The organism is Vibrio sp. YIC-376 (assembly GCF_052353105.1).
Lineage (GTDB): Bacteria > Pseudomonadota > Gammaproteobacteria > Enterobacterales > Vibrionaceae > Vibrio.
Map to the genome: position 1 here is coordinate 1 of NZ_JBBWFK010000007.1, position 57,671 is coordinate 57,671.

Annotated in this window: 55 protein-coding genes (1 of these 55 running past the window's edge); 4 read left to right on the forward strand and 51 right to left on the reverse strand. The window is 46.8% G+C overall.

Going from position 1 to position 57,671, the window contains the following annotated elements; translation table 11 throughout:
• Nucleotides 1-33 precede the first annotated feature (33 nt).
• The 3 genes from WJM94_RS14080 to fadI form a co-directional block, all read right to left on the reverse strand.
• Nucleotides 34-1,238, reverse strand: a protein-coding gene (locus tag WJM94_RS14080; RefSeq protein WP_444494826.1) for an IS3 family transposase whose coding sequence is annotated in 2 segments (ribosomal slippage) — nt 34-872 and nt 872-1,238 — 1,206 coding nt in all. Because the reading frame shifts where the segments join, the coding sequence is not laid out codon by codon here.
• A 116-nt stretch (nt 1,239-1,354) separates the two neighbouring features.
• Complete coding sequence (gene fadJ / locus WJM94_RS14085; RefSeq protein WP_444494827.1) at nt 1,355-3,466, reverse strand: fatty acid oxidation complex subunit alpha FadJ; 2,112 nt, start codon at nt 3,464-3,466, stop codon at nt 1,355-1,357.
• The gene (gene fadI / locus WJM94_RS14090; protein WP_444494828.1) at nt 3,466-4,773 is read right to left on the reverse strand and encodes an acetyl-CoA C-acyltransferase FadI; all 1,308 of its coding nucleotides are present in this window, start codon (nt 4,771-4,773) and stop codon (nt 3,466-3,468) included. The genes fadJ and fadI overlap by 1 nt, the downstream gene beginning before the upstream one ends.
• A gap of 756 nt (nt 4,774-5,529) precedes the next feature.
• On the opposite strand from fadI, the gene WJM94_RS14095 reads away from it, so the two are divergent.
• The 4 genes from WJM94_RS14095 (at nt 5,530) to WJM94_RS14110 (ending at nt 9,975) form a co-directional block, all read left to right on the forward strand.
• Nucleotides 5,530-6,105 carry a sigma-70 family RNA polymerase sigma factor gene (locus tag WJM94_RS14095; protein ID WP_444494829.1) on the forward strand — a complete coding sequence of 192 codons (576 nt, stop codon included), beginning with the start codon at nt 5,530-5,532 and terminating at the stop codon, nt 6,103-6,105.
• The gene (locus WJM94_RS14100) at nt 6,098-6,826 is read left to right on the forward strand and encodes a DUF3379 domain-containing protein (protein ID WP_444494830.1); all 729 of its coding nucleotides are present in this window, start codon (nt 6,098-6,100) and stop codon (nt 6,824-6,826) included. Before WJM94_RS14095 ends, WJM94_RS14100 begins: the two co-directional genes overlap by 8 nt.
• A gap of 290 nt (nt 6,827-7,116) precedes the next feature.
• Nucleotides 7,117-8,367 carry an outer membrane protein transport protein gene (locus tag WJM94_RS14105; protein WP_444494831.1) on the forward strand — a complete coding sequence of 417 codons (1,251 nt, stop codon included), beginning with the start codon at nt 7,117-7,119 and terminating at the stop codon, nt 8,365-8,367.
• Nucleotides 8,368-8,676: 309 nt separating this feature from the next.
• The gene (locus WJM94_RS14110; protein WP_444494832.1) at nt 8,677-9,975 is read left to right on the forward strand and encodes an outer membrane protein transport protein; all 1,299 of its coding nucleotides are present in this window, start codon (nt 8,677-8,679) and stop codon (nt 9,973-9,975) included.
• A 70-nt stretch (nt 9,976-10,045) separates the two neighbouring features.
• Here WJM94_RS14110 and WJM94_RS14115 read toward each other — a convergent pair whose 3' ends face one another.
• The 48 genes from WJM94_RS14115 to WJM94_RS14350 form a co-directional block, all read right to left on the reverse strand.
• Nucleotides 10,046-10,816, reverse strand: a complete 771-nt coding sequence (locus tag WJM94_RS14115; protein WP_444494833.1) for an MlaA family lipoprotein — start codon at nt 10,814-10,816, stop codon at nt 10,046-10,048.
• 177 nt (nt 10,817-10,993) lie between these two features.
• Complete coding sequence (ccmI, locus tag WJM94_RS14120; protein WP_444494834.1) at nt 10,994-12,217, reverse strand: c-type cytochrome biogenesis protein CcmI; 1,224 nt, start codon at nt 12,215-12,217, stop codon at nt 10,994-10,996.
• Complete coding sequence (locus tag WJM94_RS14125) at nt 12,217-12,702, reverse strand: cytochrome c-type biogenesis protein (RefSeq protein ID WP_444494835.1); 486 nt, start codon at nt 12,700-12,702, stop codon at nt 12,217-12,219. Before WJM94_RS14125 ends, ccmI begins: the two co-directional genes overlap by 1 nt.
• Nucleotides 12,699-13,253 (reverse strand): DsbE family thiol:disulfide interchange protein, encoded by a 555-nt coding sequence (locus tag WJM94_RS14130; protein ID WP_444494836.1) that lies wholly within the window; start codon nt 13,251-13,253, stop codon nt 12,699-12,701. Before WJM94_RS14130 ends, WJM94_RS14125 begins: the two co-directional genes overlap by 4 nt.
• The gene (locus WJM94_RS14135; RefSeq protein WP_444494837.1) at nt 13,246-15,231 is read right to left on the reverse strand and encodes a heme lyase CcmF/NrfE family subunit; all 1,986 of its coding nucleotides are present in this window, start codon (nt 15,229-15,231) and stop codon (nt 13,246-13,248) included. Before WJM94_RS14135 ends, WJM94_RS14130 begins: the two co-directional genes overlap by 8 nt.
• A complete protein-coding gene (ccmE, locus tag WJM94_RS14140) occupies nt 15,228-15,713 on the reverse strand; it encodes a cytochrome c maturation protein CcmE (RefSeq protein WP_444494838.1) in 486 nt (161 codons plus the stop codon). Before ccmE ends, WJM94_RS14135 begins: the two co-directional genes overlap by 4 nt.
• Entirely contained in the window at nt 15,710-15,916 is a 207-nt protein-coding gene (gene ccmD / locus WJM94_RS14145) for a heme exporter protein CcmD (protein WP_444494839.1), read from the reverse strand. The genes ccmE and ccmD overlap by 4 nt, the downstream gene beginning before the upstream one ends.
• 11 nt (nt 15,917-15,927) lie before the next feature.
• Nucleotides 15,928-16,671, reverse strand: a complete 744-nt coding sequence (locus WJM94_RS14150; RefSeq protein WP_444494840.1) for a heme ABC transporter permease — start codon at nt 16,669-16,671, stop codon at nt 15,928-15,930.
• Nucleotides 16,672-16,775: 104 nt separating this feature from the next.
• On the reverse strand, nt 16,776-17,444 hold the full coding sequence (gene ccmB, locus WJM94_RS14155) for a heme exporter protein CcmB (protein WP_444494841.1): 669 nt from the start codon (nt 17,442-17,444) through the stop codon (nt 16,776-16,778).
• Between the two features lies 1 nt (nt 17,445).
• On the reverse strand, nt 17,446-18,063 hold the full coding sequence (ccmA, locus tag WJM94_RS14160; RefSeq protein WP_444494842.1) for a cytochrome c biogenesis heme-transporting ATPase CcmA: 618 nt from the start codon (nt 18,061-18,063) through the stop codon (nt 17,446-17,448).
• Nucleotides 18,064-18,307: 244 nt separating this feature from the next.
• On the reverse strand, nt 18,308-18,799 hold the full coding sequence (locus WJM94_RS14165) for a DUF2802 domain-containing protein (protein ID WP_444494843.1): 492 nt from the start codon (nt 18,797-18,799) through the stop codon (nt 18,308-18,310).
• Between the two features lie 14 nt (nt 18,800-18,813).
• Nucleotides 18,814-19,308: a chemotaxis protein CheW gene (locus WJM94_RS14170; RefSeq protein ID WP_444494844.1), complete on the reverse strand. Its 495-nt coding sequence runs from the start codon at nt 19,306-19,308 to the stop codon at nt 18,814-18,816.
• A 35-nt stretch (nt 19,309-19,343) separates the two neighbouring features.
• Nucleotides 19,344-20,399, reverse strand: a complete 1,056-nt coding sequence (locus WJM94_RS14175; RefSeq protein ID WP_444494845.1) for a chemotaxis protein CheW — start codon at nt 20,397-20,399, stop codon at nt 19,344-19,346.
• Complete coding sequence (locus tag WJM94_RS14180; RefSeq protein ID WP_444494846.1) at nt 20,392-21,168, reverse strand: ParA family protein; 777 nt, start codon at nt 21,166-21,168, stop codon at nt 20,392-20,394. The genes WJM94_RS14175 and WJM94_RS14180 overlap by 8 nt, the downstream gene beginning before the upstream one ends.
• 8 nt (nt 21,169-21,176) lie before the next feature.
• Nucleotides 21,177-22,289, reverse strand: coding sequence for a protein-glutamate methylesterase/protein-glutamine glutaminase (locus tag WJM94_RS14185; protein ID WP_444494847.1), 1,113 nt, complete (start codon nt 22,287-22,289; stop codon nt 21,177-21,179).
• Between the two features lie 29 nt (nt 22,290-22,318).
• Nucleotides 22,319-24,508, reverse strand: coding sequence for a chemotaxis protein CheA (locus tag WJM94_RS14190; protein ID WP_444494848.1), 2,190 nt, complete (start codon nt 24,506-24,508; stop codon nt 22,319-22,321).
• A gap of 9 nt (nt 24,509-24,517) precedes the next feature.
• Nucleotides 24,518-25,258 carry a protein phosphatase CheZ gene (locus WJM94_RS14195; RefSeq protein WP_444494849.1) on the reverse strand — a complete coding sequence of 247 codons (741 nt, stop codon included), beginning with the start codon at nt 25,256-25,258 and terminating at the stop codon, nt 24,518-24,520.
• A 115-nt stretch (nt 25,259-25,373) separates the two neighbouring features.
• Nucleotides 25,374-25,742 (reverse strand): chemotaxis response regulator CheY, encoded by a 369-nt coding sequence (gene cheY / locus WJM94_RS14200; RefSeq protein ID WP_444495109.1) that lies wholly within the window; start codon nt 25,740-25,742, stop codon nt 25,374-25,376.
• Nucleotides 25,743-25,786: 44 nt separating this feature from the next.
• Nucleotides 25,787-26,521, reverse strand: a complete 735-nt coding sequence (locus WJM94_RS14205; RefSeq protein ID WP_444494850.1) for an RNA polymerase sigma factor FliA — start codon at nt 26,519-26,521, stop codon at nt 25,787-25,789.
• Nucleotides 26,514-27,401: a MinD/ParA family protein gene (locus WJM94_RS14210; protein WP_444494851.1), complete on the reverse strand. Its 888-nt coding sequence runs from the start codon at nt 27,399-27,401 to the stop codon at nt 26,514-26,516. The genes WJM94_RS14205 and WJM94_RS14210 overlap by 8 nt, the downstream gene beginning before the upstream one ends.
• Before the next feature lie 14 nt (nt 27,402-27,415).
• On the reverse strand, nt 27,416-28,930 hold the full coding sequence (flhF, locus tag WJM94_RS14215) for a flagellar biosynthesis protein FlhF (RefSeq protein ID WP_444494852.1): 1,515 nt from the start codon (nt 28,928-28,930) through the stop codon (nt 27,416-27,418).
• A 28-nt stretch (nt 28,931-28,958) separates the two neighbouring features.
• Complete coding sequence (gene flhA, locus WJM94_RS14220; RefSeq protein WP_444494853.1) at nt 28,959-31,058, reverse strand: flagellar biosynthesis protein FlhA; 2,100 nt, start codon at nt 31,056-31,058, stop codon at nt 28,959-28,961.
• A 205-nt stretch (nt 31,059-31,263) separates the two neighbouring features.
• Complete coding sequence (gene flhB / locus WJM94_RS14225) at nt 31,264-32,394, reverse strand: flagellar biosynthesis protein FlhB (protein WP_444494854.1); 1,131 nt, start codon at nt 32,392-32,394, stop codon at nt 31,264-31,266.
• A 3-nt stretch (nt 32,395-32,397) separates the two neighbouring features.
• Nucleotides 32,398-33,180, reverse strand: coding sequence for a flagellar biosynthetic protein FliR (fliR, locus tag WJM94_RS14230; protein WP_444494855.1), 783 nt, complete (start codon nt 33,178-33,180; stop codon nt 32,398-32,400).
• 8 nt (nt 33,181-33,188) lie between these two features.
• Nucleotides 33,189-33,458, reverse strand: a complete 270-nt coding sequence (gene fliQ / locus WJM94_RS14235) for a flagellar biosynthesis protein FliQ (protein ID WP_444494856.1) — start codon at nt 33,456-33,458, stop codon at nt 33,189-33,191.
• A gap of 25 nt (nt 33,459-33,483) precedes the next feature.
• Nucleotides 33,484-34,353 (reverse strand): flagellar type III secretion system pore protein FliP, encoded by an 870-nt coding sequence (fliP, locus tag WJM94_RS14240; protein WP_444494857.1) that lies wholly within the window; start codon nt 34,351-34,353, stop codon nt 33,484-33,486.
• Nucleotides 34,340-34,714, reverse strand: a complete 375-nt coding sequence (gene fliO, locus WJM94_RS14245) for a flagellar biosynthetic protein FliO (RefSeq protein ID WP_444495110.1) — start codon at nt 34,712-34,714, stop codon at nt 34,340-34,342. The genes fliP and fliO overlap by 14 nt, the downstream gene beginning before the upstream one ends.
• Before the next feature lie 56 nt (nt 34,715-34,770).
• Entirely contained in the window at nt 34,771-35,181 is a 411-nt protein-coding gene (gene fliN / locus WJM94_RS14250; RefSeq protein ID WP_444494858.1) for a flagellar motor switch protein FliN, read from the reverse strand.
• A gap of 58 nt (nt 35,182-35,239) precedes the next feature.
• Nucleotides 35,240-36,286 carry a flagellar motor switch protein FliM gene (fliM, locus tag WJM94_RS14255; protein WP_444494859.1) on the reverse strand — a complete coding sequence of 349 codons (1,047 nt, stop codon included), beginning with the start codon at nt 36,284-36,286 and terminating at the stop codon, nt 35,240-35,242.
• A gap of 7 nt (nt 36,287-36,293) precedes the next feature.
• The gene (gene fliL / locus WJM94_RS14260; protein ID WP_444494860.1) at nt 36,294-36,800 is read right to left on the reverse strand and encodes a flagellar basal body-associated protein FliL; all 507 of its coding nucleotides are present in this window, start codon (nt 36,798-36,800) and stop codon (nt 36,294-36,296) included.
• A 79-nt stretch (nt 36,801-36,879) separates the two neighbouring features.
• Nucleotides 36,880-38,757 (reverse strand): flagellar hook-length control protein FliK, encoded by a 1,878-nt coding sequence (locus WJM94_RS14265; RefSeq protein WP_444494861.1) that lies wholly within the window; start codon nt 38,755-38,757, stop codon nt 36,880-36,882.
• A gap of 184 nt (nt 38,758-38,941) precedes the next feature.
• The gene (fliJ, locus tag WJM94_RS14270) at nt 38,942-39,385 is read right to left on the reverse strand and encodes a flagellar export protein FliJ (RefSeq protein ID WP_444494862.1); all 444 of its coding nucleotides are present in this window, start codon (nt 39,383-39,385) and stop codon (nt 38,942-38,944) included.
• 6 nt (nt 39,386-39,391) lie between these two features.
• Nucleotides 39,392-40,711, reverse strand: a complete 1,320-nt coding sequence (gene fliI / locus WJM94_RS14275) for a flagellar protein export ATPase FliI (protein ID WP_444494863.1) — start codon at nt 40,709-40,711, stop codon at nt 39,392-39,394.
• A gap of 3 nt (nt 40,712-40,714) precedes the next feature.
• A complete protein-coding gene (gene fliH / locus WJM94_RS14280) occupies nt 40,715-41,515 on the reverse strand; it encodes a flagellar assembly protein FliH (protein ID WP_444494864.1) in 801 nt (266 codons plus the stop codon).
• Nucleotides 41,516-41,598: 83 nt separating this feature from the next.
• A complete protein-coding gene (fliG, locus tag WJM94_RS14285; RefSeq protein ID WP_444494865.1) occupies nt 41,599-42,654 on the reverse strand; it encodes a flagellar motor switch protein FliG in 1,056 nt (351 codons plus the stop codon).
• Entirely contained in the window at nt 42,647-44,389 is a 1,743-nt protein-coding gene (gene fliF / locus WJM94_RS14290) for a flagellar basal-body MS-ring/collar protein FliF (RefSeq protein ID WP_444494866.1), read from the reverse strand. The genes fliG and fliF overlap by 8 nt, the downstream gene beginning before the upstream one ends.
• A 14-nt stretch (nt 44,390-44,403) precedes the next feature.
• The gene (gene fliE / locus WJM94_RS14295) at nt 44,404-44,715 is read right to left on the reverse strand and encodes a flagellar hook-basal body complex protein FliE (protein ID WP_444494867.1); all 312 of its coding nucleotides are present in this window, start codon (nt 44,713-44,715) and stop codon (nt 44,404-44,406) included.
• A gap of 125 nt (nt 44,716-44,840) precedes the next feature.
• Nucleotides 44,841-46,250, reverse strand: coding sequence for a sigma-54-dependent transcriptional regulator (locus tag WJM94_RS14300; protein ID WP_444494868.1), 1,410 nt, complete (start codon nt 46,248-46,250; stop codon nt 44,841-44,843).
• 36 nt (nt 46,251-46,286) lie between these two features.
• Complete coding sequence (locus WJM94_RS14305) at nt 46,287-47,318, reverse strand: sensor histidine kinase (protein ID WP_444494869.1); 1,032 nt, start codon at nt 47,316-47,318, stop codon at nt 46,287-46,289.
• Between the two features lie 394 nt (nt 47,319-47,712).
• On the reverse strand, nt 47,713-49,179 hold the full coding sequence (locus WJM94_RS14310; RefSeq protein WP_444494870.1) for a sigma-54 dependent transcriptional regulator: 1,467 nt from the start codon (nt 49,177-49,179) through the stop codon (nt 47,713-47,715).
• Between the two features lie 285 nt (nt 49,180-49,464).
• Entirely contained in the window at nt 49,465-49,875 is a 411-nt protein-coding gene (fliS, locus tag WJM94_RS14315) for a flagellar export chaperone FliS (RefSeq protein WP_444494871.1), read from the reverse strand.
• Nucleotides 49,876-49,888: 13 nt separating this feature from the next.
• A complete protein-coding gene (locus WJM94_RS14320; RefSeq protein ID WP_444494872.1) occupies nt 49,889-50,194 on the reverse strand; it encodes a flagellar protein FliT in 306 nt (101 codons plus the stop codon).
• A 3-nt stretch (nt 50,195-50,197) separates the two neighbouring features.
• Complete coding sequence (fliD, locus tag WJM94_RS14325; RefSeq protein ID WP_444494873.1) at nt 50,198-52,207, reverse strand: flagellar filament capping protein FliD; 2,010 nt, start codon at nt 52,205-52,207, stop codon at nt 50,198-50,200.
• A gap of 20 nt (nt 52,208-52,227) precedes the next feature.
• On the reverse strand, nt 52,228-52,662 hold the full coding sequence (gene flaG / locus WJM94_RS14330; RefSeq protein ID WP_444494874.1) for a flagellar protein FlaG: 435 nt from the start codon (nt 52,660-52,662) through the stop codon (nt 52,228-52,230).
• Nucleotides 52,663-52,727: 65 nt separating this feature from the next.
• The gene (locus WJM94_RS14335) at nt 52,728-53,858 is read right to left on the reverse strand and encodes a flagellin (protein WP_444494875.1); all 1,131 of its coding nucleotides are present in this window, start codon (nt 53,856-53,858) and stop codon (nt 52,728-52,730) included.
• A 294-nt stretch (nt 53,859-54,152) separates the two neighbouring features.
• Nucleotides 54,153-55,286 carry a flagellin gene (locus WJM94_RS14340; protein ID WP_444494876.1) on the reverse strand — a complete coding sequence of 378 codons (1,134 nt, stop codon included), beginning with the start codon at nt 55,284-55,286 and terminating at the stop codon, nt 54,153-54,155.
• A 250-nt stretch (nt 55,287-55,536) separates the two neighbouring features.
• Nucleotides 55,537-56,670 (reverse strand): flagellin, encoded by a 1,134-nt coding sequence (locus WJM94_RS14345; RefSeq protein WP_444494877.1) that lies wholly within the window; start codon nt 56,668-56,670, stop codon nt 55,537-55,539.
• Between the two features lie 158 nt (nt 56,671-56,828).
• Nucleotides 56,829-57,671, reverse strand: partial view of a Dyp-type peroxidase gene (locus WJM94_RS14350; protein WP_444494878.1) — the 3' portion only. It continues 60 nt past the right edge of the window; only the last 843 of its 903 coding nucleotides appear in the window; its start codon lies off the right edge, out of view; it ends in the stop codon at nt 56,829-56,831.

Below are 57,671 nucleotides of genomic sequence, written 5' to 3' on the forward strand. Positions count from 1 at the left end.
TGACCCGTCCTGATATGGGTTGACACTTTTTAACTAAAACGCTCGATGTACTTCATCGGGCGTTTTGTATTTTAAAGCCGTATGAGGCCTCATTTGATTATAGATCTCTACGGATTCTGCTACCATCGTCCTCGCTTCTTCCAGATCTTTCGGTTTCCTCAGTAAGAACTCCATTTTGAGTATCCCATTTACTCGCTCTGCTAAAGCATTCTGATAACAGTCATAGCCGTCAGTCATCGAGCAAGTCACTTTATGTTTCTTATGGATATCTTGATATTCCTTCGAACAGTATTGTGAGCCTCTATCTGAGTGGTGTATTAGCTTTTCTTCACTCTGCCGTTGTCTGAGAGCTGAGATAAATGCCCGCTTAACTGATTGCGTTTTCATGTTGTCATCTACATAGTAACCAACGATCTTCCTTGAATAAGCATCCGTAACCAGGCTGACATAACTCTCTCCATTTTGAGTCGGTAAGTAAGTTATATCAGCAACCCACAGTTGTTCTGGCTTCGTTGGTGTCAGCCCATCTTTCACTTTGTTTGGATGGCAGAAGAACCGATGACGACTGTCAGTTGTTCGATGATAAGCCCGTCTTGTTCTCACCAACATACGATGCCTTCTGAGAAGCTCAAAGAGCTTATCTCGACCTATCTGAATGCCCTTTATCTCTGCTAAGAATTTCAGTTTCCGCGTACCAATGCGTGGCTGCTTCATTCTGACTTCATGGACAAAGCCAATAACAACATGCTCATGATGTTCACAACGAGTCTGAGTCTGGCACTGCTTGTAATAGGCTTGACGAGAGATTTGCACTAACTGACAAAACTTCGTGACGGTCAAACCTGTTATGACTTTCTTTTGGACAACGCTTCTTTTTGCTTTTTTGTCACTCTAACGCCATAGTCACGTTCCATAACGTTCACTACAGCTTCAAAGAAATCGGCTTTGAGCTGTGCGTCTTTGAGTTGCTTCTCAAGCTCTTTAATACGTTGCTCAGGTGTGGGAGGTGAATTGAACTCGGCCATAGAGTCTTCTTTGGACATAAAGTTAGGTGTCCCTTTAGACCAATCTAGTCGACCATGCTTACGAAGCCAAACTAAAACCGTGGAGCAACCTTGGATACCGTACTTCTCTTGAGCTTGCTTGTAAGTGAGGCTTCCTTTTTCAACCTCATCAACTACGGTGAGTTTAAAAGCGAGGGAGTAATCGCGCTGAGTTCTTTTAGTGGTTGATTTCATAACACTCTCCAATTTTTTGGGTTGGAAAGTGTCAACCTTATTTAGGACGGTACACTACTCAATTGAGAAAGGCTTGCGAGATGCAAGCCTTTTTATTTTTTAACGTACTTTAGAACTTAGTAAAAGGTACGCTCTTCACCCGCGCGAGTTAACAGGCCATCACACGGTGCAAAGCGATCGCCGTATTTCGATGCAAACTCGTTCATTTTCTCAACCAGTTCCTTCAAACCAAACTGATCCATATAACGGAACGGGCCACCCAGGAATGGAGGGAAACCAATACCGAAAATCGCACCGATATCACCATCGCGCGGCGAACGAATAATGCCGTCGTCTAAGCAGCGTACTGCTTCATTCAACATCGGCAGTACACATCGTAGTGCTATATCGCTATCGCTCAGCTTAGACTCTGGATCAAGCTTGAGTAGTTTGTAGACCGACTTATCGACTTCTTTCTTCTTCGCTTTGTAAGTATAAAAACCTTTGCCACTCTTACGGCCTTTTCGACCATCGTTAAGCAGAGTCTCGAATACATCAGGGCCTTTGAATCGCTCACCCAACTCATTAACGAGAATCGGCATGATCTTCGCACCAATATCAACACCTACTTCATCAAGTAGTGTGATTGGCCCTACCGGGAACCCGAAGTCGAGTAAAGCACCATCAATCTTCTCAATCGGCTCGTTTGCCAGCAAGATATGTGCAGCTTCGTTCATGTAAGGTGCAAGAATGCGGTTTACGTAGAAGCCCGCTTTATCTTTCACCACGATTGGCGTTTTACCCTGTTTCTTCGCTAACGCGACAACCGTAGAGATAGTTTCGTCTGACGTGGTTTCATGTGGGATAACTTCCACCAGCGGCATTTTTTCTACCGGACTGAAGTAATGCAAGCCAACGATATTCTCTGGACGTTCCGCTTTCTCTGCAATCTTATGAATTGGCAACGACGAAGTGTTGGTCGCAAAAATAGTTTCCGGCTTCGCATTGGCTTCAATATCCGCAACCATCTGCTGTTTCAAATCAAGATCTTCAAAAACCGCCTCAATGACCACATCAATGTGGTTGTAGCCAGTAAAATCTACTCCTCCTGAAAGCTGAATCATTTTTGCCTGAAGATCTGCTGTAGAAATAATGCGACGCTTACGTTGCTTTTCAAACAGCTTGTAGTTGTAGTTCAACGCATTCAAGACACCATCATTGCTCACATCTTTGATGCGAACTGGCACTTTGGCTTTCGCAACCGATACATGGCTAATACCAGCGCCCATCAAACCGCCACCCAGTACACCGACCTTTTTCACAGCAGAAGGCTTGGCGTCAGAACCGTGTTCTTTTTTCATCTCCGTTGTCGCGAAGAAGATAGAACGCAACGCTTTGGATTCCGCGCTCATGACCAGTTCACCAAAACGTCTGGCTTCGAGTTCCTGTCCCTTCACCAACCCTTTTTCCAGACCATGCTGGATAACTTCCAGAATCGCCACAGCCGCAGGGTAATTACCTCGGGTTTTTTCTTTGGTTTTCTTCGCCGCTTGCTCAAAGATAAACTTGCGCCCCAAGCTACTGCCTGACATCAGTTTCTCTTTAGCTGACTGCTTTTTCTTGCCTTTATTCTTACCTTTGTCGATAAACTGCTTTGCGACATCGAGCAGAATAGTCTCCGGTACACATGCGTCAACGACACCCAGCTTCTTCGCCTTTTTGGCACGAAGTTGTTTCCCGGTCAGGATTAAATCGAGCGAAGGTAACAGTCCAATTAATCGAGGCAAACGCTGAGTACCACCAGAGCCTGGCAACAAACCTAATTGCACTTCTGGCAAACCTAAACGTGTAATATCTGATTCCGTACAAACACGGTAATCACAAGCAAGAGCAAGCTCTAAACCGCCACCCAAACACGGGCCATGAATGGCAGCCACAACAGGATAAGGCAAATCCGACAATTGTTGGAAAAGCTCTTGGCCTTGTTTTGCCAATGCTTCAGCTTCACTTGCGGTAGTACATGCGTCAAGCATGCGTACATCAGCACCCGCAACGAAGTTATCTGGCTTCAGAGAATGAATGATCACCCCTTTAACGCCACTCGAGTCTTTTAGTTGAGTGAAGATCGCCATCATATCTTCAACAAAAGCCGCCTGCAGCGTATTCATCTTTTCATTAGGTACATCAATAGCCAACCAAGCAATGTTCTGCTCGTCGATCTTCAGACTAAATGCTTTTTGCTCGCTCATTATTCAACCTCCAGAATCATTGCTGCACCAAGACCACCCGCCGCACACGCGGTGTTCAATGCAATACCACCACCTCGACGTTTCAATTCACGCAGCGTCTGCGTCATCATGCGTGCGCCCGTTGCAGCAAATGGGTGACCATACGCAATCGAGCCACCAAGTACGTTGAATTTATCCATGTCGATTTCACCAATGGCTTTTGAACGACCAAGATTTTCTTGAGCAAACTTATCAGAGGCAAACATTTTTACGTTGGCTAACGCCTGTGCAGCAAAGGCTTCGTGCATATCAATCAAAGCAAGATCCGACAATTCCAGTCCTGTATTTTCCAGTACTTTAGCGGTCGCATAAGAAGGGCCCATCAACATATCGGTTTGTACACCAATAGCAGAGAAAGCGTAACCGCGAATGTAGCCCAGAATGTCCATACCGAGCTCTTTCGCTTTACCTTCACGCATTAGCATCACAGCAGCGCCGCCATCGGTCAGAGGTGTACTGTTGGCTGCCGTTACACTGCCGTATTGGCGGTCAAATGCTGGGCGCAGTTTTGCGTATCCCTCTAATGTTGAGTCATGACGAACGTTGTTGTCTTCAGAGATCCACTTCTTATACGGCTCAGGAAAGGCGGTCATGACTTCACCTTGAATCTTGCCCTCTTTCCACGCCAGAGAAGCCAGTGTGTGAGAGCGATGGGCTAGCGCATCTTGCTCAGCGCGAGAAATACCGTGTGTTTTCGCCATCTGCTCAGCCGTTTGCCCCATCGATATTCCAGTAGAATACTCAGCAACCGCCGGTGGGACTGGCATTAAATCTTTGAGGCTAATGTTTTTAAGTACATTGAGCTTTTGACCCAGCGTTTTGGTTTTGCTCAAAGCCAGTAGGTTGGCTGCTAATTTTTTAGACACGCCAACTGGAAGCACAGAAGAAGAATCTGCACCGCCTGCAATACCCACATCAATGGCACCAGCCATAATACTTTCCGCTACATTAACCGCAGCCTGAAAACTCGTCGCGCACGCTCGGGTCACGCTGTAAGCGTCCGTATGAACACTCATCCCTGTCCCCAAAACGATTTCACGTGCGATATTCGGTGCTTCTGGCATTTGTATCACTTGTCCAAACACCACTTGTTCGACTAACTTCGGATCAATGTCTGTGCGAGCAAGCATTTCACTCACTACCATTTTCCCTAAATCGACTGCGGGCACTTGGCTAAATTCAGTGCATTGACGAGCAAAGGGAGTTCGAAGCCCTGCGACAATAGCAACGCGTTCACCATGACGCGTTTTTACTTCCTGCTTGCCCATTGTTTCTCCTTAATTAACAAGAGGTCTGACCTGATGCATTGTAATCAATTTGTTAAATTTATCAAAGGCGTGTTTAGATAAACGTGAAGCAAGTAGATCAATTACTCTAACTAACTTATATTTATGACGATTATAACTAAGCCTCGATAACCCTAAGTCGCCTAAGATACCGATTTAAGTAAACTTTTAGTCTAATGTAGAATGGTTGATTGTGAATTTGATGCTCTTGTAAATATACGTCACCGGCTTTAATTCGTATGTAATAAATCATGCCTAGTGCGCCATTAACCGACAATGAACAGTGAAGCAAATTGAATAAAAATATGTTGGGAAGACAAAATTGAGGTAAAAAAAAACCACACAGAACTGTGTGGTCGGAATATCTATAAAAACAATTAACTTACGCCAATTGAACATTAATCAGTTTCCTGATTAGGAGAAAGTAAAGTCAGCCTTCAAAAGGAAGTGTCATCTTGCTCAACATGTTAGCCACAAGGACCAACGAGATGACAGGAGTAACTATAACCCCTCCACTGCTTGAGTTTTTGAAATAGATCAATTTTATATTGATTTTACCCTCTTTGAAGCGATCTATTTTTTCATGCATCCAAATAAGCCATGTGCTCGCCTGTTCTATTCACCTTTATATATGAATCGTAATAAGGGGGCAGAGTATCGAATCCGGGATTGATTTGATGAGACTGCTACACTCATTTTGTATAGCTGAATGACCACGATGCGGTTGTTTATTAGAAAATGGAGGCTCTTGCAGCCATGTTTAAAATATTTGGAAAGAAAAATTCCAACAGTCCGGTCAACTCTGATATGGACAAACAAAGAAAATATGAATCGCTCGTTCGGGGCTATCATCGTGATTTATATCGTTACGCTTACTGGCTAAGCAAAGACAAAGCCATTGCGGAAGATTTGGTTCAGGAAACCTGCCTTCGTGCATGGAAATCCCTAGATAGCTTACAGGACGAAAAAGCCGCCAAATCTTGGCTTATTACGATATTAAGACGAGAAAACGCGCGCCGATTCGAACGTAAACAATTTGATTTAGTAGATATCGATGACTATGGCAATGATGCGAAGGTCAGCGACGACCCTCATCATCAGCAAGAATGGCTTCAAGCACAGATCATGAAGTTAGACGTCGAATATCGTGAACCTTTATTTCTGCAAGTCGTGGGTGGTTTCAGTGGAGAAGAAATCGGCGACATCCTTGAACTAAACATAAACACCGTGATGACTCGGCTGTTCCGTGCTCGTAATCAACTTAAAGAGATGTTGGATTCTCAAGATACTAAAAGAGGACAAAAAAATGGATGATTTAGAATTTCGTCGCCGTATTTTGTCGGATCCAAAACATAAGGATGAAGAGATACTTAAAGCTTTGGCCGATAACAACGCCAACTATAGGTTTGTTGAAGATGTTCTGGATCTCGATGAAAAAATTAAACAGGCGATGAATGTAGAGGTTCCAGAAGATCTTGCCGATAAAATTTTATTCAGCCAAACCTCAAGCACGCTTGAAGAAAAAGTCGTGAGACCGACCTTTGCCCGAAGAGCGATGTCACTAGCTGCATCGGTCGCATTCATTGCAGGTTTGTTGGTTGGCCAAATAAATTGGAGCAATATTATCGTATCTCCTGCCCAGGCAACATTGGCGGATACCGCAATTGAGCACGTGATCAACGAAGAGCCTTTTGTTCGTCACCTGGACGAAGATGTACCGAGCACATTCATCAACGCAAAAATGTCGCCTCTGCGTTTTCAGTTTAACCAGAACTTTCCATACCACGTCTATTACTTAAATCACTGTGGGTTCGGAGCGTCCAATGCCGTTCATATGGTTTTCCAGGGAGCGAAAGGAAAAGTAACCATGTTCATTACCGGTATACCAAGCAAGCAAGCTGTCGACTTCAACAAAGAAGGCATGAGCGGTATCGTTCAACCTATTGGTAGCTCAAGTATGATATTGGTGGGCCAGCAAGGCGAGGATATCAACACTATCGCTCGTGAACTGACACCTCTTATCCAGCCTATGTAATAAATTGAAACAAAGTTAGCTTAATATCAGGTGCCGCGAGGTGTTATCACTCAGCGGCATCACCTCACCCTTAACACGCAAACGATTCCCCCGAATACATCATATAGAGCAATAACTCTAATTATTGCAGTTTAGATGCAATTTCCCTGCATTTAGCATCATTTCTGCAATTTTTCCTTAATTTTTAACAATGGTCGGATTTGTTTAGGGTATTCTACTGACTACTATCTGCGCCACTGAGCAAAAGCTCAAATTATCGTCCAAAGAGACGAATCTAATAAGGAAAAATAATGACTCATAATAAGCGTCTGTTCAAAAAGACTCTCTTAGCAGTAACGGTAGCTTTTGCCTCAGGTCAAACGATGGCAGCAGGTTTCCAAATTAATGCCCAATCGGCAACAGGCCTTGGCCGCGCGTTTGCTGGTGATGCTGTAATCGCAGACAACGCATCGGTAATGGCGCGTAACCCAGCAGCAATGGCTCTGTTTGACAAAATGGAACTGTCTGTCGGTTTTGAAACCATTACTTCATTAATTGAAGTAAAAAACGCAAAATACAGCGTTAACACTCCTCTAGGTTCTAGTACAACAACTGTCGGTGATGTAGACGATGTGGGTGACACTGCCCTTGCACCAAACATTCACCTGATTGTGCCAGTAAACGACAAGTTTGCCTGGGGTGTGAATGCCTACTCTAACTTCGGTACAAAAACTGAATTCTCGGATAACTATGTCGCAACGGAATACGGCGGTCTGACTGACGTAAAAAGCGCGAACTTTGGTCTTGCAGGATCTTACCGCCTAAACGATCAATGGAGCTTTGGTGCTGGCCTGGATGTGATTTACGGCAAAGGTACTATGAAGCGTGTAACTAGCGCTATGCTAGGCAGCACGACACTTCTCGATGTCGATTCAGCTGACGGCTGGGCCGTTGGCTTCAACGTTGGCACGGTTTACGAGTTAGACGAAAACAACCGTTTCGGTCTTGCCTACCACTACAGCCCAGAATTTGAAGCAAAAGACGATGATGGTCAAAAAATCACGTTACCTCTACCAGACATGGCTGAGTTCTCTGGTTTCCACAAAATTAAAGATACTCAGTTCGCAGTACACTACAGCGTTCAGTACATTGGCTGGAAAGACTTCGATCAAATTGATTTTAAAAACCTAAACCAAGGTGCGATAGCTGGCAACTACGCGAAAAATTACCAATGGCAAGACGGCTGGCACTACGCAATTGGCGGTACTTACTACCTAAATAACGACTGGACGCTACGCGCTGGTTACATGTACGACACCAGTGCACAGGACAATGTGACGTCTATTTCTGTACCAGATTCCGATCGTCAGTGGTTCTCGACTGGTTTCACTTACCACATCGACGGCAAGTCTAACGTCGACTTTGGCTTCACCTACCTATTGGGTGATGATGTTGACGTTGATGAGAGCATCGTTGTGGCTCAAGGTGTCTCTACTGGTGTAAGCGCGACGACTCACGCAGACGCAATCCTTGTTGGCTTACAATACAGCCGCAGCTTCTAATCGACAGTTACGTCATTATTACAAATAAACTTTATATAAAAGGCTGGATTTCCAGCCTTTTTTCTTATTTAAGATTTATTGTCCGTTCTTTTTCAGTGAACACGTGTATCTAAAAACCCTCTTTAGGACGCACAACTGTTCGCTGAATATTTTTCATAGCCCCTCGCCGAATAGTTTTTTAGCCTGTAACAAAACCAATAAAAGAATTAAATTCCAAAAACGTGAAAATTCCGGCTTTTCATTTCTAAAGTAAAAGCTCTATCTTTAAAATTTCGCATCACGTTTTTTAACAATTCAGCGAACATCAGAATGAAAACCAACAAGACCCTTCTATCGGTGACAGTAGCAATAGGCCTACTGGGAACTTCAGGCATGACTCAAGCAGCAGGTTTCCAACTTGCTGAGTTTTCAGCAACAGGATTAGGTCGAGCGTATGCTGGTGAAGCAGCGATGGCGGATAATGCGAGCGCACAATGGCGCAACCCAGCCATGCTTACTTACTTAGAAGGCACACAAGTATCTGTTGGTGCCATTTATGTGAACCCAAATCTTGATGTTGAAGGTGATGTGAATTTTTATGGCAGTAATATTCCAGCTTCTTCGGATGACTTCGCCCATGACGCGATCATTCCTAACTTCTACCTATCACACCAATATAATGACAAGTTCGCAATTGGATTAGCATTAGGCACTAACTACGGCATGGAGACGGAGCTTGGCACAGGCTTCTCAGCATCGCACTTTGGTAATGAAGCAAGCGTAACAACAATGGAAGCCAATCTAAATGCAGCGTACAAAATCAACAACGCGGTAAGCATTGGTGCTGGTATTCGTTACATTATTGGTGAAGGCAGCTTTGGGGCAACAGCACCGGCGATAAATGCGTTGGGACTTCCTCAAGATACGACGCTTAAGTACATGGAAGGTGACGACACTGCTTGGGGCTGGCAAGTGGGTACCGCCTGGCAAATTAACGAAAGCCATCGCGTAGGTTTCTCATATAAATCTGAAGTAGAGCTTAAACTTCAGGGTCATGCTGAAGGCATAGGTTTTGGCTTCGGTACGCCTTTACTACCGCAAACTCGCGATAACGGTTACATGTATCTCACACTACCAGCGACAGCAGAACTGGCTAGCTTCCACCAAGTCACTGATAAACTAGCGTTGCATGCAAGCTTTAACTGGACTGACTGGAGCTCGTTCGAGAAGCTCGAAGCACATCTGGAGACTGCCGGTACACACATGGTTAAAGTGGAAAACTGGAAAGATAACTACCGCTTTGCAATTGGTGCCACCTATCAGCTACAACCACAACTGGCATTGAGAACAGGTATCGCTTATGACACTTCTGCAGTGAATGATAAGAACCGTACGATTACTATTCCAGAAACGGATCGTACGTGGCTTAGCATCGGTGCAACGTATGACTGGACCAAAGATTTTAGCCTAGATACAGGTTTCACTTACATCCTCGCTAAAGATGCATCTATCACAGAATCACGTGGTTACGAATCTGATGACAGTGCAGAGCAAGTTGGTGGTCAGTTTGTCGGCGAAACAACAGGTAATGTTTGGTTGATTGGTGTTCAGGCGAACTATCGTTTTTAATTTTCCGAAAACGAAAAGGCTTAGCGAGTGCTAAGCCTTTTTTATCTCTATTGAATCACAAAGAAGAGGTTTAAAAGTCGTCTAAATATTCGTCCAGGTAAGCTTCTTCTTCTTGATCCACTTCTGTGACAGTCTCAATTTCAGCTTTAAAGTTTTGGCGCTGGATATAGATATCACGCGTTAATACATAAGGATCTGGTGAATTGTCTAGCTGAGCTTCCTGAGAAACGAGCAAAGCACGCTTTTCCATCCCTTCAAATGCCCATTTACCCAAGCTCGCCCAGAAATTGAGATAGGTCAGCGGTACATACATGCCGTCTACCGTATCCGTTACTTCACGTAGCGTATAAGGTCCGTAACCCGGAATCATAAAGTAAGGACCGTTACCTACACCGTAATGACCGACGGCATCACTGAAGGCTTTTTCATCGTATTTTGTAATCCCCGCCTTCGTCGCAATATCAACCAGACCTAAAAGACCAAAAGTGGAGTTAATCCAAAAACGGTTAAAGTGATCTACAGCTTTACTGCCGTTCCCCATGAGCAGGTTATTCACCATACTGGCTGGCTCATCTAAGTTAGCCAGAAAGTTAGCGATACCATAGCGGATCGGTGTCGGAGTATATTCCACATAGGCTAATGACACTGGGCGTACCAAATATGGATCTAAGTAATCGTAGTTGATATCCCACATGGCACGGTTAAAGCCTTCTAACGGATCGTACGCATCAGAAGTCGTTTGATTTGTTTCTTCTGTGACTGCCTCCTCAGGCGCACTTGAACAGCCAACCAGTCCAACTGCTAACAGCATTAAGAAGATGGATTTACCCTTGTTATACATTCTATGTTCCATAACAACTATTAATATACTTAAGTAACCTTGCTACAAAGTGCTGGTTTAAATATAGTTTAGAAAGAAGTCACTTAAGTATAAAAACAAGGCCAGCAAGTGCTGGCCTTATTCATTCTACTTGATAGTTTAGAGTCATACCACTACAGGGACATGACGAAGGGACGTTTAGTACTGTTTATTAATAGTAACTTCAACAGGTTGACCAAGTTCGACCACGCCACTTTCGCCGTGCCAGTCGTTATCTCTTGTTGATACGTTGCCGTCAGAATCAACTCGGACACGAACTACAAGCCTATCTAATGACGACAGCTTTTGACCTTGCAACATGGAGTTGCCATCATCCAATATCACTGTTCGAGGGAACGCCCCTAATGGGTAACGAGCGGCGGCCACTGGCATAGGGGAACCATCAGCACGGTGCACAGATACGATAAGAACACCATTCGGATCGACCTGAGCTTCTGGTGCCAGATTGATGGTAACTGCCACACTTTTATCTGGAGAGACTGGTGAGGCTGCTTCTCCCATCTGCTGGCGAGCACTGTCAATACTGCGAGAAAGCATCTCGTAACGGCTATCTTCAGGACCGATCATCTGCTGCATAATACCCCAGTATTTGATCGCAGCTGGATAATCCTGACGCTCAAAAGCATCAAATGCAAGTAGTGAGAACACACGCAAATCCACTTGATCTTGCTGAATTAATTTACCCAACAGAGAACGCGCTGTGTTCTGATCCATTTCCTCTTGAGAAAGCATCAACGCTTGTGCATAACCCAACATGATATCGGGATCTTGTGGTTCAAGATTATATGACTTCTCCATCGCATCAATCGCGGTGTTGACATCACGGTTTGCCAATGCGATACGGCCTAACAGTAACCAGCCGGTTGAGTCTTCTGGTTGGTAATGGAGACGTGTGCGCAATGCCAGCGTCAAATCCGCCATTTCATCATCACTCAAAGGCTCGGCTGAAGACGACATCAGTTTCTTCGATAGTGCTGGCAGGTTTGCTGACACTTCTTGCCACTTCACGACTTCTTGAGAAGCGCCAAATTTGTAATACAAACCATAGCTCAATGCGACCGTTAAAATCACAGAAGGAACGATGACCGCGACCGGGGAAACTTTTGTCTCCTGATGGCTTTTGTCTGCAGGAATATCATCCAGAAGAGATTGTTTCAGATCCGAGATTAAATCTTCCTTACTCTCGACCAAGCCTTCTTCAGCCTCTTCTTGAAGCTCAGTTAAACGATCTTTGTAAAACGCTTTATTGAGTTCGTCACGCAGTACATCATCATTATTCGCTTTTTGTTTGAGCAATGGCATTGCCACCAGTGCACAAGCAATCAGCGTAAGAACAACCGTAGAAATCCAAAATAGTGTCATTACTTGTTATCTCCGTTGTTCTCTTCCTCAAGCAATGCTTTCAGACGGGCTTCTTTTTGCTCGTCCCATTGTTCATCGCTATTTGCGACTGCTTTAGCTTTAGATTTACGACTACGAAGTACAATCAAAGCAAAACCGCCTAGCACAACAGCCAAAGGACCCAGCCACAAGATTGCCGTTGCAACCGTAAATGGTGGATTGTAGGTCACGAAGTTACCGTAACGTGCAACCATGTAATCTACGATTTCTTGTTTCGATTTGCCCTCTTTCGTCATCTCATACACCTTATGGCGTAAGTCTTGAGCTAACTCGGCGTTAGAGTCAGAAATCGTGTTGTTCTGACATTTAGGGCAACGTAGTGTGTGGCTTAACTCTTTAAACTGCTGCTCTTGTTTGAGGTTGTCAAATTCATACACCTCGATAGCAGCTTGAGCTGCCAACGAGAATGTCAGCGCAGCGAACACAGCTAAAATCATCTTTCTCATAGCTTCGCCTCCTCAACCAATTGGTTGTACAGCGGTTCTAACGTGTCATTCCAGTTACGCGGATTGACATCACCCACATGTCGGTAACGAATCACACCGTTGGCATCAATGATGAATGTCTCCGGTGCGCCATAAACACCCAGATCCAGACCGAGCATACCGCTGCCGTCGAACAAACTGATAAGGTAAGGGTTACCTAAATCATTCAACCAACCTACGGCTTTAGTACGATCATCTTTGTAGTTCATACCGATAATCTTCACGCCTTTACCAGACAGTTCATTAAGATACTTATGCTCGGCAAAACAGGTTGGGCACCATGTTGCCCAAACATTTAGCAGTAAAGGTTCACCCTTGAATATTGATTGGTCGTACTGTTTACCCGGCTCAGCGAGGTCCTCGAGGTGAAACGCTGGCACAGTTTTACCCACCAACACGGACTCAAGTTTTGTCGGGTCATCACCCTCTTGATTTCGCATCAACTGGGTTGCAAAGATCCCCGCTAAAACCATGAAAGCGGCTAAGGGGATAAATAAGACTTTCTTATTCATATTGTGCGACTTGCTCCTTTGCCTTAGCGCTCTTCTTAGATGATTTCCGGAAGCGGTAACGCTTGTCAGAAATAGCCAGACCACCACCGATGGCCATGATCAAAGCACCAGCCCAAATCCAACGAACAAATGGTTTGTAGTAAATACGAACTGCCCACGAACGGTTGTCCTCCAAACGCTCGCCCATAGCAATGTACAGGTCACGAGTTACGCCACGATCAATCGCTGCTTCTGTCATCATCGACTTAGCCGTTCTGTAAAAACGTTTCTCAGCATGCAGTGTATTGATGTAGTTACCATTATGCGTGACTTCAAAGTCAGCAATGTAACCATCGTAGTTAGGGCCATCTTTATCACGCAGGCCATAGAAATAGAAATCGTAACCCTGGATCTGGAAGTGCTCTCCAGGTGCCAAACGCACATCACGTTCGATACTGTAGTTTTGCACCATTGAGATACCGATAACCGTCACTGCAAGACCAATGTGACCAAGCATCATCGCCCAATGGCTGCGTGGTAATTTGCCTACGCCTTCGACGAAGCTATGACGGTGCGTCGCACGTTCGTGTAGCTCAAAACCATGCATCGCTATGATCCAAATCGCCATTACCCAACCGATGTAAGCCATGATTTGGAAGAAATCAGCGAACAGATATACGCAAACCGCTGCTAATACCAATGCGGTCACCCCAGAAACAACCATCGGTTTAACGATTGACGACAACTGGTCTCGTTTCCAGCGAATAAGCGGACCGATACCTAACAAGAATGCAAACGGCATCATCAACCATGCAAACAACATGTTGAAGAATGGTGCACCGATAGAAACAGATCCCAGACCTATTTGCTTGTGAACCAGTGGCAATAACGTACCAACCAGCACAACAACAAGCGCAGCGATGAGAAATACGTTGTTCCCTAGCAGGACATTTTCTCGTGATACCAGGCTGAAGTTACCACGCACTCTAACTGATGCGCCTTTTACCGCGAACAGTAGTAGTGATCCGCCGATCACAAATACCAGGAAGCCAAGGATAAACATGCCGCGAGCTGGATCGGATGCAAACGCATGTACTGAGACCAAGATACCCGAACGTACCAGGAACGTACCCAGAAGACTCAAGGAGAATGCGGAGATCGCTAGCAGTACTGTCCACGCTTTAAACGTGCCACGTTTCTCTGTTACGGCCAGAGAATGCATCAGTGCTGTACCCGCTAACCAAGGCATAAAGGAAGCGTTTTCTACTGGATCCCAGAACCACCATCCACCCCAGCCTAACTCGTAGTACGCCCACCAAGAACCTAGTGCGATACCTAAAGTAAGGAATACCCAAGCCGCTGTTGTCCAAGGACGAGACCAACGTGCCCAAGCCGTATCAAGACGGCCTGTCATCAAAGAAGCAATCGCAAATGAGAACGCTACCGAGAAGCCTACATAACCCATGTAAAGCATAGGAGGGTGCACGATAAGACCCGGGTCTTGAAGCAGCGGGTTCAAGTCACGACCGTCGACAGGGAAGAAAGGTAAGGTACGCAGGAATGGGCTGGACGTGAAGATGATGAACATCAGAAATCCAACAGAGATCATCCCCATCACCGCAAGAACTCGCGCCACAGATTCTTGTGGCATGCCACGGCTGAATGTAGCAACAGAAACCGTCCAGGCCGCTTGGATTAGCACCCAAAGAAGTAATGAACCTTCATGCGCGCCCCAAACTGCGGTTAAACGGTAGTACCACGGCAATTGGCTGTTTGAGTTACTTGCTACGTATTGCAGCGTAAAGTCGTTGGTATAAAAACCCCAACATAAAATAAAGAAGGAGAACAGCAGCATGAGAAACATCGACCAAGATAGAGGTCGGGCTGTGTTCATCAACATGGTGTTGTTATTTGATGCACCCCATAATGGCAGTATGCTCAGCAGCACTGCCATCGCAAGCGATAATATGAGGGCAAAGTGACCGATTTCTGCAATCATTGGCCGCTTCCTTGTGTCTGCTCAGAGCTGTACTTCATCGGTTCATGCGTCTTTTCCATCGCTGCTGCGATTTCTGGTGGCATGTAATCTTCATCGTGTTTTGCCAGTACTTCAAACGCTTCGATAGTCGTCGCGTCACGCAAAACACCTTGTGCAACAATACCCTGCCCTTCGCGGAACAAATCTGGAAGAATACCGTCGTAAATGACGGTCACTTTAGGGCCTATATCGTGTAGGTCAAAACTTACTTTCAGAGAATCAGGATCACGACGAACCGAGCCATTCACCACCATACCACCGATTCGCAGGCGCTGGCCGACCTCAGGTTTCGTTCCATCCGCTTTACCATTTACCAGTTCCGTTGGAGTATAGAAAAGGTCCATGTTCTGGTTAAGCGCATAAAGCATCAAACCGATGGTCGCACTAATACCGACAAAGATAGCCAGCACAATTCCCAGCCTCTTTTTACGTCTCGGATTCATAAGGTGTTCTCCATATTCTTCGCTGCGTCAATACGAGCTTGACGGTCAATTTTTGCTTTCACTTCATTCAATAACGCATCACTGCGACGAAGGCTGGTGATTAAAAGAATCAGCATCGAAAGAAAAGTGATGCCGAACGAGCTCCATACGTATGATGCGTAGCCACCCATGGCCAAAAAGTCGCTCAGAGATTCAAAATACATCGTTAGCTACCTCACTGAGTTTTTTCAGTTGCGATTTGACGAACCCAAGGGCGGTGACCTTCTTTACTGATGATTTCATTTCTGAAACGCACCATGGTCACGGCACCGAAGAAGAACGCAAAACCAAAGATGTTCAGCAACAGAGGCCATAGCATGTCGGCTGAGATGGATGGTTGTTCAAATTTCGTGATCGTTGCGCCTTGATGTAGCGTGTTCCACCACTCAACCGAGAAGTGAATGATTGGTAAGTTCACGACACCAACGATCGCTAAAATACCTGCCGCTTTTGCCGCTGTCTTTTGATCATCAAAAGCGTGGTACAGAGCAATTACACCAAGATATAAGAATAGAAGAATAAGTTCGGAAGTAAGACGAGCATCCCACACCCACCAAGTGCCCCACATAGGTTTACCCCATACTGCGCCAGTCACCAATGCAATAAAGGTGTATACCGCACCGATAGGTGCCATCGCCAGAGCAGCCATGTCCGAAAGACGAACTTGCCATACCAAGCCAATAAATGCCGCAATCGCCATAGACAAGTAGGCGCCCATCGACCACATAGCGGATGGAACATGGATGTATATGATTCGGAAACTATCACCTTGTTGGTAATCTGAAGGCGCAAACGCCAACCCCCAAATCGTACCAGCCGTTAAGCATACGAGGGCCAATACAGAAAACCAAGGCAGGAATTTACCGCTAAGACGGTAAGCTGCTTCAGGCTTAGCGTAAGGATGTAGCCATTTCCACATGTTTAGTTCTCACTCTTACTTTAAGGGGCACAGTCTAAAAGGTCGACACCATCGCTGTGCTTTAATCATTATGTAAGCCCTTATAAAAGGACTATTTGTTAATGTTAGTTAACACTAACCCGCAACGCTGCACTGATTGCAAATGGTGTGAATGTTATCGCACCCATCAGCATCGCACCGAGAATCGCTAGTTGGCCGTTATACGCTACACCAAGCGCCGCAGCATCAATAGCAGACGTTGCAAAAATCAGAATTGGGATATAGAGCGGGAGAACAAGTAAACTCAAAAGAACACCGCCCTTTTGTAACCCAACGGTCAGCGCCACACCAATGGCACCGATAAAACTTAGCGCTGGAGTGCCTATACATAATGTGAGCACAACCGCCAGCCAAGTATCGAAATCAAGAGAAAGCAAAACCGCTAACAAAGGGCTAATCAAGATTAGAGGCAACCCCGTCAACAACCAGTGAGCTATGACCTTTGAAATCACGACAAGTTGCAATGGAATTGGCATGAGCATCATTTGCTCCAAAGCACCATCTTGAAAATCATCACGAAATAGACGCTCCAATGATAATAATGCAGACAACAATGCAGCAACCCAAACAATGCCTGCTGAAATACGTGCTAACAAATTAGGTTCAGGGCCAATACTAAGCGGAAACAAAGTGATAACGATGATAAAGAACCAAAGTGGGTTCAAAATGTCGGCTTGACGGCGATAGGCAATCAAGAGTTCACGACGGATAATTGTGTTCATGGAAGAAATCATTTCAATCACCCAGTTTTATTTTTCTAAGTTTCGGGCTGTCGGAAAACATATCTTGGTGTGTGGTCAGAATCACAATACCGCCATTGTCTGCGTGATTGGCAAACAACGCTTCTAACACCTTAACGCCTTGCTTATCGATCGCGGTAAGTGGCTCATCCAGAATCCACAAGATCTGTTTGCTGAGCCAGAGTCTCGCCAGCGCTACGCGGCGTTGCTGACCGGCTGAAAGCTGTGCTACGGGAATATCTTCTCTCCCCGCTAACCCTACTTGCGTCAACGCGATAAAGATCTCGTCATCTGAGGTGTGATTATTATGAATGGACTGGTAAAAACGTAAGTTTTCTAATGCGGTTAGTTCACGCTTCACGCCAGTTTGATGCCCTAGAAACAGCAAATCCCGGTGAAAGACATCACGAGACTTTTCAACCTCTTCTCCCTTCCATTTGATGATGCCATCCTCTCTGTCACCTAACCCGGTCACAATACGTAGAAGCGTCGTTTTGCCTGTGCCATTTCGCCCTTCAATCTGGACTAGTTCGCCTGGTTTGATTTCAAATTTCAGGTTTTCAAACAGGACCCTTTCATCTCGGATCGCAGTAAGGTTAGACACTTCTAACATAGGGCTTCAACTAAATAATGAACGAGCGGTTATATTAGCACAGCTTAGTTAAGACGAAACAGGACAAGAGGTCAGAGATGTAAGTAAGTTCATGAATTTTTGTTAACTTACTTACACAATCCGATAAATTTAACTATAAATGGTTATATACCTTAATAACCATAGAACCTTAATTTCATAAGAGGCAAAAACGTACGGTTTTGGTGATCTGAATGAGAAAAAGAAGCCGAAGCTTCTTTTTATTCTAACGCCTTCTTCCATCTAGTGAATAACTTGGTTCTTCAGATGGGTGGCTACTTAGTGACGGAATCTTCTCTTTACCTGCCAGCTTTTTCTGCAGCGACAACATGAGTTCAGCTTCCGCTTTTGGCAGTTCGCACTCTTCGATCAGCTCGTTGATATCAGCGCCCAGCTGAACCATTTTAGAAGCACGACTATACATACGGCCATCCGTGTCAGCGTGTTCCAGCTCGCGGATGCGCTCATTAAGATGCTGAATAATGTCCTGTTGTTCTGTGACCTTTTGTCCAAGACCCACAACCACAGATCGAACTTCCAACAACTGTTTGTTCAGTTTCTGTACGTCTTTATCTACTTGCCGAGCTTGTACACGCTGCTGGTCAATTTTGTTTTTCAAACCTGCGCGAATAGGCAATTGCAAAACAAGCAGCACAAACACAATGAAAGCGACACCACCAGCAATGAAAGGTACAGATAAAAAATTCACTTCAGCCATGATCATTCAACCAATTACAGATGAGCCATATCATCCCATTCGTCATCCGTTAGGAGCTTATTCAAATCAACGAGGATAAGAAGCTTACCATCGCGGTTGCTGACACCTTGAATGAACTTCGCACTCTCATCAGTACCAACTGAAGGGGTTGTATCAATTTCAGAAGAACGCAGATAAACCACTTCCGCTACGCTGTCGACCAGAATACCGATAACCTGACGCTCAGATTCGATAACAATGATACGTGTATGATCAGTCACTTCGCCTTCTACCAGACCGAAACGTGAGCGAGTATCGATAACAGTGACTACGTTACCACGCAGGTTAATGATACCCAACACGTAATCTGGCGCACCTGGAACGGGTGCAATCTCGGTATAACGAAGTACCTCACGCACCTGCATCACATTAATGCCGTACGTTTCTTCTTCTAGCTGGAACGTCACCCACTGAAGAACTTCGTCATTCGTTGCATCTTTCTTCACTTCTACATTAAAAGCTTGAGACATAATTAACCCTCGTTAATGTCGTTCCCGACTTTATTCTAATTCATTGATTTGACGTCTAAACCAGCGTTTAGCATGTCAATAAGTGCCTGGACGTGAATCAAAGCACACATTTTTTCCTTCACCATGCCCGCTAGCCAAGGGCGCTTTCCCGCCTGTTCACGCCAGCGAACTTTGTCGACATTGAGCGTCTCAGTTCCCATTAACTGGTTACTGGCCAACCCCCACATGCTTTCACCAAGCATCACGACGTATTGGTAATTATCTTTGTATTGTTGATCGCGAAGCTTATCGGCCATCACCCACCTGGCCGTATCAACCACATCAAACTTGTGCTCGCGATTAGTCTGCAGACCTAAGTACCAAGAGGGTTTACCAATCAAATGGTTGAGTTCGGTGATTCGATGAATACCGCCCAGCTCATCAAGAGGTACCGCAAACATGACTTCGTTGACATCAAAGTAAAGAACTTGGAAGTTGCCCGTTCGCTGGGTGCTTTCCCTCGAGTATGGTAAGGCTGAGCCTGTTAGCGTTTCAGGCTCTGCAGCTACTTGTGGTTTGCTTTCGATGACTCGCTCAACATCTGGCTCTGTCACAAGAGTTTCTGGCTGAATTTCAGCAACCGGCTCTTCGATAACCCACTCCTGAATTTCCTCAGACGTGTCAGCCAATTGTTCAAACGATGGAATATCATCTGTCATCGCTGGCTTAGTTTGCTTAGTTTGCTTTGCAATAGCAGTGGTGTTCTGTGCAAGAATGTCATCGATGTCTAACTCGTCGACCACGTTAGTGGACTCAAGCTGACTTAATAAGCGTTCTACATCCTCTAGGTTTGGGGCTTCCAACTCCTGAGAGTAAGATTCCCGATATGGATAAGAGTCCCCCCCTGCAGACTCCAGTTCTATTTCTGGCTCTGGCTCTGACTCTGGCTCTGGCTCTGGCTCTGGCTCTGGCTCTGGCTCTGCAGATAATAATTCCTGAGCAAGCAAATCCAGCTCTTCTTCAGAATCGTCTGCTTCCAATTCTTCACCAAGCAAAGCGCAGAAGTAATCATCGAGCGCTTGCTCACTGGAAAGAACGTCATGATTACTCATCGAGCGACAACCTCTCCAAATAAATCAGCAACTGCTTGTAAGCAAATACACCACGACTGCCCGATGCAAAATGTGAAGCTGGTAAGTTCTTCAAGCTTGCATCTCGGAACTTGGTATCGATCGGCACTGCAGATGTCCACACCTGATTCGGATAGTCCTGTTTCAGTTGTGTCAGCGTCTGTAACGAAGCGCGGGTACGTTTGTCGTACATGGTTGGCACTATCGTGACTTTAAAACCATCCGGACGTGACTTCTGCATGATGGTCAGGGTGCGTATCATGCGCTCAAGACCTTTCATCGCTAAGAACTCAGTCTGAACCGGGATCAAAATACGGTCACTGGCAGCCAATGCATTGACCATCATCACACCAAGAATCGGCGGACAGTCGATCAACACGTAATCGTAATCTTTTGCAACGGCTTTAAGCGCACGCTTTAAAATAAGCCCCATACCACTGCGGTTACCCATAACGCGATCCAGTGTCGCGAGGGACATGTGTGCCGGTATGATGTCCATGCCTTCCAACTCAGTTTTTATGATCAACGGTTTCACCGTTTCTCGCGTGAACGCCTTGAGTTGAAACAGGTCGAACAAACTGGATGCCACATTATCTGAGTCATAACCAAGATACGTTGTCAGTGATCCATGCGGATCAGTATCGACCATAAGCACCCGGTGACCTTTCTGACTTAACAGACCGGCTAATGTCACTGTGGAAGTGGTTTTGCCCACACCACCTTTTTGGTTAGCTACACTCCAAACAATCATGATCTGTCCTACGCTAACCCCACTTCCACCAGCATGCGCTCAGCAATACGGTCGAGCGGTAAATCTTCAGATGAAATCCCCGCTTTCGCGACAGCTTGGGGCATGCCGTATACCACACAACTTTCTTCGTCTTGTGCCCAAATGGTTGCGCCCGCTGATTTCAACATGCGTGCACCTTCACGACCATCAGCTCCCATACCGGTAAGTACCAGAGAGAGCACTTTATCTCCGTACACTTTCGCAGCAGAGCCGAAGGTGACATCGACACACGGTTTGTAGTTCATACGGTCACCGCCATCAATGATACGCAGGCGAGCCGCACCAGCACGGCCATCAACCATCATCTGCTTTCCACCAGGAGCGAGGTAAGCAACACCCGCTTGCAATACGTCACCATCTTGCGCTTCTTTCACTTGTATCTTGCACAACGTGTTCAAACGGCTGGCAAATGCGGCGGTAAAAGTGGCAGGCATATGCTGGATCAAAACAATAGGATGCGGATAATTCGCAGGCAGATTCGTCAAAATCTTTTGCAGCGCGACAGGCCCTCCGGTGGACGTACCAATGGCTGTCAGATAATACCTTTTTCCTGATGCGCGAAACTTCGCAGCAGCAGATCGCGGTGCAGCGGCAGTTAAGCCCGGAGAACGGGTCGTAAGGGGCCGAACCGAAGATGTCGCCCCGACCGATACGGTTCGTGCGACGGGTCGACGTAAAAATGCTCGTTTGGACGCGATCTGAATGACGCGCTGCTGAAGTAGCGATACTGCTTCATCACGGTTACGTGCAATGTCTTCAAATTTTTTCGGTAAGAAATCCAGTGCGCCCGCATCGAGCGCATCAAGGGTTGCTTTCGCCCCATCATGTGTCAGGGACGAAAACATCAGGATTGGCGTTGGAGACACAGCCATGATTTCACGCACAGCAGTAATGCCATCCATAACTGGCATTTCAATATCCATGGTAATGACATCAGGCTTGAGAGCTTTGGCTTTTTCTACCGCTTCTCTGCCGTTAACCGCAACGTCAATTACCTCCAGGCGCGATTCTGAGTTGATGATTTCGCTAACGCGACGACGGAAAAAACTTGAATCATCAACGACTAGTACTTTAATCGCCATTTTATTCCTTTTCTAAACGTCAGCTTTGCTTAGATGCGTGAAGCCGATGCGTATCGCTTAAGTAAATCTGGCACATCAAGAATCAATGCGATGTGACCATCACTAGTGATAGTCGCACCCGCCATACCAGGCGTACCTTGCAATAATTTATCCAGCGGTTTGATGACCACTTCTTCTTGCCCTATCAGCGTATCAACGACAAAACCAACACGTTGACTGCCTATCTGAACAATGACAACGTGACCGTGGCCAGTACGCTCCTGAACTCGAGGAGACTTAGTCGCCAGCCAGTTTTGCAGATAGAACAATGGAATCGATTTATCACGAACAATAATCGTCAGCTGACCATCCACCACATTCGTGCGACTTAAATCTAAATGGAAGATTTCATTAACCGATGCCAACGGTAACGCAAACGGATGGCCACCGACACCAACCATCAGGGTTGGTAAGATCGCTAATGTTAGCGGCACTTTGATGGTAATTTTAGTGCCTTTGCCTAGTTCAGAATCGATATCGATGGAACCATTGAGGGTATTGATTGCGGTTTTCACCACATCCATCCCAACGCCACGACCAGAGATATCAGAGATCTTCTCTTTGCTTGAGAAACCCGGCGCAAAAATTAAGTTGAAACACTCTTTGTCAGTCAGGCGAGCAGCGGCATCTTCATCCATCATGCCGCGTTTGACGGCAATACCACGAAGTTTGTTCGGATCCATGCCGCCACCGTCATCGACGATCGCCAGCTCAATGTGATCCCCTTCCTGAGATGCAGAAAGAATCACTTTACCTGTCTGCGATTTACCTGCTTTTACACGGTCATCTGGCATTTCAATGCCATGGTCTACCGAGTTACGAACCAAGTGGATCAATGGATCGGCCAGCGCCTCAACCAGGTTTTTATCGAGATCCGTTTCTTCACCACGCATTTCCAGCACAATGTCTTTATTCAGGTTACGCGCCAAGTCTCGAACGACACGCGGGAAGCGGCCAAACACTTTTTTGATTGGCTGCATGCGCGTCTTCATTACCGCACCTTGCAGGTCAGCGGTTACAACGTCTAAGTTCGCCACCGCTTTCGACATTTCTTCATCGTTGCTATTTAAGCCAAGACTTAATAAACGGTTACGCACCAACACTAACTCACCGACCATATTCATGATGGTATCAAGCGTTGAGGTATCAACACGTACTGTTGCATCCGCTTGTGGCTTTTTAACCGCAGGTGCCGAAACTTTAGTGTCTTCTTTTACTACGACGGGTTGCGCTTGAGGCTGTGGTGCAGCAACTGGTGCTTTCGGCGTTTCTGCTTTTACGTTTGCAGATGCCGGCTTAGTCGCCATATCGAGTTCTTCAACCGACGGTCCTTTTCCCGTTCCATGCAGTTCATCCAGTAATTTCTCAAACTCTTCATCCGTCATCAAATCACTGTCACTGGAGGATACGTCACTTATTGGAGTCACAGGTTCCAGCGCTTTTGGTGGCTCAACTGGAGCTGTCATCGAATTCGATGGGCTCTTTCCTACACCATGAAGTTCATCAAGCAGACGTTCAAATTCGTCATCAGTAATATCACCGCTATCACTCACAGAGGCGCTAGCTTGTGCTGTCGCAGTAGGGACAGATTTAGCCACACCAGGTGCAGCGCCCTTTCCGTGCAGTTCATCCAATAACTTTTCGAATTCGTCTTGAGTAATTTCGTCCACAGAACCAACACTTGAATCTGCTGCAGGCGCAGCGTGCCTTTCAATAACAAGATCAGGAATCACTGGTTCTGGTGCGGAGACAGACGCGGTACACGCTGTGGTAAGCTCATCGCTTTCTGACTCTGGTTTGCATAAGCGGTGGAGATCTTCAAGAAGTTCAGGGTCTGCCGCGACAGGCACTTCACGCTCTTGTACTGCCTGGAACTGAGTATTGACCGTATCTAGCGCCTTTAGCATGGTATCCATAAGCTTTGGCGTAACGGAACGTTGACCATTTCTCAATACGTCAAATACGTTCTCCGCACCATGGCAAGTATCAACCAGCTCAGTCAATGAAAGGAAGCCTGCGCCCCCTTTTACCGTATGAAATCCTCGAAAAATAGCATTAAGTAAGTCTTTGTCATCAGGGTTGTTTTCCAATTCTACCAACTGCTCAGAAAGCAACTCGAGAATTTCCCCAGCTTCAATGAGGAAGTCCTGAAGGATATCTTCGTCTAAATCGTAGCTCATACGTTACCTTTAAAATCCAAGACTGGACAACAAGTCATCGACTTCGTCCTGCGATGAAACCGCATCTTCTCTCAATTCAGCATGAAGAATTGGGCCCTCGGCTTCACTAGATGGTTTCACCTTTTTATCGGCAGGTTTCGCCAAAACTTGAGCCTGTTCTTCTGGTTTGTTGCCAGAGAAAACGGTGAGGATATCGACTAAACGGCCTTCAACTTCATTCACCAATGTAATGACTCGGCGAATAATTTGGCCAGTTAAGTCCTGGAAATCTTGTGCCATGAGGATTTCAGTCAATTGACCGCGCAACTCAGTACTGTCACCTTCGACCTGAACGAGTAGTTCGTCGATCCGATGACAAAGTGATTTGAATTCGCTTAGCTCAATGCGACCGCGCATCAGTTCATTCCATTGAGGACGGACTTGTTGCAGGCAATCATTTAAGTTATCGGCAATCGGAAGACAGCAATCGACTGCATCCATCGTCTTATTGGCTGCCAGTTCCGTTTTCTCAATCACATAGTTCAGACGATCCCTGGCATCAGGGATTTCATCTTGCGCAATTTCGGTCATGCGCTGATCGAGATTGAACTGATTTAGTGAATCGTGAAGATCACGAGTTAAGGCTCCAATTTCTTGAAGCATTGGATTCTCGGTACCGTCATATAACGAGGCAACGAGCATATTAGCTTGCTCTTGTTGCCCGTTCTCTAGCATCTGAACGAGCGACTTCGCCTGCTCTAGTGAGATCATTCTGAATAGACCCTTTACGCTTAGTTCTTCTTTTCGCTTTGGGAAACGCTAATCGAGCCATTTTTGAGTATTTTTTATTTGGTATAAATGACTCGAATAACAAAGAGTAAGAGAGTTATAAACGCTCGAAAATTTTCTCTAGTTTTTCTTTTAATGTTGCAGCAGTGAATGGCTTCACGATGTAACCATTAACACCGGCCTGAGCAGCAGCGATGATCTGCTCGCGCTTGGCTTCAGCGGTGATCATCAGAACTGGAAGGTGCTTAAGATCAGCATCTGCTCGGATATGTTTAAGTAGATCGATACCTTGCATACCAGGCATGTTCCAATCCGTTACCACAAAATCGAAGTCACCTTTTTTCAGCATTGGTAAAGCAGTTAAACCGTCGTCTGCTTCCTGCGTGTTATTGAAACCCAAATCACGAAGCAGGTTTTTAACAATACGGCGCATTGTTGAGAAATCGTCAACAATAAGGATCTTCATGTTTTTATTCAAAATTGCCTCCACTGAATCGTAAGTCAGTGTTTTTAATTATTTTGTGTCCACGCACTGAGCTTGGTGCGTAAACGTTGCATCGATTGACTCAGTATTTGACTTACGCGAGATTCGCTTACACCCAATACATCGCCAATCTCTTTTAAATTCAGTTCTTCGTCATAATAAAGTGAAAGAACCAAAGCTTCGCGCTCCGGAAGCTGTTTTATTGACTCAACCAGTGCATTACGAAACGACTCATCGGCTACGCCTTTAAACGGGTTGCTGTCATCGCTTTCGTCAGCAGGTGAAATTACGTCATCCGAAACACCTAAATCCTCAATACCGACTAACTTTGAGCAGTTTATATCGGTTAATGCACTATGGTATTGATTTAGTGACATCCCGAGATGCGCTGCTACTTCCGAGTCACTCGGGTCACGATTCAGAATGCCTTCCAGCTCTGCGATCGCCTGATTAATTTCGCGATTATTTTTATGGACAGATCGCGGTACCCAGTCGCCTTTACGCATGTCGTCTAACATTGCTCCGCGAATACGGATACCAGCATACGTTTCAAAGCTCGCACCTTTAGTACCATCGTAATTCTGCTGAGCTTCGATAAGACCAATCATGCCAGCCTGAATTAAATCCTCTACCTGAACACTTGGCGGTAAACGACCTAAAAGGTGATGAGCAATACGCTTAACTAACACAGAGTAACGCTCAATGAACGCCTGCTGACTATTGAATTTACCGTGTTGGTTATAGGTTACTGCATTATTCACCAAACGGATCCTCTATGAACTCGCTACGACTTAGCAGCCTTTCAACAAAAAACTCCAAGTGTCCGCTCGGGGTTTTCGGAATTGGCCACGTTAACGCCTTGTTTGCTAATGAGCTGATCGCTAAAGCTGCTGGCGAGCGTGGATACGCATCTACGACAATTTTTTGTCGTTTAACTGCCTGCCGTACGTTATCGTCTAACGGAATACAGGCGACCAGCTCAAGACTTACACTCAAGAATCGCTCAGTGACAAGCGTCAGTTTCGCAAACAATTCACGCCCTTCACGGTAGCTACGAACCATGTTCGCAACCACTTTAAAGCGTTGAACCTGATGCTCTTTGCTCAGCAATTTAATTAACGCGTACGCATCCGTGATTGAGGTTGGTTCATCACACACCACCACCACTACATCTTGAGCCGCACGTGAAAAACTGATCACCATGTCAGAAATACCTGCCGCAGTATCAATCAGCAGGACATCCATTTCGTCTTCAAGACTACCAAAAGCACGAATGAGTCCGGCATGTTGAGCATGAGACAGTTCGGTCATGCTCTGCGTGCCAGAAGTTGCCGGGATTACCTTAATGCCGTAAGGGCCTTCAGCAATCGCATCTTTCAGCTCACATTCACCCGCCAGGACATGTCCTAAGTTACGCTTTGTACGGATACCAAGCATGACGTCGACATTAGCCAGACCTAAGTCTGCATCGAGAACCATCACTTTTTTGCCTTGACGAGCCATAGAGATCGCCAAACCCAGTGTTACGTTTGATTTTCCCACACCACCTTTACCACCAGTAACAGCAATTACCTTGGTCAATGATGGCTGTGTTAAGCGACGGAGGCCGCTTGCTTGATCATGTATCATATTCTCAGTCATAGTAATCCGCCGCCCTAGAGTCCTTCGCTGTCACTGTTCCAAAAGTGAGGTTCGTTCTCTGTCGACTTCTCTAACAGTTCATTTGCTTTCGCAAGCATGTATTTTGGTTGTGCTATCACAATGTCTTCTGGTACGCGCTGGCCATTAGCGATGTAAGCCACTGGCAGTGCATTCTGAATCACCACACTGATGAATTCGCCTAAACTTAGTGATTCATCAAGTTTAGTCATAATACAGCCCGACAGTGGAATACGTCTGAAATGTTCCAGCGTTTCTTGGAGAACGCGACGTTGTGCGGTAGCGGGCAAAACAAGGTAGCTGTGAATCACTTCTCCGCTCTCTTGCATCAGGGTATCGAGTTGCTCAGTCAGCCTCACATCTCGTTGCCCCATCCCTGCCGTATCAACCAAAATCAATCTTCTGTTTCGTAGCTGATATATTACATCGGCTAACTCTTTAGAATCTTTAGCAACTCTTACAGGACAACCCATAATTCTCCCGTAAATTGAAAGCTGCTCATGTGCACCAATACGATAAGTATCGGTTGTCACCAGTGCGACATTGTCTGCACCGTATTCCATGGCGGCACGTGCCGCAAGCTTTGCCACTGTGGTCGTTTTTCCGACACCAGTAGGACCAAGCAGGGCAACCACACCACCACGTTTTAAAATATCTTGCTTGGGAATCTGGATTTGATCCGCCACGAGTGAGAGTAACGCCTTCCATGCTCGCGCTGGTTTGGTGTCTTCTGGAATATAACACGCCATTTGATCCGCTAATTCCGGGGACACCCCCATTCGCTCCAGACGTTTGATAAGCATGGCTCTTAGCGGTTCACGACGCTCTACTTCTTGCCACATCAATCCCGAAACCTGATGCTCCAAAAGACGACGAATAGAGGTCATCTCTTCACGCATGTTTTCCAGCTCAGACACCGACTCATCACGTGAGTCAGAAGGTTTGCGTCTATCATAACGTGTTGGGTCAAGCTTCGGCGTCGGACGCTCAAAACGGTCATCCTGAGCAATCAGTTTTGCTAACGGGGAATCTGGTTGATAAGGAGCTGGCTTTTCTTGATTGTAACCATCGCGATGTTTGGTTTGACGTTGTAACAACGCTGACAAAGAGTCTTCGTTTTCTGCGACGTGCTCTCCAGAATCAGAACCACCGCCACTGTACTGCTTAAGCATGCTCGCAAAACGCTGCGTCATTGAACCTGATTTTTCGTTCGTTTTATTACTTCTCAGGCTAATTTTATCGTCATCTAAGCTGCGTTCCTGAAAACGACCAGTTAACGATGATGACATTTGACGATGTTCGTTAAAGCGATTCGATTGGGAAGCTCCACGATTCAATTGCGCAGAAGTATTGGGTAAAGACGGATTAGCATCGCTATCAATCGCCGCAACAATAGCTACTCCACCTGCCACTTTCTTATTCGACATGATTACCGCTTCCGCACCCAACTCCTCTTTTACTTGGAGCAGCGCTGTTCGCATGTCTTTGGCAAAAAATCGCTTTATTTTCAAACTATGAGTCCATTAATGATGCGTGAGATTAGTTACCCACGGCTTGCACAATTCTTATCTGTTTTTCATCCGGAATTTCCTGATAAGACAGTACCCGGAGATTAGGTATTGTGTTCTTCACAAATTTAGCCAATGTGGAACGCAGCACGCCAGAAGTCAGCAGAACGGCAGGTTCGCCTTTTAGCTCTTGCTCTTGCGTTGCCCGGCTTAGTGAAGATTGCATTCGCTCAGCAAGTCCCGGTTCAATGCCCGCAGATTCACCGCCTGATGCTTGCATAGTTTGATGCAATATTTGTTCCAGCTCCGGAATCAGGGTAATCACTGGCAACTCTGGCTCTATTCCATTGATTTCCTGAACAATTAGGCGTTTAAGACTGATGCGCGCTGCTGCCGTTAAGATGTCGGGATCTTGACTCTTACTTGAGTACTCGGCCAACGTTTGGACGATGGTACGGATATCACGAATCGGAATCGCTTCATTGAGCAGATTTTGCAACACTTTCACCACCACACCCAGTGGCAGCTGATCCGGTACAAAACTCTCCACCAGCTTAGGCGCACTTCGACCAAGCATCTCCAACAGGTTCTGGACCTCTTCGTGACCAATCAACTGCGCAGCGTTGTTGGTGAGCAGTTGACTGAGGTGTGTTGCAAGAACGGTTGATGAGTCGACCACCGTGTAGCCCAGTGCCTGTGCATGCTCTCGTTGATCTTCACGAATCCATACCGCTTCCAGTCCAAAAGCAGGGTCCATCGTCGGCTCACCATCAATCATGCCGTATACCTGACCAGGGTTAATGGCAAGTTCTTGATCCGGTCGGATTTCAGCCTCACCGACAGCGACACCCATTAAAGTGATTCGGTAGCTGTTTGGTGTCAGCTCAAGGTTGTCCCTAATGTGTACCGCAGGAATGAGAAAACCGAAATCCTGAGAGAGCTTTTTACGCACGCCTTTGACACGTTCGAGCAATTCACCACCTTGGTCCCTGTCCACCAGTGGAATCAAGCGATAGCCAACTTCCAAACCGATAATATCGACGGGTTGCACGTCGTCCCAGGAGAGCTCACGCTGGGAAATTGGCTCGCTACCATCTTGTGCTTTTTCCGGCAGTGCTGGCTCTTTCGCTTTCTGTTTTTGACGCTTGTCGATGAAGTAAGCGCCCGCTCCGGCCGTGACGGCTAAAGACAGAAACGCAAAGTGCGGCATTCCCGGAACAATACCCATCACACCGAGAATTGCGGCCGTGATCATCAGCGCTTTCGGATTATCGAACATTTGGAAAATCAACTGCTCGCCCATGTCTTCATCGGTGTTTTGACGTGTGACCATCATGGCAGCGGCAATCGACAGCAATAACGACGGGATCTGTGCAACCAGACCATCACCAATGGTCAGCAAAGTGTAGATTTCAATGGCGTCACCAAAACCCAAACCGTATTGCGCCATACCGATGGAAAGACCACCAATGATGTTGATAAACAGAATTAGGATGCCGGCAATCGCATCCCCTTTTACAAACTTAGACGCACCATCCATTGAGCCGTAGAAATCAGCTTCTTTGGTCACTTCAAAACGGCGGACGCGCGCTTGTTCCTGATCGATGAGTCCCGCATTTAAGTCTGCATCAATTGCCATCTGCTTACCCGGTAAGGCATCCAGAGTAAAGCGAGCACTTACCTCAGAAATACGACCTGCACCTTTGGTCACCACCATAAAGTTAATGATCATCAAAATGAGGAAAACAACCAGACCAACGGCGTAGTTACCACCAATCACAACGTTACCAAATGCCTCGATGACGTTACCTGCCGCATCACCGCCTTCGTGGCCGTGTAACAGCACAACACGAGTCGAGGCGACATTCAGTGCGAGACGCAGCAGTGTGGCGATAAGCAGTACGGTAGGAAATGCAGCAAAGTCTAGCGGACGTCGGGTGTAAACCGTCACTAACAACACCACCATGGATAAGGCGATATTGAAGGTGAAAAACATATCCAGCAAGAATGCAGGGATTGGCAAAACCACCATTGCAAGGGTGGCTAAAACCATAACAGGTGCACCAATAGCTGGTATTTCACGCTGACGAATTCGTGGCAATTTATCTGCAAATGGCAGGCTTAACTTCATACTGCTAGGTATCTCAATCGATTTGAAGCATCACGTCAGTTGTAGGCTTTTACGCGACGACTTTTGCCTAAAAGTTTAGGTATTGTTGATAGTTATGACATTTTAAGCAATCTACGTACCATGATTGCGCCAAAATAATGACTAAACACTCGGCAAGTTCACAAACCACTGAATATGCAGATTTTTATTTGACGTTCAGTCAACGTTAGTGACGATATTCTGGTGGGATTGGCAAATCGTAATCCTGAAGCTTAGGCCTTTGGCCACCACGCTTGCGATACTGTTTTAACTGGAAGACAAATGCCAGGACCTGCGCCACTGCGGTAAACAATCCATCCGGAATTTCTTGTTCCAGTTCCGTGCTGTGGTACAACGCCCTTGCCAGTGGCGGCGCAGGGACAATAGTAATGTCATGTTCACGTGCCACTTCACGGATTTTCATTGCCATATGGTCAGTGCCTTTGGCAATAACAACGGGAGCTCGATCCGTTTTCTGCTTATAGCGCAGCGCGACCGAGAAGTGCTCCGGGTTGGTGATGATGACATCCGCTTGAGGTACATCGGCCATCATACGGCGCTGAGCAGCCTCCCTTTGCAACATGCGGATTCGACCTTTAACTTCGGGCTTACCTTCCGTCTCTTTGTATTCATCTTTGACCTCTTGCTTGGTCATTTTCAGTTGTTCTGAGTGTTGCCAGATCTGGAACGGAATGTCTATCGCGACCACGATCAGCAGTGAACAACTGATCAGCAAGACAAAGTTCAACAAGATATCGAGAGCATGGAAAATGTTCTGCGGGTAAACATCCATACTTAACTGGATCAAATCCGCTTGCGAAGCCTGAATCAAATAGATGGCGATCCCAGTGACCAACACAACTTTGAGGATCGATTTAATCAGTTCAACCCAACTTTGCATGCCAACCATACGCTTGAGGCCGCTAAGCGGATTCATTTTTGATAACTTAGGCATTGCTGCTTCGGCGGAAAAGCTGATGCCACCGACGCCAGCCGCGCCGATCAAGGCCGCGACAAATAAGGTGATCAAAATAAGAAATAGCGGGAAAAGTAAATTTGTCATCGCGCCTAATGCGATATCAAACAACTTTGCGGTATCGAAGATTTCATCTCGGGTCAGGTTAAATAGCCGGCTCATAATGGAAAATAACGAGCGCGCTAATGCCTCGCCAAACCACATCAACGAGATCGCGCCAACGATCAGCACTAACGCCGATGCAAGTTCTTTGGAACGAGCGACCTGCCCCTTTTCTCTGGCTTGTTGTAACCGTCGGGGCGTGGCTTCTTCGGTGCGTTCCTGACCGTCTGACTCTGCCAAATCCTAGCACTCCAAACGAATGAGGCGGCAAACTTGCTCCTCACCCACTGCCCAGAACAATTCATAATGACTGTAAAGGCCAGCCAAAATGTACCAACAAAGTAATAACCCCACCATTAAGGCAAACGCGAAGCCAAGCGAGAAGATGTTTAACTGCGGTGCGGCACGGGTCATGACACCAAATGACAGGTTGATAGTCAGCAAAGCAATAATCCCAGATAGCGACATACTCAACGCGGTTTTGAACATGATGCCAAGCCAGCTCGCCAGCTCGCGAAAATCCACTGTAGTTAAAGTACCGGAACCGATCGGTAATGTTTTAAAGCTGAAGACCACCAGCTGCAGCATCTTTAAATGCCCGTCTGTCGAAAGAAAAAACATCGTGGTTAAGAACATGAACAACTGGCCGAGCAACGGCGTACTTTGTCCATTGGCGGGATCAACCATCGAGGCAAAACCCAAACTGGATTGCATGCCCAGAATTTGGCCAAGCAGAACGAAAGTCTGAACCATGAATTGAGTGACCATGCCCATCGCGATGCCGATAATCATCTGTTCCACAATAGTCATAAAACCGCGAAAAGAAACCAGCTCGATATCTTGTGGAACGGTGGGAATCGCGGGCATGACTGCAAACGTGATCGCCAGACCAAGGTAGAGACGTATTCGAGGAGAAACAAAACGCGCGCCAGTGACCGTCATCACCATTAACATGGAAGAGATTCGGACATAAGGCCAAAAGTAATTGGCGATCCAATCAAGGACGATATCAGCCGGGTATTCCATAAGTGCCTCTAGTACAACACCTGAGGCAGACGCTCAATCAAGCCGAAGAAGTACTCCATCAACATTTGTGTCATCCAGTGACCAAAGAGCATCAGAGCAAGCAAAGTAATAATCAAACGCGGCAAGAAGCTCAACGTCTGTTCGTTAATGGATGTCGCCGCCTGAAAAATTGCCACGAGAAGACCAATAAGCAAGCTCGGAATGATAATGGCGCAGACCATGATCAGCACCATCCACAGCGCTTCACGGAACAGCTCGACAAACATTTCTGGTGTCATGTTTTATCCTCTAACCTGCGCGAATCTAAAGGGCAAAACTGCCGGCGAGCGTCGACAATATCAAATTCCAGCCATCCACCAGCACGAACAGCATCAGCTTAAATGGCAGGGAAACAATCATCGGAGACAACATCATCATACCCATCGCCATGAGTACGGAGGCCACCACAAGATCGATGATCAAAAACGGCAAGAACAACATAAAACCGATTTGGAAGGCGGTTTTCAGCTCTGAGGTAATAAACGCCGGAATCAGCACGGCCATTGATACATCTTCTGGGTTGGTCACCTGCTCGCCAGACATATTGACGAAGGTTTCCAAATCCTTAATTCGCGTCTGCTTTAGCATAAAAGCTTTCATTGGCACCTGAGCGGCATCGAACGCTTCACGCGCTGTCACCTGCTCATTCAAATATGGCTGAATAGCGTTCTCATTGATCTCGTTTAGAACCGGTGACATCACAAAGAAAGTGAGGAAAAGTGCGATACCAATGATCACCTGATTCGACGGCGTTTGTTGCAGACCCATTGCCTGACGAAGTATCGACATCACCACGACGATTCGGGTAAATGAAGTCATCAAAATCACCATCGCCGGCAAAAAACCCAGCATGGTCATCAAGGCAAGAATTTGCAGCGTGATGGAATAGTCTTCGCTGCCGTCCGGGTTAGTCGTCATAGTAAAGGCAGGAATACCACCGCTATTCGTGACCGACATCAAGCGGCTGGCCCCCTTGTCACTCTGCATTGCCTGAACCGTGACGCTGGTGCCATCTGCCAAATTATCGGGTAGCGGAGATTCCTCCACCTGAGCAAACGAAAGTGAAGAAAACAGCATACTCATCAGCAGTATCAAGGTGCTAATGAGCAGGCGAATAGGATTACCCTTTGTCATTTTTTTTAATCAGTTGGCTAAATTGGTGGGCAAAAGCACTGCTCGTCAGATCTTCCTCTTTGAGCGGTTTTTCAAGCTTGGCTAACGTCTGAATGGATTGGCTGGTGATGCCGACTAAGAACTGCTCTTCACCGACATGAACAACAGCGATGCGTTCTTTAGGCCCGACGGGTAGCTGGCTGACGATACGTAAACCTTTTTGCTGTCCGAGTGCTGGCACTTTCATGCGTTTTAACAACCACGCAAGCAACAATATAACGCCGATGACCAGCACTAAAGAACCAAGCGTGGTGGCTAAATCGAGATTCGTTGGTGCCGTTGAAATGGGTGCTGCAGACAATGCATGAGGCGCACTCAGCATTAAGCCAAGCGCCCCCAAAAGTTGCTTCAATCGCAGTTTGGCTGAATTGACCACCATTAGCGCAGCTTCTTAATGCGTTCTGTCTGACTGATAACGTCAGTCAAACGAATACCAAACTTGTCATTCACTACAACCACTTCTCCGTGAGCAATCAAAGTACCGTTAACCAAGACATCAAGAGATTCGCCAGCCAAACGGTCAAGTTCGACCACCGAGCCCTGATTCAGTTGCAGTAGATTACGAATACTGATTTGGGAGCGACCAACTTCCATAGAAATCGTCACCGGGATATCCATAATCGTATCGAGTTTACGACGCTCATCATCTGAGATTGGGCTCGACGTATCTCTCAACTCCTCAAGCGGTGCTGCCAAAACTTCATTTACATCAATAGACGGTGCAGACGGATCTTCGCCAAGAGCGGCTGCCCATTCATCTGCAAGCTTTTGATCGTCACTTCGTTCCATTTTACTATCCTGTGCTTAGCCTTACTCACGCCATAACATGCGATTTCAGTAAGGTATCTTAATCTTCTGTGTCATTGTCTTTCTCAAGCTCAGACATGATGTCTTTACCCAAGAAGGCTAAATCTGTTTTCACTACATGAGGGCGTTGAATTTCTTGTGAAATCTGTACGGCCATTTTTTCTTCCGAACGGCCCATTTTGACTCGATAAGTCGGCAAATCTTCGACAAACATGGTCGCATGTTCCGGCATTTCAATTGGGATGATGTCCCCCGGTTGCAGTTCCATCAAATCACGCAGTGAGATGTTTTTTTCCAGTAGGTTCACACGGAAGTTAACCGGGCAATCCATGATCTCTTCACGCAGAGCTGAACTCCAGCGAACATCGGTTTCCATCTTGTCCGACTGCACGCCCGCATCCAACAGTTCACGGATGGGTTCAACCATGGAGTAAGGCATCACCACATGAAAGTCTCCGCCGCCCCCATCCACTTCGATATGGAACGAACTGACGACGATCACTTCCGTTGGACTGACGATATTTGCCATACTCGGGTTCACTTCAGAGTCGAGATACTCGAACTCCACTCCCATCACTGGCGACCATGACTCCTTGTAATCTTCGAAGACGATTTTCAACAAAAGCTGGATAATGCGTCGCTCAGTAGGAGTAAATTCACGGCCTTCAATTTTGGCGTGGAAACGACCATCACCACCAAAAAAGTTTTCTACCAGAATAAAAACCAGACGGGCTTCCATGGTGATCAGTGCCGTGCCTTTTAGCGGACGGAAACGAACCATGTTTAAACTGGTTGGCACATACAGCGTATTTTGGTACTCACCAAACTTCATCATCTGTACGCCGTTAATCGACACTTCTGCCGTTTTGCGTAACATATTGAACAGACTAATACGCATATGGCGGGCAAAACGCTCGTTGATAAGCTCGAGCGTCGGCATTCGGCCGCGTACAATTCGGTCTTGAGACGAAAAATCAAAACTGACGGCAGCACCGGGGTCGTTGTTTATGGATTCGTCAATGTCATCAACATCGTCAACGCCATGCAACAACGCATCAATTTCGTCTTGGCTTAATAGATCGGTCACGTTTTACCTATTGAATAACAAAATCTGTAAACAGTACTTTTTCAATCACTGGCTTACCGACGGCAGCGTTCAGTGCCGCTTTGATGTCTTCCGAAGCGCGAGTGCGTAACTCCACTCGACCAGTTGGCGAACGCAGCTGTTCAACCGTTGCAGAAGCAAACGTCGACAGTAAAGAGCTTTCAATCAGTGGCGAATGGTAACGCGCTAACTGCTCATTTTCAGAACCACGAACCATTAACTGAGTTTTGATTTGTACCAGTCTGTCACGGCTGTCTCCCGTTACATTGAAAAGAAACGGTTGTGGAAGATTCACATACACAATCGGATTGACTGCTGTCGTCGCTTGAGTTTGTTGAGAATCCGATTCTGCCGTTTGAGCAGGCTCATCCGCACCCATGAAAAAGAACGCCGCTGCACCACCTCCCAGTAACAGGACGACGACCGCGATGATAATGATCAGTAGCTTACCTTTGCCTTTTGGTGCGCCTGCCCCTTGTAACTGTTCTTCAGCCATTCTTATCTCTTATTCTTTGTTTTATGTTATCTGCCCGAAAACCAGACATATCTGTGTTCTACAGACCACTTCATTGACGCTATGCGTAGAAACTAATTCCATCACGCGGTGACGTTACCTTCACATTCAGTTCGATGTCAGCATCAACGTTGTCGTCTGACTGACCAGAAGAGAAACCTCGGCCAACAGTGCCCTGCCTATTCTGTTCTGTCGCTGCATAACCACTCTGTTGCTGACCACTGCTTTGCTGCTGCACCGACGATTCGGCCAACTGCATACCTTGCTGAGCCAGCATTTCTCGCAGGCGAGGCAGTGTTTGTTCAATGATCTCCCGAGCCTGTGGATTGGTAACGGTAAAATGCACATTAGTTAAATCACTGTTCATCGTCATCCGAATCTGCATTCGGCCAAGCTCAGGTGGATCGAGACGAATATCGAGGTTCTTTAAGTTCTTCGACATCATCATTTGCACTTTTTCCGCTACTTGGTCATTTGCCAACTCTTTAGTCAGCTGTAACGGTAATTGCGCTTGCTGCGCAGCATCGACGGCTCTAGCCTGCTGAGGCGTCGTTACGCCTTGCTGGTTAACCGCTGCCTGCAACTGACCAGCCAAACCTTGCTGTGGTTCGGTTGTGTCATGCTTGTCCGTTGTGGTTTTTAGTACTGTAGTTTTTAGTGAACCGGCAACCAATGCAGCGTTCATGGCTTTATTGCCGACTTCGGTATTAACCACCACCTGCTGCATGGCAGGATTCAGGCTTGCCGTTGCTAATGCTTCTGGCGTGACAGGCAAAGCCGCTTTGTCAGCAACTGTCGGTTGTTTCACATCCGGAGTAACCACTTGCTGGCTCTGCTGAGTCATCGCCGCTTCTGACGTTTGACGCATCGCACTATGTTGAGTGGTAAGCGATTCTGAAAGCACCACTTTTACCTCATCTGGCAGAGCAGCCAACTGAGCGAATGTTTGCTCCGTTAAGTCAGCAACTAACGTTCCGCTTTTCAGCTCCTCAATGATTTCAACCTCATGACTGGTGAGCGGTTTCCCCTGAGCCAGTTTGGTATCAATCTCTTCTATGTCTTCTATCGAGATGCGCTGAACCAACTTAGAATCAAAATCATCAGAAACGTCGCGAAGTATATTTGTCACTTGCGCGATGCCTTCAATTTCCTCGCCATGTTGCTCCAAGCCAGATTCCGTTTGAAGCTCCTGGACATACTGTGGTTGCCATTCTGGCAGTTCAGAACCCGACTCTGCAGGAGCAAAACCCGTCGCTTTGCCACCCAGTTCCACTTCATCAGAACTCTTGATGCTTTTGTTGTTAGTGTCGTAAGTGTTAGAAAAACCACCGACAATTTGAGGGGGCAAACCCTTGCCGCTGTTCGCGTCTTGGCTATGAGGCTTTAATGTTTGCTGCGCTTGTTCAATACGCCCGAGTAATTGCTGACCTTCATCCATCGATCGCTTCACATCGTGAGCGTCAGCTTTATCGCTCTTGGCGTCCTGTTGATCTGATTTGCTGATCATTGTCTCAGAAGCATCATGGTCAGAGTCCGCCGTACTCTCCACCTCAGCAGAGTTTTTCGCTGCTTCCGCTTTGCTTTCGGTTTCGCTATCTTGCTTTACCAAGGCAACGACTTGATCGTCAGAGGTTTCCTGATCACTCTCTTTCGCTAACAAAGCATCGGTCGACTGATTTTCATTTTTGCCTTCAACAGTGACTGTTTCTTGACTTTCGCCTTGTGACTGCATGAACTGGACAGAGGATGAATCCTCTACTTCATTTGCTTGTATTACGGGATTAGCCAGAGAAGCTTGGTTCTTTTGTGAAACTGTGAAAACGCCCGCCAAGGTTTCCAAAAAACCTTTGCTTTCTGAACCTTCTGCTGACGTTTTTGCGCCAGACTCGGAAACCGATGCCTTGCTAGTCGCAGAAACATTAGTCAAATTCACATTCATATAAATCTTCTCGTTCTTGGCATCACATAAAACGGCGCAGGCAAATTGCAAATCAGAGGTCATTTGAATTACTAGAGGGGAATTAGCAAAAATCACGCCAATACATAGCGTTAAAATTCTGACACTATTTCTTCTGACAATGTAGGAATGCAGTAAAGGCAGGACGAGCGGCATCTAAAGCAATTTAAAGTGGTTTTAACTTGCGGCTATAGAGCAGGGTCGAGAATTCATCCATTTGTTTCTGCTCACGTCTGGCTTCCAAAACTTGTTTCTCTTTGACGCGCTTTTCTATCATCCATTCGTATGACATTCGCTCTTTACGCATTTTCAGCCAATACTCTTTGCCGTTTTCAACCTGCTCTTTGAAATGGCTTTCCGCTTGTTTTTGCTTGGATAACGTTTCATCAAGCTGAGTAAGAAATCGGTTCAGATGACCATATTGACTTGCCGTTAGCCCTGCTTGCCCCCGGTCAACTAACTGCTGGCAGTAGTCGAGACGATATTTTTCAATCTGCTCAACTTGGCGGTAATAACTCTCAAGCTCCGAACGCGCTTTATTCAGAGCTAGCACCGCTTGATCTTCTCGCTCTTTGGCTTGTTCAAGCAAGAATTCCATTGCATTGTTCATACGCTATTACCCACCTAATATGCTTCTCAGCATGTTGACGCACATATCATATGGCACAGACTCTTTCATGCGCTGTTGCAAATATTCATCTAACTTTGGCTTGAGCGTGAATGCACTATCAATCACCGGATCGGTACCCGGCTTATAAGCGCCGATGGAAACCAAATCCTGATTTTTACGGCAAATCGACAACACCTGGCGTACGGCTTTCGACATCAGAACATGCTCTTCGGTAGTGATCTGCGGCATTACACGGCTGACGGATTTTTCGACATCAATGGCCGGATAGTGACCCGCATCGGCCATTTCTCGTGACAACACGATGTGGCCATCGAGGATTGCCCGAGACGCATCGGCAATCGGGTCTTGCAGGTCATCACCTTCTGTCAGAACGGTGAAAAATGCGGTGATTGAGCCCTGTTCTGCACTACCGTTACCAGCACGTTCGACCAGTGCGGGTAGTTTGGCAAATACCGATGGTGGATAACCTTTAGTTGCAGGAGGCTCACCTACTGACAATGCAATTTCACGCTGAGCCTGAGCAAAGCGTGTCAACGAATCCATTAATAGCAGTACATCCAAACCTTGGTCGCGGAAGTATTCTGCGATGGTGAGTGCGGTCTGACAGCCTTTTAAACGCATCAAAGGAGAAGAATCGGCAGGCGCGGCGACCACTACCGAGCGGCGACGCCCTTCTTCACCCAAGATCTCTTCGATGAACTCTTTTACTTCTCGTCCACGCTCACCAATCAGCCCAACGACAACGACTTGAGCGGTGGTGCCTCTGGTCATCATACCCAGCGTAACCGATTTACCGACACCAGAGCCTGCGAACAAGCCAATTCGCTGACCTTTACCAACCGTCAGCAAACCATTGACCGCCTTTAAGCCCACATCAAGAGGCTCCGAGATAGGTTTACGTGCCAGTGGGTTGATGGGATCGGCATTAAATGAAGCACGACGATCAGTGTAGATAGGACCAAGTCCATCAAGTGGATTACCAACACCGTCAATGACACGCCCAAGTAACTCCATCCCAACAGGCAGGCCTGCATCACTGGTTAATGGCGTGACTTTAGCGCCGGGTAAAATCCCGGTGATTTGCTCACTCGGCATTAAAAACAGGTTGTCGCCGGAGAAACCCACCACCTCAGCTTCCATATGTCCTGACATGGTTTCGACCAGACATAAACTGCCGATAGGAGCCCGGCATCCTGTGGCTTCTAACGTCAATCCGACAACACGTACCAGCTTACCTGAAGCAACCGGTCGCGTGGTTAAGCCTTCTACTTTGTAGTTTTTTAAACGGTCGGCCAGCGCTAACATGGGTTACTCACCCTCTTGGTGGCGGTTTGCGCCGCAAAAACTATGCAGCACGTTTTTAATGCGCTCTTCCATACGGTAGTTGATGCTCGACTCACCCGCTTCGATCTGCACATCACCACGATTGAGAGACGGTTCAGAGACCAGTGTCCAGTTACGGCAATCTAAATCTTGCTCCCCATACGCTGAGCGAATGATGACCACATCTTCCGGATTAAGGTGCAACGTAATTGGATGGCCTGAGATCGGCAAGGCTTCAGCCGACTGCTTGACGGTATCGAGAATAATTTGTGGGTTGGTCTGGACTTCTACGTGCACCACTTCTTTCACGAGGCACAACACCATATCCACCAGCTGTTTCTCTACCTGAGCGTTCATCAGCTCCAGTGGCTGGGCAAACTGATTAGCCAGGTTCATAAAGACTTCTACCTGCTGTTGAATGAACGCTTGCCCTGCACTAATCCCTTCGGCTTTACCAAGCTCTAAACCTTCAGCATGACCAGCTTGTAGGCCTTCTTCTTTGCCTTTGTCATAACCTTGTTTAAAGCCCGCTTCCTGACCTTGATACAACCCTTCCTGATAAGCGCCTTGCTTGATTAATTCGATCTGCTCTTCGGTCAACTGCAGAACTTGCTCTTCTTCTGGTTCGTCAAAGCTCGGTATCCAGCCGGGGTCGTAATTCAACGCAGTCTGTCTGGCTTGCTTGGCTTTTGGCTCACCATAGTCAGGAAGTCCCCAGCGTTGCGGTTCGATCATCGCATCATCTTCGTCGGGGCGGATAAATCCACGTTTTCTATCGCCAGCCATGGGTTACCTATTTATGTTCGGTTATGTGTATTCGATTTTGAAGGGAAGATGCCCTGCAATAGGAGAACGCAGGGCAATAGGGATTACAAGAATTCGTCTGCGCCGCCAGACAACATGAGCTCACCAGCATCTGCCATACGGCGAGCAATCGCGAGAACCTCTTTCTGCGCCGATTCCACATCGGCAACCCGTACTGGTGGCATCGCTTCAATGTCATCACGCATCATCTCAGCGGCACGTTTCGACATGTTCTTAAACACTTTCTCACGAAGGGAATCGTCTGCACCTTTCAGGGCTTTCTGCAACACATCTTGTGGTACATCACGCAGCAGTCTCTGAATACCTTGATCGTCAACTTCCGCCAGATTTTCGAAGACGAACATGAGATCCTGAATTTGCGTCGCCATGTCTTCGTCCTGATCGCGGATTTGCTCCATCAAGATACCTTCGACGTTGTTGTCCAGGTAGTTCATGATCTCGGCTGCCGCTTTCAGACCGCCAATCTTCGCCGCTTGTGCACCCGCCTGACCTGCGAACTGTTTCTCCATGATTTCGTTAAGCTCTGCCAATGCTGATGGCTGGACTTCTTCAAGGTTGGCAATACGCATCATCAAGTCCAGACGCACACGCTCCGGGAATTGTGACAGGATTTCCGCTGACTGATCCGCATCTAGGTACGAAAGAACAATCGTTTGGATTTGTGGGTGTTCGTTGACGATGATGCTTGCCACCTGACGCGGATCCATCCATTTCAACGAATCCAGACCTTTCGAGCCGGTGCCAAGCAAAATTTGATCAACTAAGTTGTTCGCTTTGTCTTCACCCAGAGCGGCGATCAATGCATTACGCATGAAATCTTCGCTGCCCATACCGATGTTGGTGTACTTCTGAATGTCTTCTAAAAAGGCACGGTGAACCGCAGATACTTTTTCCTGACTCAAATCTTTTGCCCGAGCCATCGCACTACCGACGCGCTGCACCTGTTTTGGTTCCAGATGGCGTATGATCCCCGCCGCATCTTGCTCGTTAAGACTTAACAACAAAATGGCCGCTTTATCATCACCACTAATGGTTGATGCATCAAACGTAATTGGCATACCAGCGCCACGTTCATCTTGAGGTACGATATCGTTAGCCATTTTCATTCATCCAGTTTTTCACAACTTGCGCTGCCAGTTCAGGCTCGTTTGCAACTAGTGCACGGACTGCTTTCAGCACATCTTCATCTTTATGTAAGTTAGGCAGATCAATACTTGAGCCGAACTCAAACAACTCACCGCTTTCGATGTCGCTGCCCAGTAAGCTAGTTTCACCATTCGCGCCAATTGGCAGACCATCAGGTCCATACATTTCGTCTTCATCATCGCCGGTTGGGTTAAGCAGTTTCCTCATCGCCGGGCGAACAAGAACAAGCACAACTACGATGATGACCAAAGCACTGGCAAACCATCGAACCCAATCGTTGAAGTTCGGATGTTCCCAGATTGGTTGATCGACAATGAGCTCAGCTTCCGGCTCTGCAAACTTCACACTTAACACGTTAAGTAAGTCACCACGTGACTCATCAAAACCGACCGCACCAATCAACACCTGACGAATCGCATTTATTTCGGCTTCAGACGCTGGCGTGTACGTCACTTCACCAGTATCAGGATTAACCTGGCGACGTTCTTTGATCGCGACTGACACCGTCTGGCGGGCAAGGGTTCCCGTTTGTTTACGCTCGTGGCTGATCGTGGTGTCTAACTCAAAGTTACGTGTGGATTCTTTACGCACTGAGCCTTGTCCCATCAAAGAGCCATCTTTCATCTGCGCTACGTCTTGTGGAATCGAAGCATCCGCCGGTGGCTGGTTACTCAGCGCGCCTGGAATACCGGCAACCATGTTGCCGTTGTTGTAATCTTCCAGTGCGTATTCACTGCGTGTCGCCGGTGTATTTGGGTCAAAGCGTTTACGCGTTTGCTCCACGGCGCTGAAGTCCATTTTGATATCGACCTGTGCGGTATAGTTGCCGACGCCTAAGATTGGCAGCAGCACCGAATCAATTTTCTCGCGAAGTGCCTGCTCTTGATTACGCTCCAACTCTTGTTCTTTACGTCGAGCGGCAGAGGCAGGGTCTTCCGATCCTGAGCTCAGCAGACGACCATGCTGATCGGTCACGGTAATACGGGAAGTTTTCATTCCCGGTACGGCACTTGCTACCATGTCAACGATGGAGTCGACTTCCTGCTGCTTAAGGTTTGCACCAGTAGATAAAGTCAGGAAAACAGAAGCAGAGGCATCTTGGTTATGACGAACAAATACGCTGTGCTTTGGCAACGCCAGTAGTACGCGAGCTTTACGAACCTGCTTCATCTCTTCAATAGCTTGAGCGAGTTGTCTCTCACGACTGAGTTTCAGTCGCTCTTGCTCCAGGCGCTGAGAAACCCCAAAGCCCATATCTTGCAGCAAGATATCATCGCCAGCTTCCGTTGCCTGATTGACACCGGCACGTACCATCCCAAGCTTGATAGAGTTGTAGTCACTCGCTTCAACGGACACAGTATTGCCGTCCAGCTTGTAATCGATTTTTTGCTGATCGAGATAATCAAGAACCGGGATCAGTTCTTCCGTCTGGTAAGCGCCAAGCGGACGCATCTCTGGTTCTTTCACCCAGAAGAATAGCATCACGATCAAAGCAACACAGATAGAAATCGACAGCACGAGCACGACCTGACGAAGTAAATCCAGGTCGCCGACTGCCATATCGAGCTTGGAAGCACTGCGCTCTTCTAGATCTGGATTTTGGCTTTCCACATCAATTCCAGAGTTCGCAACCAGAACACCATCTGCACCGCCATTAGTGACGGTTAAATCTGTAGACTTGTCTGCCACACTTATTACCTAAATTACACTGGCATATTCATGAGGTCTTTATAGGCCTCGACGAGCTTATTGCGGATTTGAACAGTGGCGTCAAAAGCGACACTGGATTTGTTACGGGCAATCATAACGTCAGAAAGGGAAACATCGGCATCGCCTCGGTCAAAGCGAGTCTGCAGATCACCCGAGGTTTTTTGAAGTGTGTTTACGTTATTGATGGCCTGAGTCAGAAGATCACCAAAATCTGCCCCAACTTTCGCACCTGTTGCCGTAGGAGCGGTGTTAGTTGCCTCTACCATCATGGCGCGCATATCTGCCTGAATACCATCAACTTTCATTACTACCTCGAAGCCAAAAGTTTGACTATTAATAAAACTGTTCATTATCAAAGCAATTAGCGTGCCAGAAGGCGGAAGCATATTGTCTACTTACACTTTCGCCTTGTGACTTGGCATGCAGAAAATTAACTAGGAATATCGATGCCGGCATCACGCATTTTCGCCAGTTTGTACCGTAGGGTTCGCGGGCTGATGCCAAGTTTCTCGGCCATCTCCTTACGGCGACCATTACACTCAACCAGCGTATCGAGAATGATCGTATATTCTTGATCACGCAGTTCGCTGCCTAACCCTTCTCCGCCTGACACGATACGACTCACGCTTTCTGTCTGAGCAACAGGCTTAACATCCGGCACCAATACTTCAGCGTTTTGTATCACTCGCTGAAGGCTATTTGCGTCTTGCCAATCCACACCTTCTAAAAGAATGTGTTCAGCACTAATGTCGCCATTTTCACTCAGGATAAGAGCACGTTGAACGACGTTATCGAGTTCGCGCACGTTACCTGGCCATGAATATTCGAGCAATTTTGCTACTGCAGATACAGAAAGCTTCGGTACTGGCATACCCATCTTGCCACAATGACGCTCAGCAAGATGTTTTGCTAATGGCTCAATGTCACCTTTGCGCTCACACAGTGCAGGCCATGCAATCGGGAAGACATTGAGGCGGTAATATAAGTCATCGCGGAAGTTACCTTCCGACACATATTGTTTAAGATCGCGGTTACTGGTTGCCAAAACTCGAACATCCAGTTTAATGCTCTTACGACTGCCTAATCGCTCGACTTCACGCTCTTGCAGTACACGCAGTAGTTTTGCCTGAAGGTTGAGATCCATTTCACTGATTTCATCCAGCAAAATAGTCCCGCCCTGCGCTTGTTCAAATTTACCCGGACACGCTTGTACTGCTCCGGTAAACGCGCCTTTTTCGTAACCAAACAGCGTGGCTTCGAGCATGTTGTCCGGGATAGCAGCACAGTTGATGGCAACAAAAGGACCATCCTTACGGCTTGAAGCGTTGTGGATGTAACGCGACATCACTTCTTTGCCCGAACCACTTGGTCCCAGAATCATGACGTTGGCGTCAGTGCGTGCCACACGGTCTGCCAGCGCTAATAGTCGTAGACTTTTTTCATCGGCAACCACAGCATCGCCGCTGTCATCACTTTTGATTGGCGCATAACGGCTGACCATATTAAGCAACACTTCCGGCGCAAATGGCTTTGCCATGTAGTCAATCGCACCGTCTTTCATCGCAGAGACCGCGTCTTCAATATTGGCATACGCCGTCATCAGCAAAACCGGCAGATTCGGCCAGTTCTGTTTGATGTTTTTTAGCAGCGCCAGACCACCCATTCCGGCCATTTGTACATCGGAGACGACAATGTCCACTGCGTTTGATTTTAGTTTCACTAGTGCGTCTTCTGCACAATCTGCTTCCAGCCACTCATAGCCTGCCAGAGCCAGAGTATCCACCAGGGCTTCACGAAGACCTTCGTCGTCTTCTACGATCAGCACTTTGCTTTGCGCCATTCTGATTCTCCAGTAATTGTTATTGGCAGAAGCCGCTTATTGCGCTTCTGCTTGCATTCGCTCTAGTGGAATGCACATGGTGAAGCAGGCTCCATCACCCTGCTCTGAAATGAGTTCCAATCGACCGTCATGGGCACGGCAAACCATTTGAACTACGGCGAGTCCTAACCCTGTTCCCTGTGAACGGGTGGTAAAAAATGGCTCCATAATTTTGCTTTGCAACTCTGTAGGTACACCCGGCCCGTTGTCCTGCACAGAGATGCGCAGCTCGCCGTTTACCGGACGGAAGAAAACATCGATTTGAGACTCTTTACCCGACATCTGAATCGCATTCATGACTAAGTTGCTCAGTGCCGATGCAATGGCGTTCGCGTTGCCAATCAGCCCTGTATGCTCTTCTTCTACTTCAAGAAAGTAATCAATGTTGTTGTTTTTTAAGGCTGCTTCAACCATTGGCTGATATTCCGCAACCAACTGAGCAATCGTAAATGGCTTAATGACTTTGTTATCACCACCTTTTGCAAAGAGCAGCATGTCATTCACCTGCTTTTCCAGATCATGCAGTCGATCCATTAATTTGCTCTGAAATCGGTCTCGCGTATTTGGAGGAAGATTCGGTGCAGCCAAGTTTGACGCGTAGAGCATCGCGCTGGATAAGGGAGTTCTGACCTGATGAGCAAGAGATGCCACCATACGCCCTAGTGACGATAAGCGTTGTAAGTCACTCACACGGGCTTGCAACAAGCGGGTCTCAGTTAAATCCGTGATCAGGATAAGCTGGCCAGTTTCGGACGCGGAAATCGCTAAACGAACTTTGCGACCATTTCGCAGGGATACTTCATGGCCGTCATCTTCACGCGGATCAAATGCCGCCTGAATGACGTTAAACCACTTCTCGTTGACTAATGGAATTTCAAGGATGCGGTGTGCTTCCGGGTTCGCTTCGCGTACCACACCAAACGTATCAAGCAGGATCACCCCGGCCGGCATAACATCCAGTACCTGCTTATAGCGTTCGACTTGATTTTCTACTGAGTCCAAATGGGATTGGTTCGTGTTATTTTCCATTAACTGCCTGTCGAAATATCGCCACTAAATAATAAAATAGCTTAGTAAGCAATTAGCATACCAAGCTATATTTTTATATTTATCAGTAACTTATATTGCGACAATAAGTTGACACAAAATTGACACAAGAATGTAGACGGTTTGGTGTTCCAGAAAACAGTCCACCGGAGTGAAAATTCCAGTCGCTTAGCGATTCTTTTAGGGTCATTCCAGCGAGCCTTAGCGAGACTAGGAATCTAATATCAGCACGCTGAGAATAGTTAGAAAACTCTTTGACAACAACGTGCTCGGATAGAAGATCCTGAATCACGCTCCTTCGTCGCTGTCCAGGATGTCGGTAAACTGGAATATATTGACCGCTGTTAAGTGAACGGCATTACACCGGATTGCAGCTTTAACGTTGTAAGTTGTACTTACGCATCTTTTCAACCAATGTAGTGCGGCGCATTCCCAGCATGTCTGCGGCTCGTGCCACGACACCAGCTTGCGCTTCAAGCGCCTGGCTGATCATGTTGACTTCAAGCTCAGCCAACAGTTCCTTCAGGTTGACGCCTTCTGGTGGCAGTTCCTGTGGCGCATTGGCGTTATGATCTAAATCACTTAGCTCATCGAAGCTGAAATTTTCAGAGAAAATGTCTTGGAACACATCACGCTCTTGCTCTTCAATCGAAACAAAAGGATTACCTTCCGGCTGAAATTCCGGAATGTCGCTGTAACGATACTTGGTTGGCAAGTGATTCACATCAATCAAGCTGTTTGGGTACAAAATCACCATGCGCTCAATAAGGTTTGCAAGTTCACGTACGTTGCCCGGCCAGTCATGTTCCATCAAAGAGTTAATGGCACGTGGAGTAAAGCAGATTGGTTGACCACCCTCTGCCTCTAAGCGCGCCATCAATTCTTGCAGTAATAAAGGGATGTCTTGTTTACGCTCTTTGAGAGCTGGCATCTCAATTGGGAATACGTTGAGACGATAAAACAAGTCTTCGCGGAACGTATCTTCTTCTATCATGCTCTCTAGATTGCGGTGTGTTGCAGCTACCACCCGAACATTGACCTTAATGGTATTGTTGCCACCCACTCGCTCAAAACAGCGCTCTTGCAGCACGCGCAGTAACTTTACCTGCATTGACATAGGCATATCGCCAATCTCGTCAAGAAATAGCGTACCGCCGTCGGCCAACTCAAATCGACCTTTACGAGACGTCAATGCACCAGTGAAAGCACCTTTTTCGTGGCCAAACAGTTCACTTTCTAAAAGCTCAGGAGGGATCGCACCACAGTTAATTGGCACGAACGGACCATTAGAGTAGGCGGAATGGTAATGAATATTGCGTGCTACAACTTCTTTACCTGTGCCAGATTCACCAAGAATCAGAACGTTCGCTTCGGTTTTCGCGACTTGCTCAATAAGGTGGCGAACTTCCTGAATACCGCGACTCTGACCGACCAAACTGCGGAAAAGTGTATTTTTTCGCTCACTTGCGATCACGTTCACACCTTTACGCCCGAGGAAGTCTTTGCAGTGACGCAACGCATTACTAAGCTGCGGGTAGTTTAGAGGCAGTTCCAGCTCTCCGACAAAGCTTGGCAGGTCGTCAACTGACAACGGAAAGCTGCCCATGATAAGCAGTGGAATATGGTATGCATCATTAAGATGAGCCATAACGGTGGTAGCCGCCGGATCTGATGAAATGTTACCTACAATGCATCCAGACCATAGATCAGACCAATCAACGTCGCCTAACTGTTCAGAGCTAACAGCTTCGCAACTTTCTCCAACAAATTCCAATATATTGCTTAAATTTAAACGACTTGAAGCGTCGTCATCAATTACAAGCAGCTTTGCCAAACCATGCATAAGTAAGAATGATTGCCTTTATTTTGGGGTGTGTTGCGGCCAAACCTTGATGAGCCCAATGAGTGTTTAGAAGGGCAGAAACGTCACACTCAATTCACGAGAGGCATAGGATAATCAGCAACAAAAAAAGCCATTAGGGCTACTAATGGCGTCTATTTTATTTGAATAAAAAAATAAGGCAACCAAGCAATAGAGAGCTCTGGGCGTGATTGTGACCTTGCTGCACAACTTGTTGCGTAAGTGGTCAATATACATTCAAGTCAATATAAATATTTGTTTTAACTATCAAATACCAACTTCAGCTGCAGTTAGGTTATGGAACTCTGTCGGGATCTGATCCCAGGCCGATTTTATCTCTCGGATAATGTCGATGACATCATCAATAGATTGCGGATCATTTTTATGGTTAGCCGAAGAAATCTGCGTGATCATAAATTCATAAAGTGAATCTAAGTTTGAAGCAATCTCACCACCATCATCCATCGACAAACAGCTACGTAACGCGATGATAATATCCAGTGCTTTACCCAAACGCTCACCTTTTACAGGAATGTTACCTGCTTGCATGGCTGCTTTACCTTGAATAAGGCGCTCAATCGCACCAGCCATTAGCATCTGAATGACTTTGTGCGGAGAAGCCGCGCTTAGCTGGCTGTCGACTGATACCTTTTTGTATGCTTGCAAAGATCCGCGCATAGTAATCCTCTTTTTAAATAAACTTTTTGTACTGCTGAAGCGAACGTTGGCCATAGCGCAACTTGTGCAGCTCTTTTCCGGCCTTTAACGTTTCTGATTTCATCAGCTCAACAATACTTTGGGTACGAGCAAGCAAATCTTGCCACCCTGCATCCTGCTTAACCAAAGGATTTTGTTGAACAATTGGTAGCAGGTTTCGCAATAACCGTTCCCTGATATCGACCAGTCTTAGAATTTCTTCAGTATTTATCTCGACTTTTTGCAGTTCATGGTTAATGCGTTGATCTATATCATGAATTTCTATAAGTTCAGTTCGCATCTATTAACCCAGCGCATTCATTAGAGCCCCAAGCTGACCTTGCATCTTTCCGGTGGCATCTTGCATGGCGGAGAACTTCGCATGGGTACGTGTTTCCAAGCTTTCCATGCGGCGATCAAGCGCCACTTGATCATCATTGAGACGGTAATTTTGTTCAGTGAGGCTTCTTTCTCGGGTGCGGATACTACCGGTAATACCCGTAATTCCGTGGATAGCATCTTCGATTCGTTTCGCAAAACCCGTATTGCCGCCAAAGAACTTCTCCAGATCATTGAAGTTGTTATTCAACTGTCGATCGAGCATGTCGTAATTGATTTCGAGTGTCCCCTGACGCGTGGTAGTAATACCAAACTCGGTGAGTGACTTCAGATTTTCTGGAGCTTTCTCTATCTGGGTCGAAAAGACCGATTTCAGCCTGGCATCAGCACTTCGTACTGTGCTATCTCCCGATAAAGGGCCTTTTTGCCCAGTAAGCGGGTCGATATTCGCTAATGCCTGAGAAGTCTGGTAGAACGAGTTATAAGCAGCGACAAAGTTCTCTATATCGCTACGAACGCCCTGGCGGTCATACTCAACACCAATCTCTGCTGGTGTTTGATTGGGGTCTGACTTGCCTTTCAAGGTCAGATCGACACCCTCTATCGCGTCTTCAATCACGTTGTTGTGACTGGATAACCTCGCAACACCATCGAGCAGTACAACAGAGTCCTGCCCCGCCTGAACTTCAGTCATACCACGATAACCGTCAAACATCGCTTGTGCCTGAGCGATTTTTCCTTCGGCAGACTCTATTTTTTCAAGTCGCTCGCGCTCTTCTGGTTTCAGTTTCGCCCGATGAATCTGCTTCGCTTGAGCTTCTGTCAGCTCACCACGCTCCACTTTTTCATCAAGTTCTTGCTTTTCATCGGCAATTTTTTGTTCTATTTCCGCTTTCTCTTGAGCAAGGAGTTGTTTGGCTTCTTTAGTGGTTACATAAGAGTCGGTCAGCGTACCAGAAGCCGTATTGCTCCAGCCCGGAACATCAGGAGCCTTGGCAATCGCCGTTTCATCCAGCTCGAGTTCTGGCTCCTCGTAAGAATCGAGTAATGTGCCAGATGCCGTTTCAGTCCAGCCGGGAATACGATCTTCTGGACGCCAGCTCGCGCGCTCATTCGCTCTATCCAGTGCGGCTTGGCCAGCTTTCGCTGCTACAGTGCCCGCGGCAGAAACAGGCTCATTAGATGCGCTGTCTTGCTGACCATTAGCCCCCTTTTCAGAGGATTGCATTTCAGCTGGTAGAGGATTACCGCTCTCGTCTAGTACTACGGATTCATTGAGCTGTTCTGGCGCTTTTAGGGGGCCTAACACTTCTTCAGCCGCAGCGCGTGCGTCTTCCAGCGTCCGAACTCGGTCTTCAAGTGTCTGGTATGCGAACTTTTTCAGTGGATTACTTTGTTCAGTATCCACGGTGATAGTAATTTGATGGTCCTTACCAGAAAGGTTAGAGGCAAGGATAAGGCGTGGCCCTTCAACGTCATTGATGAGGGAGGCTCGTACGCCGGGGTTGTCTTTTGCGCCGTTAATGCCACGCACGACATCAACGATCTTAGCGCTTGAACGGACATTAATGCTAAAGCTGTCATCACCAAGCGAAATATGCAGCTTACCCGGGCCAAACTTCGCGTCTTGGGGCAAAACATCAGACGCAATTTTATGACTCTGCGCAAGCTGCAACACATCGACAGCATATTTACCAGCTATAGCATCGGTAGTTGCTGTAGCAGATACGATCTTATCGTCCGTGGTCTCAACCGTTCGAGCGGCAAAGGCCTTCTCCTGACGAAAATTCGCCATGAGGTTTTTCATCGTATCCAATGATTCTCTGAGTCGTCCATAGGCACTGATGCTGGCATCTATTGTCGTGCGTTCATTGTTGATGCGTTGCTGCTTTGGCACACGCTCGGCATCGACAATTTTGCTGACCATGGAATTGATATCCATCCCGCCAGACATCCCTACAGGGCCTAAACTCATTAAATCACCTCAAAAACGACTTACACTTTTTCAACTAACAAACCGCTGTTAGCTGTGTGCTCAGCTAGACGACGCAGCACCACCAGCATGTCTTCATCAGGAATTTGACGAATCACGTCGCCGGTTGTGGCTTCGTAAATCGTCACAACGTCTCTGCCGGATTCTTCATCCACACGAAACGCTAATCCCTTGTTTATGGAAGTCACAAACGCATTCATTTGTGCCACCATTTTTTCACGCTCTTCCCTGTTTAGCTCCTGACGGCTTTCCGCCATCTCTATAGCAGCCTGAACAGAGAAGTCGTGTTCGGTGCCTTTCGCTTTTTGCAGCGAAATATCACCAACTGAACTTGCTGGGCGCGGCACGCCTGTGCCATAGCCATTTTTACTAGCAACTTTGGTGCCATCCTCTGCACCATAAGACTGGATGTTCGATGTGTAGGAGGATATTTCCATTACAATCTCCCTTCCAACTTAGTGAGCTAACGATAGGTTCTATCGCTTTGGCTGAGTCAGCCTGATTAGCCCAATAAGCTTAACGCTGCAGATGGTGACTGCTTCGCTTGTGCCAGAATAGAAGTACTCGCTTGCTGAAGGATTTGCGACTTAGTCATTGCCGTGGTTTCCTTCGCGTAGTCAGTATCTTTAATACGGCTCTTAGACGCATTAACGTTTTCATTAATGTTGTCTAGGTTACTGATTGCGTGATTGAAACGGTTTTGGAATGCACCCAGAGACGCACGTTGGCTGTCTACTGATTTAAGCGCACCGTCAATGACAGCTACCGCTTCCTGAGAGCCAGCAACAGACGTGACGTCGATGTCTTTAACGGTGACATCTTTTGCATCATCGAAACCAATTTCATCAGCCAGGTTGCCAGAGAACTCGACTTCGCTGGTTACTTTCTGAGTAGAAGCAAACACTTGCAGCTTACCGTCTTCGCCTACTGACGCTTTCACGTCTTCACTTTGACCGTTAATGTAAGTCGCTAGCTGCTCGATATCGTCGCCTTGTTTCGCATCAATAGTCAGCTCTTGCTCTTCGCCTTGTTTGTTGGTGTAGCTCAATGTTAGCTGAGTGTTTTCACCGACTCTCCAAGACGCATCTTTGCCTTCTTCTGCTGCATAGCTCTTACCACCCATTGCAGAAGTATCAGAACGCAGACTGCTCAAAGACAGCATCACCGCTTCACCTGAGTCAGCACCGATTTGGAAAGATTGAGTACCGTAAGTACCGTTAAGAAGTTTGTTACCACCAAATGAGGTCGTTTCCGCAATACGGTTTAGCTCGTCATTTAACGCTGTAACTTCTTCTTGAATCGCTACACGTTCTGCTTTTGAGTTTGAGCCGTTCGCAGATTGAAGCGATAGGTCACGCATACGTTGTAGGATATTAGTAGATTCATTCATTGCACCTTCAGCAACCTGTGCAATAGAAATACCGTCGTTCGCATTTTTCACCGCCATGTCCAGGCCACGGCTTTGCGCGTTCAATCGGTTTGAAATCTGTAGACCTGCAGCATCGTCTTTCGCGCTATTGATTTTATAACCCGAAGACAAACGCTCCATTGATTTTTGTTGACCTTCAGCCGCCTTATTCAGGTAACGCTGTGCGGTCATTGCAGAAACGTTAGTATTAACGTTAATCGCCATAGTTGATCTCCTTAAGTTTGCCAATATACCGTCGTGTCTCTCACCTCACTTAGGTATATCTCATTTCTCTCAGTCTCTTTAACGGCGACTGATGCATATCCTTTAGGAGAAATTTCCAATATTTGCGATTAATTTCCTCTACTTAGCGAAATGTGACGGTCATCTCCCGTGACCGATTAATTCGTCCCTGCTCTTTCCACAGACAGAAAAAACCCAGCCGAAGCTGGGTTTACTCGCTCATCTCTCACCACGAGCCAATAAGGTTCTAGTCTGAGATTAATGTTGGTATGGTGCTTAACCTAGCAGACTTAGCGCGGAGTTCGGCGCTTGTTTCGCTTGCGCAAGGATTGAGCTTGACGCCTGCGATAGAATTTGTGACTTGGTCATTGCTGTCGTTTCTTTCGCGAAGTCGGTATCTTTAATACGGCTCTTCGACGCGTTCACGTTCTCGTTAATGTTATCCAAGTTGTTGATTGCATGGTTGAAGCGGTTCTGGAAAGCACCCAGTTCTGCACGGTGGCTGTCTACGTACTTCAGAGCGGCATCAATGATCGCGACAGATTCTTGCGCGCCACCTACTGATGTTACATCGATAGTATCAACGGTTACGTCCTTACCGTCACTCAGACCCAACTCACCAGACAAACCGCCAGAGAAAGAGACTTCCCCTTCGACTTTGTTGTTACCAGCAAAAATTTGTAGCTTGCCATCTTCGTCTACAGACGCTTTGACCAGATCAGTTTGGCCGTTAATGTATGTCGCCAGCTCTTCGATATCGTCGCCTGCTTTTGCGTTAATCGCGATCTCTTGCTCTTGACCAAAGCTGTCTGTCAGGCTGATTGTCAGGTCTGATTTATCGGCAGAAACATTCCAGTCTTTACCTTTGCCATTTTCAGCCTGGTAGCTCACGCCACCCATCATTTTGTTATCAGAACGCATGTCTTTTAGCTGAAGCATAACCGCTTCACCATTGTCCGCGCCAATTTGAAACGATTTAGTGCCGTGTGTACCGTTCAGAAGTTTGTTACCACCAAACGATGTGGTTTCAGCAATACGGTTCAGCTCATCGTTCAGAGCGGTCACTTCTTCCTGAATCGCAACACGCTCTGCTTTTGAGTTAGAGCCGTTTGCAGACTGAAGTGACAGGTCACGCATACGTTGCAGAATGTTAGTTGTCTCATTCATCGCACCTTCAGCGGTTTGTGCAATCGAGATACCATCATTCGCGTTACGAACAGCCACATCCAGACCACGGCTTTGTACGTTCAAACGGTTCGAGATTTGCAGGCCAGCAGCGTCGTCTTTTGCACTGTTGATTTTAAAACCCGAAGACAAACGCTCCATTGATGTTTGCTGCGCTGAGTTTGCGTTGTTTAGGTAACGCTGAGCGGTCATCGCTGATACGTTTGTGTTTACATTTACTGCCATGGTGATTTCTCCAATTGATTTTCCGATGTAGCGGTTTCCGACGTCTCGGAAAACCAAGTAGTTCTCTCAAAGTTACTTTTATTAACGACACATGGTCTGATTTCTTTAGGAAAAATCTTAGATTTTTTTAAAAAAGTTCATTTTGAGCGGGGATCTTGACGAAATTGATAAAAAACCAAAAAAACTTTAAATTTTCGCTAAAGCTTCTTTTTTACCTGTCGATAAAGGCAGATTTTTCTCTGTGTTTCACTCAACCAAGTAAGGACAAAACAAGATTTGGTGCTTGTTTCGCTTGAGCAAGAATAGAAGTGCTGACTTGTTGCAAAATCTGCTGTTTTACCATTTGCGTGGTTTCTTTGGCATAGTCCGTGTCTTGAATGCGGCTGTTCGACGCTGCCACGTTTTCTTGGATGTTATCTAAGTTGTTGATCGCATGGTTGAAGCGATTTTGGTAAGCACCCAGTTCGGAGCGGTGACTATCCACATACTTCATCGCTGTATCCAGAACCGCAACCGCTTCCTGTGCCCCACCAACGCTGGTGATATCGATATTGTCGACCGCTTGGTACCCTTTCAGCCCCATACCTAACTCAGTGGCCAAATCGCCGGAGAAAGAAATCGTCCCCGATGCGTCTTTGCCCGCCATAAAAAGCTGCAACTGCCCTTTTTCATTGACGGAGGCGGAGACTTTGTCCGTTTGACCATTGATATAGGTGGCTAACTCTTCAATGTCGTCACCGGCTTGAGCTTTTATCTGGATTTGTTCCATCTCACCCAAGCGGTTAGTAAAAGACATCGTAAGTTCGTTTGCATCACCCTTAACTTTCCAATTGGCCCCTGCTCTTCCCTGAGAGACATAACTGAACCCGCCCATCTCTAAGCCATCCGTGCGCATGGATTTCAGTTCAATTTGTACCGCCTCTCCTGAAGCAGAGCCAATCTGAAAGGCCGATTTGCCAAAGGTGCCATTGAGCAGTTTACGCCCACCAAAAGAGGTGGTTTCCGCGATACGGTTCAACTCATCATTCAGTGCACTGACTTCTTCTTGCAGGGCGACACGCTCTGCTTTGCTGTTCGAGCCATTCGACGACTGTAACGACAGATCTCGCATACGCTGCATAATGTTGGTGACTTCATTCATCGCACCTTCTGCGGTCTGCATGATCGAAATACCATCGTTCGCATTCCTAACCGCCACATCTAACCCACGCATCTGCGCTTGTAAGCGATTAGAAATCTGCAAACCAGCAGCATCATCCTTTGCACTGTTAATACGCTTCCCTGAAGACAAACGCTCCATGGATTGATTCAACATGTCAGTCGCATTGCTCAAATGACGCTGCGCAACCAAAGCTGAAATATTGGTATTAACGGTGATAGCCACAAGTAAGTATTCCCATGAATTGAGTTGTTGAATACTTATCGGCCGAATTAGCGGAAGGTTTAGCGGTTTTAAAAACGAGAAAAGAGCAAGACAAAGAAAAGAACGCAGAGACAAAAAACCCTCCAGAAGCGGAGGGTTTGAAGAATTCGAACTGAGGTTTATTTGATAGCCAGTTCTGCTAGCATTTCCTGAGACGGAGCAAAGAAGTACGCACCAGTTACCGCCTTAGTAAAGCGCAGCAGTTGGTCAGTCTTACCATCAGTAACGCCGTACATGCTCTCTAACATCACTTTGATGTTGTGCAGAGTATGGCAGTAAGAGATGAACAGCAGACCGTGAGCGCCAGTCACTGTACCGTATGGCAAACTGTGACGAACAATCTTCAACCCTTTACCTTCTTCTTTAATGTCTACACGACCAACGTGTGACGCAGCTGGGACATCCTCCAACTCAACAGAATCTGGCTTGGTGCGACCGATAACCTTTTCTTGTGCTTTTACATTTAAACGGTTCCATGCCGGAAGGTTATGCTCAAAGCGTTGCACCATCACATAACTACCACCAGCAAATGGACCTTCTTTGATCAATGCTACGTCGGCACGAGCATCGCCTTTCGGGTTTTCAGTACCATCGATGAAGTCCGTCATATCACGCGCATCAAGGTAACGATATCCGTAAGTTTCATCAACCACAGTTATATCTTCAGCGGTATCTGCAAGAAACTTACGCAGTACGTAAAAATGCAGGTCGTGACGTGTAGAGTGGCAGTGAATTAACACATCGACGTCGCTTGATGGTGCGACAATGTCGCCTTCACCAAGCTGCGGAAAATCAATCAACTCTTCTGGCATTCCAACGTTTAAGTGCTGCCAAAATGATTTTGTGAATGCGATGGAAAGTGTCAGGTCTGCACCTGGCTGGCTGTTATTTAGCTCTTTAACCAGCTCCGGAAGCGCTTTGAGTTTCGCCAATACGTTGTCACGGTTTTGGTTCACTTTGAG

What these genes read in the sequence shown, in the direction of transcription:
- fadJ (WP_444494827.1), bottom strand. Translation starts at nt 3,466, where the DNA reads ATGAGCGAGCAAAAAGCATTTAGTCTGAAGATCGACGAGCAGAACATT.
- fadI (WP_444494828.1), bottom strand. Translation starts at nt 4,773, where the DNA reads ATGGGCAAGCAGGAAGTAAAAACGCGTCATGGTGAACGCGTTGCTATT.
- WJM94_RS14095 (WP_444494829.1), top strand. Translation starts at nt 5,530, where the DNA reads ATGGAGGCTCTTGCAGCCATGTTTAAAATATTTGGAAAGAAAAATTCC.
- WJM94_RS14100 (WP_444494830.1), top strand. Translation starts at nt 6,098, where the DNA reads ATGGATGATTTAGAATTTCGTCGCCGTATTTTGTCGGATCCAAAACAT.
- WJM94_RS14105 (WP_444494831.1), top strand. Translation starts at nt 7,117, where the DNA reads ATGACTCATAATAAGCGTCTGTTCAAAAAGACTCTCTTAGCAGTAACG.
- WJM94_RS14110 (WP_444494832.1), top strand. Translation starts at nt 8,677, where the DNA reads ATGAAAACCAACAAGACCCTTCTATCGGTGACAGTAGCAATAGGCCTA.
- WJM94_RS14115 (WP_444494833.1), bottom strand. Translation starts at nt 10,816, where the DNA reads ATGTATAACAAGGGTAAATCCATCTTCTTAATGCTGTTAGCAGTTGGA.
- ccmI (WP_444494834.1), bottom strand. Translation starts at nt 12,217, where the DNA reads ATGACACTATTTTGGATTTCTACGGTTGTTCTTACGCTGATTGCTTGT.
- WJM94_RS14125 (WP_444494835.1), bottom strand. Translation starts at nt 12,702, where the DNA reads ATGAGAAAGATGATTTTAGCTGTGTTCGCTGCGCTGACATTCTCGTTG.
- WJM94_RS14130 (WP_444494836.1), bottom strand. Translation starts at nt 13,253, where the DNA reads ATGAATAAGAAAGTCTTATTTATCCCCTTAGCCGCTTTCATGGTTTTA.
- WJM94_RS14135 (WP_444494837.1), bottom strand. Translation starts at nt 15,231, where the DNA reads ATGATTGCAGAAATCGGTCACTTTGCCCTCATATTATCGCTTGCGATG.
- ccmE (WP_444494838.1), bottom strand. Translation starts at nt 15,713, where the DNA reads ATGAATCCGAGACGTAAAAAGAGGCTGGGAATTGTGCTGGCTATCTTT.
- ccmD (WP_444494839.1), bottom strand. Translation starts at nt 15,916, where the DNA reads ATGTATTTTGAATCTCTGAGCGACTTTTTGGCCATGGGTGGCTACGCA.
- WJM94_RS14150 (WP_444494840.1), bottom strand. Translation starts at nt 16,671, where the DNA reads ATGTGGAAATGGCTACATCCTTACGCTAAGCCTGAAGCAGCTTACCGT.
- ccmB (WP_444494841.1), bottom strand. Translation starts at nt 17,444, where the DNA reads ATGATTTCTTCCATGAACACAATTATCCGTCGTGAACTCTTGATTGCC.
- ccmA (WP_444494842.1), bottom strand. Translation starts at nt 18,063, where the DNA reads ATGTTAGAAGTGTCTAACCTTACTGCGATCCGAGATGAAAGGGTCCTG.
- WJM94_RS14165 (WP_444494843.1), bottom strand. Translation starts at nt 18,799, where the DNA reads ATGGCTGAAGTGAATTTTTTATCTGTACCTTTCATTGCTGGTGGTGTC.
- WJM94_RS14170 (WP_444494844.1), bottom strand. Translation starts at nt 19,308, where the DNA reads ATGTCTCAAGCTTTTAATGTAGAAGTGAAGAAAGATGCAACGAATGAC.
- WJM94_RS14175 (WP_444494845.1), bottom strand. Translation starts at nt 20,399, where the DNA reads ATGAGTAATCATGACGTTCTTTCCAGTGAGCAAGCGCTCGATGATTAC.
- WJM94_RS14180 (WP_444494846.1), bottom strand. Translation starts at nt 21,168, where the DNA reads ATGATTGTTTGGAGTGTAGCTAACCAAAAAGGTGGTGTGGGCAAAACC.
- WJM94_RS14185 (WP_444494847.1), bottom strand. Translation starts at nt 22,289, where the DNA reads ATGGCGATTAAAGTACTAGTCGTTGATGATTCAAGTTTTTTCCGTCGT.
- WJM94_RS14190 (WP_444494848.1), bottom strand. Translation starts at nt 24,508, where the DNA reads ATGAGCTACGATTTAGACGAAGATATCCTTCAGGACTTCCTCATTGAA.
- WJM94_RS14195 (WP_444494849.1), bottom strand. Translation starts at nt 25,258, where the DNA reads ATGATCTCACTAGAGCAGGCGAAGTCGCTCGTTCAGATGCTAGAGAAC.
- cheY (WP_444495109.1), bottom strand. Translation starts at nt 25,742, where the DNA reads ATGAAGATCCTTATTGTTGACGATTTCTCAACAATGCGCCGTATTGTT.
- WJM94_RS14210 (WP_444494851.1), bottom strand. Translation starts at nt 27,401, where the DNA reads ATGACTGAGAATATGATACATGATCAAGCAAGCGGCCTCCGTCGCTTA.
- flhA (WP_444494853.1), bottom strand. Translation starts at nt 31,058, where the DNA reads ATGAAGTTAAGCCTGCCATTTGCAGATAAATTGCCACGAATTCGTCAG.
- fliR (WP_444494855.1), bottom strand. Translation starts at nt 33,180, where the DNA reads ATGGAATACCCGGCTGATATCGTCCTTGATTGGATCGCCAATTACTTT.
- fliQ (WP_444494856.1), bottom strand. Translation starts at nt 33,458, where the DNA reads ATGACACCAGAAATGTTTGTCGAGCTGTTCCGTGAAGCGCTGTGGATG.
- fliP (WP_444494857.1), bottom strand. Translation starts at nt 34,353, where the DNA reads ATGACAAAGGGTAATCCTATTCGCCTGCTCATTAGCACCTTGATACTG.
- fliO (WP_444495110.1), bottom strand. Translation starts at nt 34,714, where the DNA reads ATGCTGAGTGCGCCTCATGCATTGTCTGCAGCACCCATTTCAACGGCA.
- fliN (WP_444494858.1), bottom strand. Translation starts at nt 35,181, where the DNA reads ATGGAACGAAGTGACGATCAAAAGCTTGCAGATGAATGGGCAGCCGCT.
- fliL (WP_444494860.1), bottom strand. Translation starts at nt 36,800, where the DNA reads ATGGCTGAAGAACAGTTACAAGGGGCAGGCGCACCAAAAGGCAAAGGT.
- WJM94_RS14265 (WP_444494861.1), bottom strand. Translation starts at nt 38,757, where the DNA reads ATGAATGTGAATTTGACTAATGTTTCTGCGACTAGCAAGGCATCGGTT.
- fliJ (WP_444494862.1), bottom strand. Translation starts at nt 39,385, where the DNA reads ATGAACAATGCAATGGAATTCTTGCTTGAACAAGCCAAAGAGCGAGAA.
- fliI (WP_444494863.1), bottom strand. Translation starts at nt 40,711, where the DNA reads ATGTTAGCGCTGGCCGACCGTTTAAAAAACTACAAAGTAGAAGGCTTA.
- fliH (WP_444494864.1), bottom strand. Translation starts at nt 41,515, where the DNA reads ATGGCTGGCGATAGAAAACGTGGATTTATCCGCCCCGACGAAGATGAT.
- fliG (WP_444494865.1), bottom strand. Translation starts at nt 42,654, where the DNA reads ATGGCTAACGATATCGTACCTCAAGATGAACGTGGCGCTGGTATGCCA.
- fliE (WP_444494867.1), bottom strand. Translation starts at nt 44,715, where the DNA reads ATGAAAGTTGATGGTATTCAGGCAGATATGCGCGCCATGATGGTAGAG.
- WJM94_RS14300 (WP_444494868.1), bottom strand. Translation starts at nt 46,250, where the DNA reads ATGGCGCAAAGCAAAGTGCTGATCGTAGAAGACGACGAAGGTCTTCGT.
- WJM94_RS14305 (WP_444494869.1), bottom strand. Translation starts at nt 47,318, where the DNA reads ATGGAAAATAACACGAACCAATCCCATTTGGACTCAGTAGAAAATCAA.
- WJM94_RS14310 (WP_444494870.1), bottom strand. Translation starts at nt 49,179, where the DNA reads ATGCATGGTTTGGCAAAGCTGCTTGTAATTGATGACGACGCTTCAAGT.
- fliS (WP_444494871.1), bottom strand. Translation starts at nt 49,875, where the DNA reads ATGCGCGGATCTTTGCAAGCATACAAAAAGGTATCAGTCGACAGCCAG.
- WJM94_RS14320 (WP_444494872.1), bottom strand. Translation starts at nt 50,194, where the DNA reads ATGCGAACTGAACTTATAGAAATTCATGATATAGATCAACGCATTAAC.
- fliD (WP_444494873.1), bottom strand. Translation starts at nt 52,207, where the DNA reads ATGAGTTTAGGCCCTGTAGGGATGTCTGGCGGGATGGATATCAATTCC.
- flaG (WP_444494874.1), bottom strand. Translation starts at nt 52,662, where the DNA reads ATGGAAATATCCTCCTACACATCGAACATCCAGTCTTATGGTGCAGAG.
- WJM94_RS14335 (WP_444494875.1), bottom strand. Translation starts at nt 53,858, where the DNA reads ATGGCGATTAACGTTAATACTAACGTTTCTGCAATGACCGCACAGCGT.
- WJM94_RS14340 (WP_444494876.1), bottom strand. Translation starts at nt 55,286, where the DNA reads ATGGCAGTAAATGTAAACACAAACGTATCAGCGATGACCGCTCAGCGT.